The organism is Sphingopyxis panaciterrulae, from assembly GCF_014199295.1.
Lineage (GTDB): Bacteria > Pseudomonadota > Alphaproteobacteria > Sphingomonadales > Sphingomonadaceae > Sphingopyxis > Sphingopyxis panaciterrulae.
In genome coordinates, this window is the sequence record NZ_JACIJH010000010.1 from 55,266 (window position 1) to 111,509 (window position 56,244).

Sequence of the window (56,244 nt, forward strand, 5' to 3'; positions counted from 1 at the left end):
GGGTTATGCTCGGGATGCGCGCGCAGCCACGCCATCGCCTGAATCGCAGCGATGCTGAGCAGCACGGCAAGGCCGAACCAGATCAGATAGGGACGAAAGCCTTTCATCCCGTCAGAGTGGGGACGCGGGGTGTCCGCCGCAAGCTCAGAGCGGTTCGAAGGTCACCGTCAGCCCATCCTTCGGGCGCGGGATCGGCCACATCTGCCAGTCGGGCGCATAGCCGTCGGCGACCCGGATGCGGTGGGTAGTCAGCACATGGTGGAAGAAGATCTTCGCCTGCATATATGCGAAATGCAGCCCCAGGCACATGTGTGCGCCACCGCCGAAGGGCACCCAGGCATATTTGTGCCGGCCCTTCGCCGCCTCGGGCGAAAAGCGCATCGGGTCGAATGTCTCGGGCTCGGGCCAATATTCGGCCATGCGGTGGGTGTGGCTGGGGTTGACGCCGACATTGGTGCCGGCAGGAATGCGATAGCCGCCGAATTCGAAATCGCGCAGAGCGCGGCGCGGGATCACCGGAACCGGCGGAATCATCCGCAAGGCTTCCTTGAACGCCCATTCGGTGAGTTCGAGCTGCCCCAGGCTGTTGTGCCCGACGCCTTCCCCCGCGGGCGCGACGGCAAGCATTTCTGCGCGCAGCCGGTCCTGCCATTCGGGATGGCGGGCGAGCAGCCAGACGAGCGAGCTGATCGAGCTGGTGATCGTGTCGTGCGCCGCCATCATCAGGAAATTCATATGGTCGACGATCGCCTCGACCGACAGATAGTTGCCTGCCTCATCCCTTGCCTGGCAGATCTGGGTGAAGATATCCTCGCCCGTCCCGGCGCGGCGTTCGGGCACCATCGGGGTAAAATAATCGACCAGGAACTTGCGGCCCGCAACGCCGCGCCCCATCGCGGTGAAGGGCAGCGGCACGCGGACCACGCCGATCGACGCCTGCACCATGTCGACGAACGCCTTGTTGATCCTTTCCGCCTCCGGGCCCCAGGGGATACCGAGGAAGCTGGTCGCGGCAAGATCGAGCGTCAGTTGCTTGATCGCCGGATAGAATGGAAAGGTCGTTCCGCTCCACTGCGCGACACGCGCGCGAATGCCGTCGTTGAGCGCGGCGGCATAGTGGCGCATCGGTTCGGGCTTGAAAGCGACCGACAGCGTCTTGCGGTCGGCGCGATGTTTTTCGAAATCCATCAGCATCAGCCCGCGCGGGAAAAGCAGGTTGAGTACCGGCCCCCAGCCCTGTTCGGACGAGAAGAGCTTGTCGCGGTCGAACAGCACCAGCTCGTTCGCCTCGGCGCCGACGAGCGACACGCCGCGACCGCCAAAGCTTTTCGCGCGATAAACCTTGCCGTGGCGGGCGACCATGCGGTCGGTGAAGCCCACGGGATCGCGAAGCTGCGCGAGCGTGGTGCCGAGCAGCGGGACGCCGTCGTCGCCCGGAATATCGTCGAGCGCGCTTTCGGGTCCGCGCGGCAGCCAGTGCTGCGTGTCGGGGCCGAAGCGGGCCTTGGACCATTGGATCTGGGCGGGGGCGTTCATGGCGGCTGTCCTCGTCTGGCGGGGTGTCGGGACGAGCCTATCCAACTATTGACATTGATGCAAGTAACGCCTTGCCGCGCGACCGAGTCCATTCACCGCAAATTCAACTCATCCGCTGCATCTTGATGGGCAAGTTCGGCGGTTCCTCCGCCGTGAAAGGACAAGATCATGGCACGATGGTTGCGCCGCCCCTTCTCCCTCGCGCTCGGTGCGCTCGCGACGACGACGCTCGGCGGCTGCTATTATGGCGACATGACCAGTGCGGGCTATGGCGGCAATTACGCCTGCGCCGCCGATTATTATGATTACGACCCCTATGCCTATGACGACGGCTATGGCTACGACTGCTATGATTCGAGCGATTATGGCAGCGGCTTCGTCAGCATCGGCTTCGGCGGCGGCTGGTACGACGATTATTATTACCCCGGTTACGGGATGTGGATGTACGACCATTATCGCAACCGCTATCCGCTGAGCGGCCGCTATCTGGGCTATTGGGGCGGGCGCCGCGCCTGGTGGAAGCATCGCGGCGACCGCGACGGCCACTGGAACAGCGGCAAGGGCGACGGCCCGCGCCACGAGGGCCGCCCTTCGCGGCCGAATCGGCCCGACCGACCCCACCGGCCGGGGAAGTGGAACGGGCATGATCGCGATCACGACGGACCGCGCGGCCACGCGCCGCGGCCCGGAGACGGCGCAAATCAGGCGCCGCCGGCCGCAAGCCATCCCGGCACGCCCGGCCGCGGCCCCGGTGCCACGCGGCCGCGCCCGACACCGCCCGCGGCAGGATCGGGCGGACGGCGTCCGGGCACGCAGCCTTTACGCCCCCGGCGCCCCGATCCTTCGTCGCGGCCGGCGGCCGGCAACCACCGCCCGCCGGTGACGCGCCCGGCCGCTCGTCCGGCCCCCACCGCCCGGCCTGCCCCGGCGCGCCCGGCCCCCAGGGCCGCGCCCGCGCGCCCGGCGCCGCGATCCGATCGCGCCGCGCGCATTCGCGCTACCCGCGACGAATAGGGACGCTCAGCCGGAGGCGGCAGAGCTCGCCGGCTGATCGTCGACGCCCGCCGACACCACCGTCGCTGCGACGAGGTCGCCGATGACGTTGAGCACGGTGCGGCACATGTCGAGGAAGCGGTCGACGCCGAGCACCAGCCCGATCCCCTCGGGCGGCACCCCGACCGAGGCGAGGATCAGCGCGATCACCGGCAGCGACCCCGCCGGAACTCCCGCGGTGCCGATGCCGCCAAGGATGCAGACGAGCATCACCGAAATCTGCTGCGTCAGCGTCAGGTCGATGCCGAAGAATTGCGCGAGGAAGATCACCGTCACGCCTTCGAACATCGCGGTGCCGTTCTGGTTCGCGGTCGCGCCGATGGTCAGCACGAAGCGCGCGACCCGGTCGGGCAGGCGGAGTTGGTCGTGCGCAACGCGTAGCGAGGTCGGCAGCGTCGCGTTCGAAGACGCGGTCGCGAAGGCCATGACAAAGGCCTCCTGCGTTTCGCGGAAGAAGGCGACGGGCGACTTCTTCGCCAGCGTCCGCAAGATGATCGGAAAGATCACGAACATCTGGAGGCCCAGCGCGAGCAGCACGACCCCGACATAGGCCGACAGGCGGACGATCAGGTCCCAGCCGAACTGCGCTGCGAGGTTGAACATGAAGCAGAAGATGGCAATCGGCGCGAGCTGGATGACGAGGCCGATCAGCTTCATCGCCACCTCGAACACGCCCTCGATCGCGGTCTTGAGCACCTGCGTCTGCGGCGTCTGGACCAGCATCAGCCCGATGCCGAAGAAGAGCGCGAAGAACATCACCGCCAGCACGTCGTTCTGGCTCATCGCGTTGAAGAAATTATTGGGGACGATGGCGACGACCGCCTCCACTCCCGATTTCGATTCATGCGCGCTCTGGATGATCGAACCGGCGCGCGCGGCGCCCTCTGCCAGCAGGGTCTTCGCCAGTGCGGGATCGACCCCCGCCCCCGGCTGGAGCGCATTGACCACCGCCAGACTGACCGCGACCGCAATCGACGACACGACGACGGTATAAACGAGCGTGCGCAGCCCGACGGTCTTGAGCGCACGCATCTCGCCCATTTCGGCGACCCCGACGATCAGCGCCGAGACGAGCAGCGGGATCACCAGCATGAACAGCAGGCGCAGGAAAATCTGGCCGATCGGCCCGGTGACATAGGTGGTGACCGTATCGACCCATGGCGCGTCGGCGGCGCCGTAATAGACTGCCAGCCCCGCGAACAGGCCGGCGACGAAGCCGATCAGCATCCGCCATTGCAGGCGCCTGGCGCGCGCTTCTTCGCCCCCGGCCGGCGCGACCATGCTTGCTTCGGCCATCTATGTCTCCCCTTTGCGACCGTGAAGCGCGCGACCTTAGAGCCTGTTTCGCGTAGATGAAAGCGTTGTGACGGAGCCGATTTCGGCCCAGTGCGAGGCGCGAGGAGGGAGCGATGCGAAAGCATCGTGACCGATGAGCAACGCGGCAATGGGCCGAAATCGGCCCGCCCCGCAGGGGTCGCTCCGGGACGCCCGCTGGAGTGCGTCGCGGGGCCTTGCACGGGCCGCCGGTCCGCACTGCGCCCCGCTCCTGCCCAGCGAACGTCCCGGAGCGATCACAACGCTTTCATCTGCGCGAAACAGGCTCTGACGACGTGGCCGGAACGGCGCAACCGCCGCCGGTCAGGTCAGGAAAAACACGATGGCGAGGCAGGTCGACACGCCGGTGATGATGTTGAGCGGCACGCCGATCTTCACGAAATCGACGAAGCGATAGTCGCCCGCGGCATAGACGATGGTGTTGGTCTGATAGCCGATCGGGGTCGCGAAACAGGCCGAGGCGCCGATCATCAGCGCGATGACCAGCGGGCGCGGATCGACGCCCAGTTCGGCGGCGAGCGCCAGCGTCACCGGCGTCATCAGCGCCGCGACCGCATTGTTGCTGAGCAGTTCGGACAGGATCAGCGCAAAGAAATAGATGCCGAAGACGAGCACCCAGCGCGGCGCATCGACGAGCGCGGGTTCGACCCAGCCGACCATCATCGCGACCGCGCCGCTGTTTTCGAGCGCGAGGCCGACCGCGAGCATCGCGAAGATCAGCACCAGCACGTCGCCGTCGATCGTCCCCCATGCCTCGTCGCTGTCGATGCAGCGGGTGGCGAGGATGACGCCGATGGCGATGATCGCCGCGACCCCGATCGGCATCACGTCCAGCGCGGCGAGGCTCACGACCCCGGCCATGCACAGGATCGCGATCCACGCCTTGCGGCGCCGGAAGGCGCGCGTGCGCGACAGGTCGGCGCCGATCAGCCCGGGATTGTCGCGCAGCGCCTCCACTTCGCGCGGGCCGCCGGTGACCAGCAGCCGGTCGGCGGCGCGGATCCGCACGCTGGCCAGGTCGGGACCCGCCTCGTGCGCGGGGCGGTCGATGCCGATGATCCGCGCGCGAATCCGCTGCAGAAAGGGAATGTCGGCCAGCCGTTGGCCGATCGACGGATGGGTCGGGGCGACCATGGTTTCGACGACCATGTCGTCATCGGCGGGCTCGCCGCCGCCGATGCCGAGGCGGAAGCGCCCCTGCTCGCGCCACGTCAGCAGCGTTGCGCCGTCGACGCGCAGGATCAGCCGGTCGCCCTCGGCCAGCGTCCAGCGTTCGAGGTCGGCGCCATGGACCGTCACCGATCCGCGCCGGACCCCGACGATCCGGCCCGAGCGTGGTAGGCCCTTGAACGCATCGACCCGCTCACCGATCAGCTCGTCGCCCTCCTGCAGGATCAGCTCGGTCAGATAGTGATGCGCGTCGGCAGGGTCCGCGTCGCCCTTCACCGGCCTGTCCGACGGCAGCAGCCACCACATCGCCGCGAGGCCGATCATCCCCGAGGCCGCGGTAACGAGGCCGATCGGCGTGATCTCGAAAATGCCGAAGCGCGGCATTCCGGCGTCGCGGACGATGCCGTCGACGACGAGGTTGGTCGAGGTCCCGATCAGGGTCAACGTGCCGCCGAGGACGGCGGCGATCGACAGCGGCATCAGCAGCTTCTTGGCGCTGATCCCCGTCACGTCGGCGAGCTTGATCATGATCGGCAGCAGCACGACGACGACCGGCGTGTTGTTCAGGAAGGCCGAGGCGACGAGCGCGCCGAGCAGCACTTCGACGATGGCGAGGCGCGGACGCTTTTCGGCGCGCGCCATGATCGTGTCGGCGACGCGCTGGATCACCCCGGTGCGGATCAGCGCGCCCGACAGCACGAACATCGCCCCGATGACGATCGGCGCCGAGTTGGAGAAGACCGAATAGACCGCCTCGGCGTCGAGGATGCCGAGCGCCAGATAGGTGCAGGCGCCCAGCACCGCGATGACCGTCGCGGGCAGGCGCTCCATCAGGAAGCCGACGAACATCGCGGCGAGGATCAGCAGCGACAGCGCCGCCTGGTGCGCCTCGATCATCGCGCGCACCGCCTCGATCATGCGGGCGTCACCCGCATTGCGCCCTGTGCAGCAGCTTGTGGTCGGCGAGAACCAGCGCCATCATCGCCTCGACGACCGGGGCGCCGCGGATACCGACGCAGGGGTCGTGACGACCCTTGGTCACGATATCGGTCGCCTCGCCCGCCTTGTTGATCGTCGGCACGGGGGTCAGGATCGAGCTCGTCGGCTTGAAGGCGACGCGCACCACCACCGGCTGGCCGGTCGAGATACCGCCCGCGATGCCGCCGGCGTTGTTCGACAGGAAATCGGGGCGATTGCTGCCGTCGGTCGCGGGGCGCATCGCGTCGGCATTCTCCTCGCCGCGCAGCCGCGCCGCATGAAAGCCGGCGCCGATCTCGACCCCCTTCACGGCGTTGATACCCATCATCGCGGCGGCAAGGTCGGCGTCGAGCTTGGCATAGACGGGCGCACCCCAGCCCGCGGGGACGCCGCTCGCCGCGCATTCGATGACCGCGCCCAGCGAACTGCCCGCCTTGCGTGCCGCGTCCATCATCGCTTCCCAGCGCTGCGCCGCGGCGGGATCGGGACAGAAAAAGGGATTGCGGTCGATCTCCTCGAGATCGAAATTGGCGGGATCGATCGCGTCGCCGCCGATCTCCGCGACCCAGGCGTGAATCTGCACCTCGGGGATGACCAGCCGCGCCACCGCGCCCGCCGCGACCCGCGCCGCGGTCTCGCGCGCGCTCGACCGGCCGCCGCCGCGATAATCACGGATGCCATATTTGGCGTCATAGGCGTAATCGGCATGGCCGGGGCGATAGGCCTGCGCGATCTCCCCATAATCCTTCGAGCGCTGGTCGACATTCTCGATCATCAGGCTGATCGGCGTGCCGGTCGTCTTGCCCTCGAAGACGCCCGACAGGATGCGCACCTGATCGGGCTCCTGCCGCTGCGTCGTGTGGCGCGACTGGCCGGGACGGCGCTTGTCGAGAAAGGGCTGGATGTCGGCCTCCGACAGCGACAGCCGCGGTGGGCAACCGTCGACGACCGCGCCGAGCGCCGGCCCGTGGCTTTCACCCCAGGTCGCGAATCGAAAGACGCGTCCGAAGCTGTTGAAACTCATGCGCGCGGGGTCCTGTCCATGAATTCGATCCGGTTGCCGAAAGGGTCTTCGGTGAAGAAGCGATGGCGACCGTCGATGATGCTGTCATCGTGAGTCGCGAAGCCCGCCGCATCGAGGCGCGCACGCAGCGCGTCGAGCGCGTCGGTCGCGAGCGCGACATGCGCCTTTTTCGCCGCCCGGAAATCCGCCTCCACGCCCAGATGAAGCTGACGGTCGCCGAGCGCGAACCAGCAGCCGCCTCGCGCCGCCATGTCGGGGGGCTTGGGCAATTCGGCGAGCCCGAGCAGCACGCCGAAGAAGGCGCGGACCTGCGCCTCGCCGCCGACGGGCATGGCGATCTGCACATGATCGATGGCCAATGCGAAATCCATTTTCGCGCGATGGCGGGATTCGCGCCGTAATTCAAGCGCCGCGGCGCGTTCCGGGTTCAGCCGAGGCGGGAGAAGGCGGGCGCGTAATCGGCCCGGCCGCGCCCGGGCCATGCCGTGTCCCCAAACATCATCGCCATGAAATGCGGCCCCGCGAAGGGCGAGGCGAAACGCGCGGCAAGGTCGGGCGAATAGCCGAAGCGCGGGTAATAGGCCGCGTGCCCGAGGACGAAGCTGATCGCCACGCCCTGCGCGCGCAGGTCATCCAGACCGGCGCGGATCAGCGTGCCGCCGATCCCCTGCCCCTGCCGTTCGGGCACGACCGATACGGGCGCGAGCCCCGCGGCGGGCAGCGGCGCGCCGTCGGCTTCGACGTCCATCCGGCTGAACAGCACATGCCCGGCAATCGCGCCACCCGCTTCCGCGACGAGCGAGACCAGCGCGTCGCCGTCGGCCTCCAGCATCCGCACCAGCTCGGCCTCGCCCTGATAGCCGTGCTCGGTCCCGGCGAAGGCCGAGCGGATGATCGCGTCGATGGCGTCGGCATCCGCCGCCGTGGCGGAACGGATGGCGAGACCGTCAGGCAAGCGCGATATCCGGCGCGTCTTCCTGCTTCATGCCGACGGTGTGATAGCCCGCGTCGACATGGTGGGTTTCGCCGGTCACGCCGCTCGCGAGATCGCTCAGCAGATAGAGGGCCGAGCCGCCGACATCGTCGATGGTGACGTTGCGGCGCAGCGGGGCGTTATGCTCGTTCCATTTGAGGATCAGGCGAAAGTCGCCGATTCCGCTCGCCGCCAGCGTCTTGATCGGCCCGGCCGAGATGGCGTTCACGCGCACCCCCTGCGGGCCGTAATCGTTGGCGAGATATTTGACGCTGGTTTCGAGCGCCGACTTGGCGACGCCCATGACGTTATAATGCGGGATGACCTTCTCCGCGCCATAATAGCTGAGCGTCAGCAGCGAGCCGCCGCCCTGGCCCGTTTCGGGGTCGACGGGCGTCATCATCGCCGACGCCCGCTTCGCCACCGCAGTGAAGCTGTAGACGCTGATGTTCATCGTCATCAGGAAATCGTCGAGTCCGATGTCGGCATAGTGGCCGCGCAAGGCTTCCTTGTTGGTGTAGCCGATCGCGTGGACCACGAAGTCGATCGTCGGCCAGCGCGCCGCGAGCGTCGCGAAGGCCTGGTCGAGATTCGCCATGTCGGACACGTCGCAATCGATCAGGACATCGCAACCCAGCTCGTCGGCGAGCGGCTTCACCCGCTTCAGCATCACCTCGCCTTGATAGCTGATGGCGAGTTCGGCGCCCGCGCCGTGCAGCGCCTTCGCAATGCCCCAGGCGAGCGATTTGTCGTTCGCGAGGCCCATGATCAGCCCGCGCTTGCCCTTCATCAGACCCGTCATTCGTCTTCTCCGGTCTTGGTGTCGTCGACCATGATGTCGTCCACGCGCCCAATAGCGTTATGTCCCAAATCCTCAACCTCGACGAGCGCGGCGTTGAGTTCGGCACCGATCACCATACCCAATCCGACGAGGTAGAAAAAGAAAAGCGCGACCATGACCCCGGCCAGACTGCCGTAAGTCGCGTCATAGCTGAGCAGGCTGGCCAGCAAAGGCGGAAGCGCCAGAGTGACCCCGATCCACCACAGGGTGGTGAACAGCGCGCCCGGCCATTTCGGGCATTTCTTCTGCCGGCGATATTTGGCGGGGGTGAGCGAATAGAAGAGCAGGTAGATGGCGAGGAACAGTCCGGCGCCCGACACGATTCGCGACAGCGCAACCGCGCCCGCCGACTGGAATTGCGCGGGCAACACGCGCGTCACGAACTGTTCGACGCCGACGATCAGCACCTGCATGCTGAACGACAGCAGCATCAGCACCACCGCGCCGCTGATGATGCCGATCGACAGCAGCCGGTAATGAAAGAAGCCGCGGCTGAAGTGGGTGCCATAGGCGCGGCGCAATATGTCGCGGATCGTCTCGACGAGGCTGCCAACGGTCCACAGGGCGACGAGCGCGCCGAGCCACAGGAAAATCCCCGTTCGCGCCGACATCACCTCGCGGATCGGCCCCGCCAGCGCCCGCGCGACCGTCGGCGGCATGATCGAGAAAACCGCGTCGATCGCCGCCTCTCCCCCCGCGCTGCCGCCGAACAGGCTGAGCGCGGCGGCAAGCAGGATGAAGAAGGGGAAGAGCGCGATCAGCGCCAAATAGGCGAGATTGCCGGCGTGGATGAAACCGTCGGTATAGGTGCCGACGATCACGCGGCGGATGATGTGGAAGGCGCGGGTTCCCGGCCCCAGCGTCTCGCGCCCGCGATCGAGGACGCCCTGCGCCGCGGCTTTCAGGTGCAGCCGCTTGGCGCGCTCGGCGCGCGCCTCGGGCGAGTGCGGCGAATGGCCTTCGGCGAGAAATTCCTTGCCGACTTCCTCGGCAACTTCGCGTTCGAGCGCGGCGGCAGCTTTCTTCTCGGCGCGATCAGCCACGCATCACACGCCGAGATCGGCCCGCACGGGGCGCGTGTCGGTCCAATCGTCGACCAGCCGGGCGAGCGACGCATCGTCGTTCGGCAGATCGACCATCAGCCGCACGAGCTGGTCGCCGCGCCCGCCGCCCTTTTGGCTGAAACCCTTGCCCTTGAGCCGCATCACCTTGCCCGAGGTCGAGCCGGCGGGCACCGACAGCATCACCGGCCCGTCGACCGTCGGCACCTTGACCTTCGCGCCCTTCACCGCCTCGTTCAGCGTGACCGGCAGGTCGAGACGGATGTTGGCGCCCTCGCGCTCGAAGAAGGGGTGGTCCTTGACGGTGATGGTGACGATGCCGTCGCCATGGCCGCCCGGCCCCGGCTGCCCCTTGCCCGCGAGGCGCATCTGGGTGCCGGTCTCGACCCCGGCGGGGAGCTTGAGATCGATGGTCTTGCCGTCGGCCAGCGTGATGCGCTGCATCGCCTGAGTCGCCGCGTCGACGAAGGACACAGCGAGGCGATAGGCGACGTTGGCACCCTTTTGCGGCGCCGCGCCGCGCCCGCCGAAACCGCCGAACGGACTGCCGCCGCCGGCGCCGCGGCCGCCGAACAACCCTTCGAAGATGTCGCCGAAATCCGCGCCCTCGCCGCCGAAACCACCCTGCGCTCCGCCGCGCGGGTCGCCGCGGAAACCACCGCTGCCATAACCGAAGGGCATGGCCGGATTGCCGTCGGCGTCGATCTCGCCGCGGTCGAACTGCGCGCGTTTTTCCTTGTCGGAGAGAAGGTCATAGGCCTTGGTGACGTCGGAGAATTTCTCCGCCGCCTTCGGATTCTCCTTGTTCCGGTCGGGATGCAACTGCTTGGCGAGCTTGCGGTACGCCGACTTGATCTCCGCTTCGCTCGCATTCTTCGCGACGCCGAGGGTGGAATAGGGATCTGCCATGGGTCTCCTGTAGCCCGATAAGATGTTGACCGGAAAGGCCCGATTGCGCGCGCGATGTGGGAATGTCCGGCGGGGCGGTCAAGTTCCGCCCAATCTCCCCTCCCCTTCAGGGGAGGACAGCGAAACTTGGCAGCTTGCTGCCTAGTTGCAGCGGGTGGGGGCCGACGGCCTTGCGCGAAGCCGACAGGCCCCACCCCAACCCCTCCCCTGAAGGGGAGGGGCTTATCGCTTGCTCGTTCGGGGCGCGCCGCATTAGAAGCGCGCGCATGACGACCACCGACCCCTTCGCCCTGTTCGATGCCTGGTTCGCCGAAGCGCGCGCCAGCGAGCCCAATGATTCGAACGCGATGGCGCTCGCCACCGCGACGCCGGACGGCCGCCCCTCGCTGCGCATGGTGCTGCTGAAGGGGCATGGGCCGGACGGGTTCGTCTTCTACACCAATCTCGACAGCCGCAAGGGCGGCGAGCTGGCCGCGAACCCGCAGGTCGCGCTGCTGTTCCACTGGAAGTCGCTGCGGCGCCAGATCCGTATCGAGGGGCCGGTCGCGCCGGTCGCCGACAGCGTCGCCGACGCCTATTTCGCGACGCGCAGCCGCGACAGCCAGCTCGGCGCCTGGGCGAGCGACCAGTCGCGGCCGCTCGAGTCCCGCGCGACCTTCGAGGCGCGCTTCGCCGGGATGCAGGCGCGTTTCGAGGGGCGGGACGTGCCGCGCCCGCCGCGCTGGTCGGGCTGGCGCGTGACCCCCGAGCGCATCGAATATTGGCAGGACCGCGCCCACCGTCTCCACGAACGCACCCTGTTCGTCCGCGACGGCGAGGACTGGACGAAAGGATATCTCTATCCATGAGTTGGCGCCGCCTTCCCATCACGCAGGTCGACGCCTTTGCCGACCGCCCCTTCACCGGAAATCCCGCCGCGGTGATGCCGCTCGACGAATGGCTGAGCGATGCGATGCTGCTGAACATCGCGGCCGAGAACAATTTGTCCGAAACCGCCTTTCTGCTTCCCGACGAGGACAGCGAGGCCGATTACGAGCTGCGCTGGTTTACCCCGGCGACCGAGATCGCGCTGTGCGGCCATGCGACGCTCGCTTCGGGCCATGTCCTGCTGACCGCGGCGCCGTGGCGCGACGCGATGGTCTTTCGCACCCGCGAGGCAGGGATGCTGCGCGTCGCGCGCGACGGCGAGGACGGCTATCGCATGGCGCTTCCCGCCTATCCTCCGGAGCCGAAACCCCTGCTCGAGATCGCCAGCGCAGTCGGCGGGTCGCCGGTGGAGACGCTGTGGCACCCCGGCCGCTATGCGCTGCTCGTCTATGACAGCGCCGCCGCGGTGCGGGCGCTGGCGCCCGACATGGCGGCGCTGCGCGCGCTCGGCAATATCCAGGCGATCGCGACCGCGCCGGGCGACGGCGACCCGTCGGGCGCCGATGTCGTCAGCCGCGTCTTCGTGCCCGGCGCCGGGGTCGATGAGGACCCGGTCACCGGATCGGCGCATTGCGTGCTCACCCCTTATTGGACCGCCCGCCTCGGCCGCGATCGCTTCGCCGCCTTTCAGGCCAGCGCGCGCGGCGGCCATGTCGGCTGCCGGCTGGATGGGGATAGGGTGGAATTATCGGGGACGTGCGTCACGACGCTGACGGGCGAGTTTCTGCTGTAGCCATGCCATCCCTCCCCCTTGATGGGGGAGGCAGCGAGACTTGGCGGCTCGCCGCCTAGTCGCAGCAGAGGGGGTGCGGCCGCGGCCTGAAGCGAGCGATGCAAGGACGCACCATCACCCCCATCCAACTGCGCCTAATCGCTTCGCGATAAGGCTTCGTATCCTTCCCCCATCAAGGGGGAAGGTAAAGCTATCAAAGCGCGCCCTGCAGATCCGCGAGATGGCGGCGCAGTTCGGGGAACTGGTCATCCTTCGTGATCCCCAGCCGCACGATCGTCACGCGCTGCGACGGCGAGACGATGATATATTGGCCCTGGTGGCCGATGCAGGCGAACAGGTCGTTGGGGCCGCGGTCGGGCCACAGCGCTGGGGTCACCCCGGCCGGGCGCGACCGGTTGAGCCAGATGTGGCCGCCATATCCGGCATCGTTCGCCGACGGGGTCAGCATGAAGCGCATCCAGCTTTCGGGAAGCAGACGCTGGCCGTTCACCACGCCGTGATGGCGCAGGAACTCGCCGAACTTAGCATAGTCGCGCGCGGTCGCGTGCATGATCGAGCCGCCGATCATCGTGCCCTTCGCGTCGAACTCGGGGGTCAGGCTGGTCATGCCGAGCGGCTCGATCAGCCGGCCGGCGATGAAATCGCGCATCGCCTCGCGCCGCGCTTCGGAGTTCGGCGACGGGGTGAGCGTGTCGGCGAGGATATCGGACAGGATGACGCTCGTCGCCGAACTATAGTTGAAGACCTCGCCCGGCCGCGCCACCGCCGGTTTCGCTTCGGCAAAGCCCGCCATGTCCTGCGCGCCGCCTCCGAACAACATGGTCACCGTGTCGCTCGCCCAGACGGGATCGCCCTCCTCGACATGATCGAGGCCCGACGCCATGTGCAGCAGGTCGCGCAGCCGGATCGCGCCGCGCGGATCGCCGCTGCGTTGCCACGCGGCGACCGGGGCCGGTCCGTCGAGCGACAGCCGTCCGTCGGCGACCATGAAGCCAGCGAGCACCGCGGTGATGCTCTTGGCCATCGACCAGCTTATCAGTTTGGAATCGGGGCCAAAGCCCGCGCCATAGCGTTCGTAGATCAGTTTGCCATCGCGCAGCACGAGCAGCGCGCGCGTCTCGCCGACGGCGTCCGCATCGGTGAACAGCGCATCGGCCCGTGCCTTGACCGCGGGATCGAGCGCGGGGAGCGGGCGCGGCGCGTCGCCGGCGCGCGCGTCGGCGATCGACAGGCCGAGCCGCGGCGCGGGGGTCGCGGGCGCCATGGCCCCCTGCCCCGCCGCCTGCGACAGCGACCAGAGGCCGAGCGCCGCGACGATGCCACTTGCCAGCAAGGCCTTTTTGGTGATCATGACGCCCCATGCCTAACACCAACCCGCCCGGCCCGGCAACGGCAGAACCGGCGGCCCCGTCGCCGGCAGGCGATGCCGCGCCGGAGCGTCCCGCGCCGCGGCGGCCGAGCCGCTGGAGCGGCTGCCTGCCGTGGGCGATCCTGCTGCTGGTGCTGCTGCTCGGCCTGCTGATCTGGAAATTTCCCGATTTCAAGGCGCAGGCCGAGGTCGGATCGGCCTATGCCGCGCGCGTCGGCTGCTCGTGCCGCTATGTGCAGGGGCGCAGCCTCGAAAGCTGCCAGACCGACTTCGAGCCGGGCATGGACATGGTGTCGATCAGCGAGGATCCCGCGACGAAGACGATCACCGGCAGCGTCCCGCTGCTCGCTTCGCGCAGCGCCCATTATGCGGGCGCCAGCGGCTGCCTGCTCGATCCCGCTAATTAACGCTCGATCGTTCGCGTCGCCAGCGCCAGCCCCGCCGGAACGCCGAAGACGAGCAGCCATACCACCGCCTCCTCGCCCAGCCCGTATCCGGCATGGACGACGCCGACGACCAGATTGCCGAGCGAGATCAGCAGCCACAGCCACAGAAAGCGCCGCGTGGCAGCCCCTGGATCGCGCATCGCGAAGCGCAGTCCGATCAGCAACGCGATGCCGACAATCAGCATGATCGCGGTATGCGACATGTCCCTGTCCTCCCCCTATGTATCGGAACCGGCGGCCGGATCGACGCCGAACAGGCGGCCCAGCCCCGGTGTCCAGCGCCGCCAGCCGCCGTGGAACGACCCCCATTCCCAGACGGCAGTGAAGACCAGCACCGCGAACAGCGCAAGGCCCAGCGTCAGCGGCTGCCAGTGGCCCAGCCACGCCCAGGCCCCGACGCCGAGCAGCCCGACGCTGCCCAACATGTGCGAAAAAGGCGGCAGCGGCCGGTCGGTCGTGGCCTTTTTGAACGCCATGTTGCCGATCAGGAACAGCAACGGCCCGCCGACCGAAACGGCGAGCATCGCGGGCGCGATGTGACCCTGTGGATGCGCGAGCAGCATCTCGTCGGCGACCGCCGAGACGACGAGCCCCGCGATGATCGGGATATGCCAATAGGTATAGGCGTTGCGCGCGAGCAGCCCGGCCTGATCGCTTGCCTCGATCACCTGGCTGCCGCGGCGCGCGCCGGTGTCGAAATAGAGCCACCATAGCGCCGCCGAGCCGAGGAAGCAGGTCGCGAAGGCGAGCCAGCGAAGGCCATCCTGCGGCAGCGTCGCAAAGGTCGCGCCGGTCACCAGCACCCCTTCGCCGAGCGAGATGATGACGAACAGCGCGCAGCGTTCGGCCATATGCCCGCCGGCGATCTCCCAGTCGGCGCCGGTCGAGCGCCCGAGGCCGGGAGTGCGGAAGAAGGCGAGCGGCCCCGCATAGTCGATCAGCAACGCGGCCGCCCACAGCAGCATCCGCATCTGCGCATCGACGAAACACCCTGCGACCCACAGCGGCAGCGACAGGCACAGCCAGAAAACAATGCGCAGGAAGCTGCGCGCTCGCGCCGGATGCACGCCCCAGCTTGCCCAGACCATATAGAGCGACCGGCCGATCTGTATCGTGCAATAGGCGGCGGCGAACATCCAGCCGCGCACCCCGAAGGCGTAGGGAATCGCGCTCGACAGCACGAGCCCGGCAAGCATCAGCAGGATCAGCATCAGCCGGACATTGGCGCGTTCGGGATCGAGCCAGTTGGCGACCCAGGTGGTATAGATCCAAACCCACCATACCGCGAAGAGCAGGATCAGCGTCTGGAGCGCCCCCGTCCAGCCCAGATGCTCGAGCAGCCCGTGCGACAATTGGGTGATCGCGAAGACGAAGACGAGGTCGAAGAAGAGTTCGATATAGGTGACCGGCGCGTGGCCATGCTCGCCGCGGGTGCGAAACAGTCCGGTCGTCGATCGCGCCATACGCCCCCCCTTGTCGGTCGTCAGGCGGGAGCGGCGGTCCTTTCCAGGAACGCATCCATCGCCGCATTGACCTTGTCGGGCGCTTCCCACGGCACGAAATGGCCGCAGCCCGGCACCTCGACGATCGTCGCATTGGGGACCAGTTCGCTCAATCCGTCAAGATTGCTTGGCGGCAGCGCAACATCGTCGAGCGCCCAGACGACCAGCGTCGGGATCGTGAGCTGCGGAAAAGGCACCGCCGGCGGCTCGGCATAGGGGGCGTCCATGGGCGGCACCTCCATCGGCGAGCCGCGATACCAGTTGACCATCGCGCGGCAGGCGTCGCGATCCTCCCAGTCCTTGAGCAGCCGGGCGATCTCGTCGGGCGGCTGGACGCCGCCGCTCGGCACGCGCCCGGCAAAGGCGTGGGCGAGCAATCCGGCGATTCCCTGCTCCTCGATCAGCGCGTCGCTCGCGGGGTCGCGGAAGACGCGGATATACTGGCTCGCCTCGCGCTGCTGCGGGGTCGAGGCGAGCAGGCGTTGAAAGATCGCGGGATGCGGCGCATTGGCGATCACCGCGCGCGTCACGCGGCCCGCCCATGCGGGGTGCAGCCCGCCAGGCTGACCGCCAAGCGCGACGCCCCAGGCAATCGCCCCGCCCCAGTCGTGGCCGACGATGGTGAAGTCCCCGATATCCAGCGCGTCGGCGAGCGCGAAGATGTCGGCGATTAGCTTGTCGGGCGTATAGGATTCGGCATCCTGCGGCTTCGACGAGCCCCGATAGCCGCGCTGGTCGGGCGCGATGCAGCGAAAGCGGTCCGAAAAATGCGGAAGCTGGTGCCGCCAGGTGCGGTGCGATTCGGGAAAGCCGTGAAGAAAGATCAGCGCGGGAGCGTCCTTCGGCCCCATGTCGACGACATCGAGTTCGACCCCTGTCGAAAGAGCCACCCGCCGCTGCTCGAAATCGCCCGTCATCGTCCGCTCCTTCGGTTTCGTTTCGAAACCAGAATGGCCGCAAAGATCCGAACCGACAAGCCTGTCAGTTCGATCAGGGGTAGGCCGGCGTCTTCGGCATTCCGGGCAGCGGGATATATTCCTCGCTATCGCCGGGAACGAGCGGGAATTTACGATCCTTCCAGTCCTGCTTGGCCTGATTGATCCGGTCGCGCGACGAGCTGACGAAATTCCACCACAGATGACGCGGGGTCGTGAACGCCTCGCCGCCGAGCAGCATCACCCGGGCATCGCTGGCCGCGCGCAGCGTCATCGCCTCGCCGGGTTTGAGGATATAGAGGCTGTAGCGTTCGAGCGCCTCGCCATCGAGAGTCGCATCGCCGAGCGCGACGACGACCGCGCGCTCGTCGGCCTCGGCCTCGATCGGGATCGACGCGCCGGCGTTCATCAATATGTCGGCATAGATGGTCGCGGCGTGCTGGGTGATCGGCGAGGTCGCGCCCCACAGGCTGCCCATGATGACACGCGCCGACACGCCCGTGTCCTCGACCAGCGGCAGATCTTCCTTGGCGACATGCTCGAACGCCGGGTCGATCTCTTCCTTGCCGTCGGGCAGCGCGAGCCAGGTCTGCATGCCCGAGATCGCCGATCCGGTCGCGCGCTCGGCCGCCGGGGTGCGCTCCGAATGGACGATGCCGCGGCCCGCGGTCATCAAATTGCACGCGCCGGGGCGGATCGTCGCATAGGTGCCCAGATTGTCGCGATGGTCGATCGCGCCTTCGAACAAATAGGTCACGGTGGCGAGGTTGATGTGCGGATGCGGCCGCACGTCCATCCCCTGCCCGATGTCGAAATGCGCTGGCCCGAACTGGTCGACGAAGATGAAGGGGCCGACCATCGTCCGCTCCTTGTCGGGCAAGGTCCGCCGCACGTCGAAGGCACCGATATCGTGGGTCGAGGGGGTGATCACCTGCATCGTCATTCTCCTGGTGCCAGCGCCTTGATCGCAAGCGCGTGGACGCGCTGACCCGGCAGGTCGCCGAGCGCCCTGTTCACCATCCGCTGGCGCGCGACGCGATTCTGCCCCGCGAAGCCCGCCCACTCGATCGTCAGGCTGAAATGCGATTCGCCGCTGCCGTCGTCGCCGGCATGGCCGTGATGCTGCGCACTGTCGTTGCTGAGGGTAAAATCCGCATCGGGAAAAGCGGCGGAAAGCAGCCCTTCCATCTCGCGTTGCACTGGACCTTTTTCGCTCATGCCCCCATGTTGGGGAGGAAAGAACAGCATGACAAGCCCCCGATCCCATCGTTTCCACGGCCGCGTTCCGCGCGAAGCCGCTTGCGCCGTTCCGGGCTGCCGCGAGCCCGGCGAATTTCGCGCGCCCGCCACCGCCCACCGCTCGCCCGACGGTCCGCCGCCCTGGCGCTGGCTGTGTCTCGACCATGTCCGCGAATTCAACAGCGGCTATAATTTCTTCGAAGGCATGAACGCCGACCAGATCCTCGCCGCCCAGTCGCCCACCGCAGGCTGGGAGACCGAAAGCCGCGCCTTTCGCGCCACGGGCAGCGCCGACCTGCCGCCGCGCTGGGCCGATTTCCGCGACCCGATGGATGCGCTCGGCGCCCGCTTCCGGCAGCGCATGGATCAGGCACGGCGCGAGGCGGCCGACCCGCGCTTCACTCGCGACGAACATCGCGCGATGGAGGTGCTGGGGCTGGAGGGGAAGTCCGACCGTTCGGCGCTGCGCCGCCGCTACAGCGAGCTGGTGCGCAAATATCACCCCGATCGCAACGGCGGCGACCGCAGCCACGAGACGCGGCTCGGCGAGGTCGTCGCAGCCTATCAGCTTTTGCGGAAGAGCCGGGTCTTCGCATAGGGAGAGGGACAGATGAGCGATCTCGACGACAGGCGCATCGAAACCGTCCGCCGCCACATGGCGCTGGAGATCACGCACGACTGGGACGGCGTTCTCGCGACCTTCGACCACCCGCGCTACGAGCTTCTGGGACCCGGCACCATCTTCGACGGCGAAGCGGCGGTGCGATCCTATTTCGCCTCGTCGCGCGAGCCCTTTCCCGATCAGGCGAACGAGATCATCGCGATCGCGGCCGATGCGGACACCGATACGGTGCTCGTCGAATTCTGGCTGACGGGCACGCATCTGGGGCCGCTCCGGCTCGGACTGCGCACGATCGAGCCGACCGGCAAGGCGTTCCGCATCCGCATGGCGGCGAGCTTCGAATTCGCCCCAGGCAGCGACAGGATCGCCTGCGAGCGGCCCTATTACGACCAGTCGGCGGTGATGAAGGCGCTGGATATCTTCTGAATAAGGCGTTGCAAGCCGCAACCCATGGCGATACCGCGCTAGCCGAACTCTCCCACTCCCTCTCCCCTTGGGGGAGAGGGTTGCGAAGACTTGGCAGCGTGCTGCCTAGTCGAAGCTGGGTGAGGGGTATGCGAGCCCCTGGCTCGCGCGAAGCTGTGCTTCGCCCACCCTCATCCAACTTCGCCTAGCCGGCCAGCCGGCAAGGCTGCGTATCCTTCCCCCCTCAAGGGAGAAGGTTTGAAAGGCGACGAACGATGACCGATATTCCGAACAGCCTCCCCGACCATCACGGCTCGACGCTTCTCGCCGCGCCCGACACCGAGGTCGATGCGCGCGAGGTCTTCGGGGTCGATATCGACATGAAAGTGCCGGCGTTCAGCGAGGCCGACGAGCGCGTACCCGACCTCGACCCGGCCTATGTCTTCGACGGCGACACGACGCTCGCCATCCTCGCGGGCTTCAAGTTCAACCGCCGCGTCATGGTGCAGGGCTATCACGGCACCGGCAAGTCGACGCATATCGAGCAGGTCGCCGCGCGGCTGAAATGGCCGTGCATCCGCGTCAACCTCGACGCGCATATCAGCCGCATCGACCTCGTCGGCCGCGACGCGATCGTCCTCAGGGACGGGCAGCAGGTCACCGAATTTCGAGAAGGTCTGCTTCCCTGGGCGCTGCAAACCCCCACGGCCTTGGTCTTCGACGAATATGACGCGGGGCGCCCCGACGTGATGTTCGTGATCCAGCGCGTCCTGGAAGCGGAGGGCAAGCTGACCCTGCTCGACCAGAACCGCGTCATCCGACCGAATCCGCATTTCCGCCTGTTCTCGACCGCGAACACCGTCGGCCTCGGCGACACGAGCGGCCTCTATCACGGCACGCAGCAGATCAACCAGGGGCAGATGGACCGCTGGAACATCGTCGTGACGCTGAATTACCTGCCCGCGGCGACCGAGAGCGCAATCATCCTCGCTAAGGTGCCGGCCGCCGACGATGCGACGGTCGCCAATATGGTCAAGGTCGCCGACCTGACCCGCCAGGGCTTCATCAACGGCGACATCTCGACCGTCATGTCGCCGCGCACGGTCATCAGCTGGGCGCAGAACGCCGCGATCTTCAACAACCTCGGCTTCGCCTTCCGCCTGTCCTTCCTCAACAAGTGCGACGAGGCCGAACGGATGATCGTCGCCGAATATTATCAGCGCGTATTCGGCGAGGACCTGCCCGAGGGGATCGTCGGCAAGTGAGGCCTGCGCGCCCTTTCCCCCTCCCCCTCGATGGGGGAGGCAGCGAGACTTACGCGCTTGCGCGTTAGTCGCAGCGGAGGGGGTGCGGTCGCGACATGAAGCGGATACCTCCCGATGGCGCCACGGCGCGGAGCCGGTCGCTACGTGCAAACATGACCGATGCGGAACGAAAAGTCTGGGCGCTACTGCGCTCGGCCTTCCCCGAATGGCGCTTCCGCAGGCAAGTCCCCTTCCACCAATATATCGCCGACTTCGCTAGTCATCGGGCGCGGCTGGTGCTTGAAATCGACGGCGGTCAGCATGGCGAAGCAAGCGATGCGCCGAGAACGGCTATCATCGAAGCCAATGGCTATCGTGTACTTCGCTTCTGGAACAACGAGGTACTGACGAACATCGAAGGCGTTACGGGCCGACTGGCGGCAGTTTTGAACGAGCGCTCACCCCCACCCAACCCTCCCCCATCAAGGGGGAGGGCTAGTCAGACATCCACGCCGTGAACAAATTCGCCACCGCGCTCCTTGCGCCGTTCGCCGCGCTCGCCCTCGCCGGCTGCTTCCCGACCGTCGATTACGGCGACGTCCGCCATTCGGCCTATGTCGCCGAGCCGCGCTGTACGCCGCAGCCCGACGCGCCGGTCGATGCGGCGGCGCTGCCGCTCTTCTTCGTCACCAGCCGACTGCCCGATTGCCGCGAGCCCGAGATCCACCTGCTCGGTCATCGCGGCGACCGGGTGCGCTACGGTCGTTTCGCCGAGCCGCGCGACGAAACGATCGGCGGCAAGACGCGCTTCCGCACCCCGCTCGCGCTGCAGGCCGAGAGCGACTGGTGGGGCGCGCTGCAAGCCGAAGCCGGCCGGAAACAGGGCCGCGTGCTCCTCTATGTCCACGGCTATCGCGAGAGTTTCGAGACGACGACCAAGGACGCCGCGCAGATCGCGCGCATGACCGGCTTCGACGGCCCGGTGATCGCCTATAGCTGGCCATCGCAGCACAAGGTGCTGAGCTACGCCGTCGACGAAACCAACATGTATCACGACGTCCGCAATTTCCGTGCCTTCCTGAAGGCGCTCGCCGAACAGCCGTGGGTGACCGAGGTGGTGATCGTCGCCCATTCGCTCGGCGCGCGTCTCGTCGTCCCGGCCATCGCCTATGTCGATCGCGCCGCGGCCGGATCGGACAGCCGCAACATATCCAACATCATCCTCGCCTCGCCCGACATCGACCGCGAGACGTTCGAGCGCGACATTTCCGCCGACGTGCTGGCCGAGGCCAAGGTCGCCCGCGCGCGGCGCATCACCGCCTATGTCTCGCTGAAGGACAAGGCGCTCGCCGCCTCGCGCGCGATCCACGGCTATCCGCGGCTCGGCTCGCCCTATTGCTTCGACAGCTTCGTGGCGGACGATCTGAAGGCGCGGGGCTTGCCCGTGCGCTGCTATGCCCATGCGATTCCGGGATTGACCATCGTCGACACCACCGACGTGTCGCGCGGATCGACCGGGCATAGCAATTTCCTGCGCAGCGCGGTCGTCTGCCGCGATTTCGTCGACGTCGTCGCGGGCAGGCTGGTCCGGCCCGAGCGCGTCCCTGTCGCGCCGCTGCACCACGTCTTCCGCTTGCTTCCCAATCCTGCAGCGCCCAAGGACAGCGACGACATTATCTGCCAGCGAAACAGCGATACCGAAGCGCCATGAGCAACCCCTCTCCCCTCGACGATCTGAAGACCGCGCTGTCGAGCGTCGCGCGCGCGGTGACGCGCGATCCCGAGGTCGAGGTCGGCTTCACGGCCGATGCGCCGGCCCAGATCGGCAAGGCGATCAAGGTACCGACCCCGTCGCGCACCCTGCCCGCCGATCAGGTCGCCGAGGCGCGCGGCTTTGCCGACGCCTATGCGCTGCGCATGAAGCATCACAGCGAAAAGCTCCACGCCGCGGCGCGCCCCGGCGAGCCGATCGCTGCCGCCGCCTTCGACGCGATGGAGCGGGCGCGGATCGAGGCGCTGGGCGCGCGCAACATGGCAGGGATGCGCGCTAATCTGTCGGCCAGCCTTCAGATGCGGATGCGCAGCGACCCGATCAGCCGCGCGCAGGACCGGGACGACGTGCCCGTGTCGACCGCGCTCGAACTGCTACTGCGCGAGGCGCTGACCGGCGAGCCGGCGCCACAGGGGACCGAGAGCGGCCTGTCGCTGGTGCGCGAATGGATCACGGGCGACGCCGGCGCCGATCTGACCGCGCTGTCGATGCTGCTCGACGACCAGGCCGCCTTTGCCGAGACCGCGAAGCTGGCGCTGCGCCACCTCGACCTGATCCAGGGCGACGAGCCGATCGAGGAAGGCGCCGAGGACGGCGGCGACGAGGAGGAAGCGGAGGCCGAGGAGGCGCCCGACCAGCAGGAAAGCGAAGAAGGCGGCGCCGGCGAATCGCAGGTCGACGCGCGGGCCGAGATGGACGGCGAACAGGCCGACGACGGCGACACCGATCCCGACGCGCAGGAGATGGAGGCCGACGGCGAGCCCGAAATGGGCGGCGAAGGCGACGAGGGGATGCTCCCGGTGCGCCCCAACCGCCTGCCGACCGACGTGCCCGATTTCAACTATATCCGTTTCACCGAAAAGCATGACGAGATCGTCGCGGCGACCGAACTCTGCGACGCCGACGAACTCACCCGGCTGCGCGCCTATCTCGATCAGCAGATGGCGCATCTGCAGGGCGCGGTGACCAAGCTTGCCAACCGCCTCCAGCGCCGGCTGATGGCGCAGCAGAACCGTGCGTGGGATTTCGATCAGGAGGAAGGCCAGCTCGACGCCGCCCGCCTCGCGCGGGTCGTCGTCTCGCCCGGTCATTCACTGAGCTACAAGATCGAGCGCGACACCGACTTCCGCGACACCGTCGTCACCCTGCTGATCGACAACAGCGGCTCGATGCGCGGGCGGCCGATCAGCATCGCCGCGATCAGCGCCGACATCCTCGCGCGCACGCTCGAACGCTGCGGGGTCAAGACCGAAATCCTCGGCTTCACCACCCGCACATGGAAGGGCGGGCAGAGCCGCGAGGACTGGCTCGCCGCCGGCCGTCCGCCGCACCCCGGCCGCCTCAACGACCTGCGCCACATCATCTACAAGCCCGCCGACGAACCCTATCGCCGCGCGCGCCGCTCGCTGGGGCTGATGATGCGCGAGGGGCTGCTCAAGGAGAATATCGACGGCGAGGCGTTGATGTGGGCGCACAGCCGCATCGTCAACCGCCCCGAGGAACGCCGCATCCTGATGGTCATCTCCGACGGCGCGCCGGTCGACGACAGCACGCTGTCGGTCAACCACGGCGCCTATCTCGACCAGCATCTGCGCCAGGTCATCGAGTGGATCGAAAACCGCTCGCCGGTCGAGCTGTGCGCGATCGGCATCGGCCACGACGTGACGCGCTACTACAGCCGCGCGGTGACGATCATGGACGCCGAGCAGCTCGGCGGCACGATGGTCGAGCAGTTGGCGGGGTTGTTCGACGTGGATTGAGCGCTGGCTTCGTTGGAGTATCGAGATTGTAGCGTTCTTTACCTAGCCATTTGGGGTTTGAGTAAACTGCCATCGTCATTGCGAGCGAAACGAAGCAATCCAGAGCCCGCGTAAACCGCTCTGGATTGCTTCGTTTCGCTCGCAATGACGATGGTTTACACTTCTACCACGCCCCGCGTGACAACCCCCTGCCCCCTCGTTACAAACCTGTCCCGATGCAGCAGGGACTCGCGGCCTGACGACGAGAGCCGTTGCAGCGACATCGTGCTGAGGGGTCGCCGGCATGACTTGGGGCCGCACCGGGGTGGTGCGTGGCTGAGGGGGCGACTGGCATATGACAAAAGCATCGGACCTGTTCATCGAATGCCTGGAGCAAGAGGGCGTCGAATATATCTTCGGCGTGCCGGGCGAGGAGAATCTGGATTTTCTCGACAGCCTGTCGCGGTCGAAGACGATCAGGCTGATCCTGACCCGGCACGAGCAGGGCGCGGGCTTCATGGCCGCGACCTATGGTCGGCATACCGGCAAGACCGGCGTGTGCCTCGCGACGTTGGGGCCGGGCGCGACGAATTTCGTCACCGCGGCCGCCTATGCGCAATTGGGCGGCATGCCGATGATGATGATCACCGGGCAGAAACCGATCAAGAAATCGAAGCAGGGCCGCTTCCAGATCCTCGACGTCGTGCGGATGATGGGGCCGATCACCAAATATACCCACCAGATGGCGAGCAGCGACAATATCCCCAGCCGGGTGCGTGAGGCCTTCCGCCTCGCCGAGGAGGAAAAGCCCGGCGCGGTGCATATCGAGCTGCCCGAGGATATCGCCGACGAGCAGACCGATTCCGTCCCGTTGAAACGCAGCCATTCGCGGCGGCCGACCGCCGACGTCAAGTCGATCCGCGAGGCCGTGAAGACGCTGGAAAAGGCCAGATCGCCCGTGCTCGTCATCGGCGCCGGCGCGAACCGCACCATGACCAGCCGGATGCTGCTGCAATTCATCGAAAAAACCGGCATCCCCTTCCTGACGACGCAGCTTGGCAAGGGGGTGATCGACGAGCGCCACCCCAAATTCCTCGGCTGCGCGGCGCTCAGCGCGGGCGATTTCGTCCACCGCGCGGTCGAGGCGTCGGACTGCATCGTCAACATCGGCCACGACGTCATCGAAAAGCCGCCCTTCTTCATGAAGGCGGGCGGGCCGACGGTCATCCATGTCTCGACCAAGACCGCCGAGGTCGATCCCGTCTATTTCCCCGACATCGAGGTGATCGGCGACATCGCCAACGCGATCTGGCAGATCAAGGAGGACATCGTCCCCAACGGCGGCTGGAAGTTCGACCATATGCTCGCCTATCGCAGGGCCGAGGTCGACCACACCGCGCCGCTCGCCGCCGACGCGCGCTTCCCGATCTTTCCGCCGCATCTGGTGCACCAGGTGCGGGACGCGATGCCCGACGATGCGATCATCTGTCTCGACAATGGCGTCTACAAGATCTGGTTCGCGCGCGGCTATACCGCCTATCGCCCCAACACGGTACTGCTCGACAACGCGCTCGCGTCGATGGGCGCCGGGCTGCCCAGCGCGATGATGTCGGCGATGCTCTACCCGGAGCGCAAGGTCATGGCGATCTGCGGCGACGGCGGCTTCATGATGAACAGCCAGGAGATGGAGACCGCGGTGCGGCTGGGGCTGAACCTGACCGTGCTAATTCTCAACGACAACAGCTATGGCATGATCCGCTGGAAACAGGCGAACATGGGGTTCAAGGACTGGGGGCTGACCTATGGCAACCCCGATTTCGTCAAATATGCCGAAAGCTATGGCGCCAGCGGCTACCGCGTCGAAAGCGCCGCGCATCTGACGGAACTTCTGGCCCAAACGCGCGATACGCCGGGGGTGCACCTGATCGACTGCCCGGTCGATTATTCGGAGAACGACCAGATTTTGAACATCGACATCAAGCGGTTGTCGAAGGAGTTGTAGGATCGCGTCGGGCCGCTCTGGGTCCCCGCTTTCGCGGGGATAACAGCCTTGGAGAATAATTGTGAAGTTGAAGGACGTCTACCCGCTCTACCTCAACAACAAGGCGGCGCAGCCCAACACCGACCTCGCGGTGACCGACAAGTTCACCGGCGAGGTCGCCTTCCGCACCGCGCTCGCGACCCCCGACGTCATCGACGAAGCGATCGCCGGCACCGTCCGCGCTGCCGAGCCGATGGCGCGGCTCGCGAGCTTCGAGAAGCAGGATGTGCTGAACCATTGCGTCGGGCGCTTCCGCGAACGCTTCGACGAACTCGCCTATGCGCTGTGCGTCGAGGCGGGGAAGCCGATCGCCGACAGCGAAGGCGAGGTCACGCGGCTGATCGATACCTTCCGCATCGCCGCCGAGGAGGCCGTGCGCAACTATGGCGAGGTGCAGCCGCTCGACATCTCGGCGCGGGCCAAGGGCTATATGGGGATGTGGAAGCGGGTGCCGATCGGGCCGTGCAGCTTCATCTCGCCGTTCAATTTCCCGCTCAACCTCGCCGCGCACAAGATCGCGCCGGCGATCGCGATGGGCTGTCCCTTCGTGATGAAACCCGCGTCGATGACGCCGCTGGGCGCGATCATCATGGGCGAAGTGCTCGCCGAATGCGACATATTGCCGGAAGGCGCTTTTTCGATCCTGCCCGCGACGCGCGAGGGCGCCGACCTGTTCACCACCGACGAGCGGCTAAAATTGCTGAGCTTCACCGGCTCCCCCGCGGTCGGCTGGGATCTCAAGGCCAAGGCCGGGAAGAAGAAGGTCATCCTCGAACTCGGCGGCAATGCCGCCGTGATCGTCGACAAGGATGCCGATCTCGACCATGCGCTCGCGCGGATCATCTTCGGCGCCTTCTATCAGTCGGGGCAGTCGTGCATCGGGGTGCAGCGGATCATCATCCACGCCGACATCTACGACCGGTTCCGCGACATGCTGGTCGAAAAGACGAAGACGCTGGTCGCGGGCGATCCCAAGGACCGCAAGACCTTCATCGGCCCGATGATCTCCGAAAAGGAAGCCGCGCGGCTCGACGGCTGGATTCAGGAGGCGGTCGCGGACAGCGCGAAGCTGCTCGTCGGCGGCAAGCGCGAGGGGGCCATGCTCGAAGCGACGCTGCTCGAAGATGTCGACCGCGGCGCCAAGGCCTATCGCGAGGAAGCCTTCGGCCCGCTCGCCATCCTGTCGAAATTCACCGACTGGGACGATGCGCTCGCCGAGATCAACGACAGCAAGTTCGGGCTCCAAGCCGGCCTTTTCACCCGCGACCTGCATCAGGTGCTGGCGGCATGGGACGAGCTGGAGGTCGGCGGCATCGTCGTCAACGACATCTCCTCCTACCGCGTCGACAACATGCCCTATGGCGGGGTCAAGGATTCGGGGCTCGGCCGCGAGGGCATCCGCTTCGCGATGGAGGACATGAGCGAAATCCGGAATCTGGTGATAAGGCGGGTCTGACCGAAAGAAGCCCGTCATTGCGGGGAGCGCAGCGACGAAATAATCTCCAAGCCATCGTCATCGACGGACGAAAGCTGGAGATTGCTTCGCTCCGCTCGCAATGACGAATTCGGTCCATCGTCACCGAACCGCCATCGAACCGTCGCCGAACCGTCTTCACTTTGATTCGCAGGATGTAACAAAAGCCGTGTCTAGGCCGGAACAGCCGCAAGCTGCCTTCAGGAGTGCGACATGGCCTCGATCTCGACGCTGCCCATACCGGCCCGCTTTCCCGATCCCTTCACGACCGAGCCGCATGTGCCCGAACGCGTCGTCGGCAAGCGCCGCAGCTATCGCGCCGTGTGGGTCAGCGACATCCACCTCGGCACCCGCGGCTGCAATGCCAATCTGCTGATCGACTTCTTCGATCACGTCGATTGCGAGACGCTCTATCTGGTCGGCGACATCATCGACGGCTGGCGGCTCAAGAAACGGCATTTCTGGCCGCCCGAACACAACGACGTCGTCTGGCGCGTGCTGAAGCGCGCCAAGCGCGGCACCCGTGTCGTCTATGTCCCCGGCAATCACGACGAGATGGTCAAGCCCTTCGACGGCTTCGATTTCGGCGGGGTCGAGATCCGCCGCGAGGCGATCCACGAAACCGCCGATGGCCGGGCGCTGCTGGTCGTCCACGGCGACGAGTTCGACGCGGTGATGCTCGCCCACCGCTGGCTCGCCTTCGTCGGCGACGCCGCCTACACCGCGCTGATGAAGGCAAATGTGGTGGTGAACGCCATCCGCAGCCGCCTCGGCCTGCCCTATTGGTCACTGTCGCTCGTCGCCAAGCACAAGGTCAAGAACGCCGTCCAGTTCATCGGCCACTATGAGGAAGTCGTCGCCCACGCGGCGCGATCGCGCGGGGTCGATGGGGTCGTGTGCGGCCATATCCACAGCGCCGAAATGCGCGCGATCGACGGGGTGGACTATTACAACGACGGCGACTGGGTCGAAGGCTGCACGGCGCTGGTCGAACATCACGACGGCACGATGGAAGTCCTGCACTGGGCCGAAGAGGTCGCAGCGCGCGCGGCGCCGGCGGCGCTGGACCTTCCCGCGCCGGCGCGCGCGGCATGAGAATCCTGATTGTCAGCGACGCCTGGGAGCCGCAGGTCAACGGTGTCGTCCGCACGCTGCAAGCGACAATCGCCGAATTGCGCGCTGCGGGTCACGAGGTCGCAGTGATCTCGCCCGACCTGTTCCGTTCGATCCCCTGCCCCACCTATGGCGAAATCCGCCTGGCCTTCGCGGGGTGGCGTGCCGTCGGCCGGCATATCCGCGCCTTCGCGCCGCAAGCGATCCATATTTCGACCGAGGGCCCGCTCGGCCTCGCCGCGCGGCGCTGGTGTCTGAAGACCGGCTTTCCCTTTACCACCGCCTATCACACGCGCTTTCCGGACTATGTCGCGGCACGAATGCCCGTGTCGCCGTCGCTGGTCTGGCGCTTCATCCGCTGGTTCCATCGGCCGGCACGACACATCATGGTCGCAACCCCCTCACTGCGGCAGGAGCTCGCCGATCAGGGGCTGGAACAGACGATGCTGTGGGAGCGCGGGGTCGACCATGCGCTCTTCCGTCCCGACCGCGCACCCCATCCTGCGTTCGCCGACTTGCCCCGCCCCATTCAACTCTATGTGGGGCGCGTCGCGGTCGAGAAGAATATCGAGGCTTTCCTCGACGCCAGCCATCCCGGCACCAAGGTGATCGTCGGCGACGGCCCGGCGCTCACCGACCTTGGGGCGCGCTATCCCGCTGCGGTCTTCCTCGGCAAGCTCGGCGGCGAGAGGCTCGCCGCCGCCTATGCCGGCGCCGACGTCTTCGTCTTCCCGAGCCGCACCGATACCTTCGGACTCGTCGTCATCGAGGCGCTGTCCTGCGGCACGCCGGTCGCCGCCTATCCCGTGCCGGGACCGGGCGACATCGTGACCGGCGAAGCGGGCGCGCTCGACGATGATTTGGGCGCGGCAATCGCACGCGCCCTTCTGCGCGACCGCGCCGACGCCGCCGCACTGGGCGCACGCTATAGCTGGTCGGCCTGCACCGCGCAGTTTCTGGAAGCCCTGACGTTCGTGCGGGGCGGCACGCCCTCCCCCGAAGGGGAAGGGGAAGGGGTGCCGCCATCAGAACGCCTTGCGCCACTCCAACTCGATATAGCGGCCTAGCGAATCGGTATAGCCGGGCTGGTAGTTCAGCGGCACGACCCCGCTCGCGTCGGTCACCTTGCGCTGTGCGTCGAACAGATTGTTGACCGACAAGCGCAGGCGCGAGTTCTTGAGGAACGACAGGTCGTCCGTCAGTTTCGGCATCTGGTTGAAGTCCGCGAAGATGCGCAGGTTGAACGTTGCCAGATCGTGGAATTTCAAGTCGCCGTTGGCGCCCCCGACGATGGTGCTGCCGCTGTCGTACTTGGCGCTGACGCGGGTCCCGAACCCCTTGTAGAAGACGCCGCCGTTGAGCTCGACGAGGTGGCGGTTGCTGCCGCCGCCGCTCCCCGTCGCCGAGCCGTTCAGCAGGTCGAGTTCGGGAACGCCGGGACCGATCAGCACTTTGTCGGTCAGCTTGATCGTGTGGTAGAGCGAGACCTGCCAGCGGCCGCCCTGCTGGCCGCCGCCGAAGCGCCCGCCGCCCCGGCCGAAGCCGCGCCCGCCGCCGCGCCGCGGCCGCTCGGCAGCAGGAGGCGGGGCCGCCTGCTCGCCGCTCTTCGCGCCGCCTTCGGGCGGCGGGGGAGCATCATCACCCGGAGGCGGGGCATCGCCACGCGGCGGAGCGCCGGCGCCCGACCGGCGCGCGCCGCGCCCGCGGCCTTCGCCGCCGGCTCCCGGCTCTGGCTGGCCGAAACTCTTGCTGAAATTGACGCCCCAGCGAATCTGCGAATTGACCGCGCGGTCGAAATTGACCGGCCGCTGGTCGATCGCGATCAGATTGCCGGCACCATCGCGGGTCACGCGGTCGGGAAAGGCCGCTTCGATCTCCGGCGTCAGCAACGGCAGGCTGTTCGCCGTATCGTCGCTGCGATTGTGATTATAATCGATCGAGAAGCGCAGCCCATCGACCATCGGCACCTCCCAATTGAGGCCGAACTTGAGGTCGCGCCGCTGCTCGGCACGCAGGAAGGGATTGCCGCCGGTCGTGGTGGCGATCTGCACCGTCTGGCCGGTCGCGAAGTCGTAATAGGTTACCCCCGACGTCACCAGCGGCGCTGCGCCTAGCTGGGTCACGCTGGGCGCAGCCTCGTCACTCTTGAAGCTCGCGATCAGCGACAGATTGCCGGTCAGCCCCCAATTCGCGGTCGCGCCCCAGCTCGTGAGCGCCGAAAAATCGCTCGGCCGCTCGGCCTGGGCGTTGAGGGTCAGCGACAGCCGGCCGATGTTGCCGACATCATAGTCGGGATCGAGCAGCGGCACGGTCAGCGAGCCAAAGACGCTCGGCGTGTCGCGGCCGAGGTCGGTCGTCGTGATGTCGCCGGCGCGCAGCGAGCGGCTGTCGTAGCGCAGGCCGGTGTAGCCGCCGGTGATCGAGGCGCGGATCGGCCCCGCCCAGCCTTCGGTGACGCTACCCGAGATATTGGCGTTGGTACCGAAACTCTGCTGGCTGCTGTCGAAGCGGTCGCGCGTCCCATCATCCTGTTCGGTGAAGGTGCGCTGGTCGGCGTCGGCATAATTGCCCGTCAGCGACCAGCGCCAGTCGCCGAGCATGCCGTTGAGGCTGGCCGAGCCCTCCCAATTCTGGGTGCGGCTCTCGCGGCGCAGCGCCGCGCCGACACCATCTTCGCCGAGCCCCAGCAAGGCCAGGCTGTCTGTCTGATCGAAGCGCAGGCTGGCCTGCACGTCGGTCACCTTGTCGAGGTTCCGGACGATCGTGCCCTCGATCATATATTGATCGCTTGCCGGCGAAAGGCTGCGCGCTGACGCTTCGGCGGCGCGGGCCGGGTCGTCGTAGGCGAGGTCGCGCTCGCTTTCGAGGAGCATCGTCTGATGCTCCCAACTCGCGTTGAGGTTGAGCCGGCCAGTATCGCCGATCGCGATGAAGGAGGGTTCGAGCTCGCTCTTGAACTGGCCGCCCTGCGTCGGCACCCCGGCCTCCGCCTCGGCAGATATCTGCCGAAAATCGGGCTTGAGCACGAAATTGACGACGCGCTCGGTCGCGGCATAGCCATATTGCAGCGCGACCTCTTCAGGGAAAATCTCGACCTTGGCGATCGCTTCGGGCGGGATATTGCGCACCGCGCCAAAGCCCGAGATGCGCCGGCCGTTGACCAGAATCACCGGGCGCCCACCCCCGCGACCACGCCCCGAGCGCGTCTGCGGTTCGAGCGCTTCGAGCAGTTCCTCGATCGACGACACGCCGTAGCTGGCGACCGCGGCCTCGTCGAGTTCGGCCTCGGGCGCGAAATCGGTGTCGAGCTGTCCCGCGAGCCGGGTGCCGGTGACGACGATCTCGTCGTCGTCATATTCGTCTTCGTCCTCAGCCGGCGCCGCCGCTTCGCCGCCGGCGGCGGGCTGTTCGGTCGTCGCGGCGGCGGTCACTGCGACCGGCGGCGGCAGAGCTTCGGCCATTGCCGGCAGCGCCGACGACGCAGCCGTCGCCAGCAGGGCGGCGCGCACCGAAAGAGAGAGGCGAGTCTTGTTCATGGGAGGGAGAAGCCTTCTATTCTTATATCGTCGTCGGTTTCTTAACGGGATCGACTGAATGCGGCCTGACGCCGCTCTTTTCTTGGGGTTCATCTGGTCGCAATTTGTCGCAACAATATGGCAGCGCCAGCAATGCTCGACCAACGACCCACCGCGACCGCTGGACAGCAGACGCCGGCCTCTTTATCGGCCACCCATGCCGACTCCAGTCCCCGCGCCCGCCCCCGAATCCATCCTGATCGTCGACTTCGGCAGTCAGGTCACCCAGCTCATCGCCCGCCGCGTCCGCGAGGCTGGCGTCTATAGCGAGATCGTGCCGTTCAGCGGCGCCGAGGCGGCGCTCGAGCGGATGCAGCCCAAGGGGGTGATCCTGTCGGGTTCGCCCGCCTCGGTGCCCGCAGCCGGCAGCCCGCGCGCACCGCAGTCGGTGTTCGAAAGCGGCCTTCCGATCCTCGGCATCTGTTATGGCCAGCAGGTGATGAGCCAGCAACTCGGCGGACAGGTCGAACCCGGCGGTACCGATGGCGAGCGCGACGGCGAATTCGGCCGCGCCTTCCTGACGGTCACCGAACCCTGCGTGCTGTTCGACGGCCTGTGGAAGGTCGGCGAGCGGCATCAGGTGTGGATGAGCCACGGCGACCGCGTCACCCAATTCGCACCCGGTTTCCGTATCGTCGCGATCAGCGACGGCGCTCCCTTTGCGCTGATCGCCGACGACGAACGCCGCTATTACGGCACCCAGTTCCACCCCGAGGTCGTCCACACCCCCGACGGCGCCAGACTGATCGCGAACTTCGTCCGCCACGTCTGCGGCTGTTCAGACGACTGGACGATGGCCGAGTTCCGCGCGACCAAGATCGCCGAAATCCGCGCGCAGGTCGGCGACCGGCGCGTGCTCTGCGGCCTGTCGGGCGGGGTCGACAGCGCGGTCGCCGCGGTGCTGATCCACGAGGCGATCGGCGAGCAACTCACCTGCGTCTTCGTCGACCACGGCCTCTTACGCCTCAACGAGCGCGAGCAGGTCGAGCGGCTGTTCCGCGACCATTACAACATCCCGCTGGTGGTCGTGGACGCCGAGGAACGCTTCATGGCAGGCCTCGCCGGCGTCACCGACCCCGAGAAGAAGCGCAAGTTCATCGGCGGCGAATTCATCAATGTGTTCGAGGAAGAAGCGAAAAAGCTCGGCGGCGCCGACTTCCTGGCACAGGGCACCCTCTACCCCGACGTGATCGAAAGCGTGTCCTTCACCGGCGGCCCGAGCGTGACGATCAAGAGCCACCACAATGTCGGCGGCCTCCCCGAACGCATGAACATGAAGCTCGTCGAGCCGCTGCGCGAGCTGTTCAAGGACGAAGTCCGCCTGCTCGGCAAGGAGCTAGGCCTCCCCGACATCTTCGTCGGCCGCCACCCTTTCCCCGGCCCCGGCCTCGCGATCCGCATTCCTGGCGAGGTGTCGAAGGAGCGCTGCGACATCCTGCGCAAGGCCGATGCGGTCTATCTTGAGGAAATCCGCAGCGCCGGCCTCTACGACGCGATCTGGCAGGCGTTTGCGGTACTGCTTCCCGTCAAGACCGTTGGCGTAATGGGCGACGGACGCACCTACGACCATGTCTGCGCGCTGCGCGCCGTCACCTCGACCGACGGCATGACCGCCGACATCTATCCCTTCGACGCGAACTTCCTGTCGCGCTGCGCGACCCGGATCATCAACGAGGTGCAGGGCATCAACCGCGTCGTCTACGACTATACGTCGAAACCGCCGGGGACGATCGAGTGGGAGTGAGCGATGACAATCGCGTATATCACCATCGGCACCAACGATATGGCGCGGTCGCGGCTCTATTATGATGCCATCGTGCCGCATCTCGGCGGACGGCTGGAGGTCGACTATGGCGACCAGGCTCGCTGCTATGCGATGCGCGGCGGACAACGCATCTGGATCGGCAAGCCGAACGACGGGTTGGCGGCGGTTCCCGGCAACGGAATCATGCCGGGTTTTCTGTGCGAAAGCCAGGCGGCGGTGGATGCGGCTCATGCCGCAGCCTTGGCGCATGGCGGCACCAACGAAGGCAATCCCGGTCCACGCCCCCTCTACGGACCGGATTTCTATGGCGCCTATGCCCGCGACCCCGAAGGCAACAAGATGAGCTTCGTCTGTTTCGGAGTATCGCAAAGCTGAGTCGGCGCCGTTATTCTCCCGCAATTCCATTGTGAGGAGAGGCTGATGAAACGCATCAAAACCCAAGTCTCGGGCGGCTGCCAGTGCGGCGCGGTGCGCTATCATGCGAGCGCGATGCTCGACAATGCCCATCTCTGCCATTGCCGCATGTGCCAGAAGGCGGTCGGCAATCTGTTCGCCGCGCTCGTCGCCGCGCCACGCGACGCGCTCGTCTGGACGCGCGGAGAGCCGGCGGTCTTTCATAGTTCGACGCATGTCGCACGGGGGTTCTGCCGCGATTGCGGGACGCCGCTTTTCTTCGATTATGTCGAAGGCGAACGCGTCAACCTGACCATCGGGTCGCTCGACGAACCGGCGCGCTTCCCGCCGGTCGGCCAGGTCGGGATCGAGGCGCGCATGCCTTGGCTCGGCGGTCTCGCCGCGCTTCCCGGCGACCGAACGACCGAAGAGACGGCGCCGGACGATGCCGCCGCGATCCGTGCGAACAACCGCCAGCATCCCGATCACGACACCGAGAACTGGCCGGTCGGCGGCCGAAGGAAGAAACCGGGAACATCGCGCTAGGCCCCCCGCACGCCCCCTGCTACACCGCCCGCCATGTCCGATAAGAATCATCTCTATCTGGTCGATGGCTCCAGCTATATCTTCCGCGCCTATCACCGCCTGCCGCCGCTGACGAACCCGAGCGGGGTGCCGGTCGGCGCGGTCTATGGCTACACCACGATGCTGTGGAAACTGGCGAAGGAACTGCACGAAGCCGACGGGCCGACCCACCTCGCGGTCATCCTCGACCATTCGAGCGAATCCTTCCGCAACCAGATCTACGACCAGTACAAGGCGAATCGGCCCGAGCCGCCCGAGGATCTGATCCCGCAATTCCCGCTGATCCGCGATGCGACGCGCGCCTTTTCACTGCCTTGCATCGAAATGGAGGGCTTCGAGGCCGACGACCTGATCGCCAGCTATACCGAGGCTGCGGTGCGCGAGGGCTGGGACGTCACCATCGTTTCGTCGGACAAGGATCTGATGCAGCTCATCCGCGAAGGCGACGGCGTGCCGCAGGTCGACATGCTCGACACGATGAAGAATGTCCGGCTCGGCATCGAAGCGGTGCAGGAGAAGTTCGGCGTCGGCCCCGCACTGGTCGGCGACATCCTCGCGCTGATGGGCGACAGCGTCGACAATGTGCCGGGCGTGCGCGGCGTCGGGCCGAAGACCGCGACCAAGCTGATCCTTGAATATGGCGACCTGCAAAAGACGCTGGTGGGCGCGGCGACGATGAAGCCGTCGAAGCTGCGCGACAATCTGATCGAGCATGCCGAGATGGCGCGGCTGTCGCGCATTCTGGTCGAGCTGAAGCGCGACTGCCCCCTGCCGGACCCGCTCGATGCGTTGCGGCTGGACGCGATTCCCCCCGAACCGCTCAAGGCGTTCCTCGACGCGCATGGCTTCCGCTCGCTGTCGGCGAAGCTCGACGTCGGGGCAGCGCCGGGTGGCCCGCCGACCCCGCCGCGCGCGGGCGAGGCGCCGGCCGCCGCACCCGCCGTCCCGTCGACCCCGGCGCTGCCCCCGATGCCGGGGATCGACCGATCGTTATACGAGACGGTGACGACGATCGAGGCGCTCGACCGCTGGATCGAAGCGGCGCGCACCGCGCATGTCGTCGCGGTCGACACCGAGACCGCGAGCCTCGACAGCGTCACCGGCGACCTCGTCGGTGTCAGCCTGTCGACCGGGCCGGGCAAGGCTTGCTATATCCCGCTCGGCCACGGCGGCACCGACATGTTCGCCGAAAAGCCCGACCAGATTCCGATGGGCGATGCGCTCGGCCGCCTTCACGCGCTGTTCGCCGACGAAGCAGTGCTGAAGGTCGGGCACAACCTCAAATATGACATCGGCGTGCTCGCGCAGCACGGGCTGAGCATCGCGCCTTATGACGACACGCTGGTGATGAGCTTCGCACTCGACGCGGGCAAGCATCAGCACGGGCTCGACGAGCTGGCGAAGCTCCACCTCGACCATGTCTGCCTGACCTTCAAGGAGATGTGCGGCACCGGCAAGTCGCAGATCAGCTTCGCCGAAGTGCCGCTCGACCGCGCGACCGAATATGCCGCCGAGGATGCCGAGGTTGCGTGGCGGCTCTGGAAACTGCTGAAGCTGCGCCTGCCGATCGAAGGCGGGACCCGCATCTACGAGATGGTCGACCGCCCGCTCGTCGCCACGGTCGAGACGATGGAGCGCGCCGGAATCATGGTCAACCGCGACTATCTGGCACGGCTGTCGGGCGAGTTCGCGAACGACATGCTGCGCATGGAGGGCGAGATACACGGGCTCGCGGGCCAGCCCTTCGCCATCGGCAGCCCCAAGCAGCTCGGCGAGATATTGTTCGACAAGCTGGGGCTCAAGGGCGGGCGCAAGGGCAAGTCGGGGGTGTGGTCGACCGACCAGACCGAGCTCGAGCGGCTCGAGCGCGACGGCGTGCCGATCGCGAGGCTGATATTGGAATGGCGGCAGCTCGCGAAGCTGAAATCGACCTATACCGACGCGCTGCAGGAACAGATCAACGCGGTGACGGGGCGCGTCCATACCAGCTACAGCCTTGTCGGCGCGCAGACGGGGCGCCTGTCCTCGACCGACCCCAATCTTCAGAATATCCCGATCCGTACCGAGGTGGGGCGGCAGATTCGCGACGCTTTCATCGCCGCGCCGGGCCATGTGCTGATGGCGGCGGACTATAGCCAGATCGAGCTGCGGCTCGCCGCGCATATGGCCGACGTGCCCGAGCTCAAGGAAGCCTTCGCGCAGGGGCAGGACATTCACGCCGCGACCGCGATCGAGTTGTTCGGAGAGGTCAACCGCGACACCCGCGGGCGCGCCAAGACGGTCAATTTCTCGATCCTCTACGGCATCTCGCGCTGGGGTCTCGCGGGCCGACTGGAGATCACGCCCGACGAGGCGCAGGCGCTGATCGCGCGCTATTTCGAGCGCTTTCCGGGCATTTCGGACTACATCACCGACACGCTCGAAGGCGCGCGCGCGAAGGGCTATACCGAGACCTTGTTCGGGCGGAAGACCTGGTTCCCGCGCATCAAGGCGGCGAGCCAGCACGAACGGCAGGGCAGCGAGCGCGCCGCGATCAACGCGCCGATCCAGGGCACCAGCGCCGATCTGATCAAGCGCGCGATGGCACGGATGCCCGCGGCGCTCGCCGACGCCGGACTGTCCGATGTGGCGATGCTGCTCCAGGTCCACGACGAACTCGTCTTCGAGGCGCCCGAGGGGCAGGCCGAAGCCGCGGGCGAGGTCATCCGCCGCGTGATGATGGGCGCCGCCGAGCCGGTGCTGAAGCTGTCGGTGCCGCTGGAGGTCGAGATCGGCATCGGCAAAAGCTGGGGCGAGGCGCATTGATCGCTGTGCTACTGCTGCTCGCCGCGGACCCGGTGACCCCACCCGCTTTGCCGCCCGCGGCCGAGACCCCTGCGCCCCAAACGCCCATGCCCGTCGCCGACGCCGATCTGCGCGAATATGCCGCCATCGTCGGGCGCAAGGCGGTCGGCAAGCCGGTCAACGGCCCGTTCGGCACCGCCGACAAGGTGCTGGTGCTGATCCGCGACGACAAGGGCTATCCCGCCGTCGGCGCGAGTTTCGGCTTTCCGGTGCGCGATTCGCTGCCACCGCCGCCCGCCGGCGCGCTCGCGGTCGTGCGGCTGCACCAGCAGCCCGGCCCGGTCGTCCCCGGCCCCACCGACGATGATCGCGCCTTTGTCGCCACTACCAGACTGCCGCTGTTCGTGATCGGCGAATGGGCACGCCCGGCGCCGATGTGGGAACTCGCATGGCTGGACGGCGCGGTGCGGATGCGACGGATCGGCGAGGTTGGCGAAATCGGCCCCTGGCAGGATTAGCCTTCAGGGCCGAGGCCCGTAGCGATTGTCTCCCGCCGTGCCTGCACGCACGAGTTCGATCGCGAGCCACAGCATCGCGAGGCCCGCCACGATGGCCGGCCAGTCAGGACCGGGCATCGCCGCCTGCAGCCTTGCGGGAAAGGCGAAGACATCGCCGATCCCCTCGGGCGGCGTCTGGCGCGCTTCGGCCATCCAGCGTGCCATCGCCTTCGCCATCGCCTCTGTCCTCCGTGCCTGGTCGAGCCCGACGGCGACGACGGCGAACGGCAGGATCAGCGACCACCAGCCGCTCCGATCCCGGTCGTGCAGGCGGCGCGCCACTGCGGTCACGAGCAGCAGGGCACCGATCAGATGGAGCACCAGGTTGACGGTGCCGATGATCGCGACGCTTTCGAAGAAATGGGCATCGAGGGACGCCGTCCGGATCGCCCCCTGCCCACCCGAAAGGTCGACCGAGGGAAAGCTCAGGATCATCTGGACGATGAATTGAAGGGTGACGAGCGGGCCGAAGACGAGCGCGCTGAATAGCCAGAATTGCATCCGGTTGTCGCGGCCGCGGGCTGCGAACAGCCCCGCGAAGCCGCGCCGGAAAATCCGTCCGATCGAAACGTCAGCCACACCCCTCTCCCCCTGCCGGACAACTTAGCGACCAGTCCGTGAAGTGCAAACTGCGAGGACTCGGCACCCGGGGGCCAGCCGAGTTTGGTGGATGTGCAGCCTTTCCTTGCCCGGCTTTCGCGCCTATGACCACAGCGTGACGTCTGGCTGACACAGATGTGACGGCAGCGACGAAAGCCACGCATGACCCAACACCCGATCCAGGCCACCCAGGCGCCGACGCGCATCCAGCAGAATATCCTCGCACGTAGCGAGCGGCGCGTCCTCAATTGGCTGTGCGAGCGCCTGCCGGCCTGGGTGACCCCCGACCAGCTCACCACGCTCGGCTTCTTCGGCGCGGTGCTCGTCGCGGCAGGCTATATGTTGAGCTGGATCGACGATGAATGGCTCGGCCTATCGCTCGCGGGCTATATCGTCAACTGGTTCGGCGACTCGCTCGATGGCAGCCTCGCGCGCTGGCGGCGGATCGAGCGGCCGGCTTATGGCTATTTTGTCGATCACAGTGTCGACGGACTGGCAATCGTGCTGATCGTCGGCGGGATCGGCGCAAGCCCCTATTTCCGGCTCGACGTCGCGCTGTTCGGCGCGGTCGGCTATCTGCTGCTGGCGATCCATACCTTCCTGTCGGCGAAGGTGCTCGGCGAGTTCCGCCTGTCCTATATGGCGGGCGGGCCGACCGAACTCAGGCTGATGCTGATGGCGATGACGATGATCATGCCGCTGGTCGGCGGCGGCACCGTTCTGGGCACCGATTTTTCGGCTTTCGATATCTTCGGCCTTGTCGTCGCGAGCATCCTGACGACGTTGTACGTCGTCCAGAGCCTCGCGACCGCCCGCCTTCTCGCTCGGCGCGGCGGCTGATCTACCCCCGCACTCGCGCCATCGGATAGGTGCCGAGCAGGCGCAGCGACTTGGTCTGGAAGTCCAGTTCCTCGAGCGCCCGGTCGACCGTTTCCTCGCCCGGCGCGCCGACGATGTCGGCATAGAAAGTCGTCGCGGCGAAGCTGCCGCCGACCTGATAGCTTTCCAGCTTGGTCATGTTGACGCCGTTGGTCGCGAAACCCCCGAGCGCCTTGTAGAGCGCGGCGGGGATATTCTTCACCTCGAAGATGAAGGTCGTCATCAGCGGCACGCCCGCCGGCGGCACAGCCAGCGGTTCGCGCGCGAGAACGACGAAGCGCGTCATATTGTGGTCGGCGTCCTCCATGCCGGTGCCGTGCAGCGTCAGCCCATAAAGATCGGCGGCGTGCGGCGGCGCGAGCGCGGCGAGCCCGACCTCGTCGCTGTCGGCGACCCACGCCGCGGCGCCCGCGGTATCGCTGTGCGCGACGGGAGAGATATGGTTCGCGCGCAGCCAGCCCCGGCACTGGCCGAGCGCCTGCTCGTGGCTCATCGCGCGCGTCACCGGCCCGAGGTCCCGGCTCATCAGCCCATAGCGGATCGGCAGGAAATGCTCGCCGACGATCGACAGGCCGGATTCGGGCAGCAGGAAATGGATGTCGGCGACGCGGCCGTGCAGGCTGTTCTCTATCGGGATGATCGCGCGGTCGACGCGCCCGTCGCGCACCGCCTCGATCGCGTCCTCGAACGCATAGCAAGGCAGCGGTAACGCGTGCGGATCATATTCGCGCGCGGCCAGATCGCTGTTGGCGCCGGGTGCGCCCTGAAAGGCGAGGCCGCGCGCCGGATCGGCGAGCGCCGCCGTTTTCATCGTGTCGACCAGTCGCTGTGCCGAAGCCGAATAGCTGCCCATGTCCGCCTTTCCAAGATGCGCCGCGGCGCATAGCGGGGCCATGCTTCGGGCGCAACCGCGCCGATCGGACGTTCATCCCTTGCGCCGCCGCGCGTGCCCCAGTAAGGGAGCGCCAAACCTATCAAGCGCTCCGACGAGCGGGCGCCAGCGAACGGGGCTGCAAGCATGGACAATCGCAACAACACTATTGCCGGATGGGTGCTCTTCGCCGGCATTTGCGCGCTGGGCCTGACGATCGGCTCGGGCATGCTGTTCGCGAGTCACAATCCCGAAAAGCCCGGCTATCCGATCGAGGATGCCGAGGCTGGCGCCGGCGGCGGCGAATCGGCCGTGCCGCTCGCCAATCTGCTCGCCGCCGCCGACCCGGCGAAGGGCGAGACGGTGTTCGCGAAGTGCGCCGCGTGCCACACGATCAATTCGGGCGGCGCCAACGGCATCGGCCCTAACCTCTTTGGCACGCTGGGCGAGGAAATCGGCCACGGCAAGCACGGCTTCGCCTTCTCCTCGGTCCTCGCGGGCATGGGCGGAAGCTGGGACTTCGAAAAGATGGACAAGTGGCTGACCAGCCCGCGCAAGTTCGCGCCCGGCACCAAAATGTCCTTCGCCGGCCTGTCGAATCCCGAGGATCGCGCCAATCTGATCGTCTATCTGAACGCGCAGGGTTCGAACCTGCCGCTGCCCGCCCCCGAAGCCGCCCCGGCGGCCGAAGGCGACGCAGCCGCGGCTCCGGCCGAGGGCGATGCGGCGGCGGCTCCGGCCGAAGGCGCCGCTCCGGCCGCCGATGCTGCGGCCCCTGCGGAAGGCGCCGATCCGGCCCCGGCCGTAGCCAAGAAATAATGCGTCTCGCGCCCGTCCTGCTGGCGGGCGCGCTGGCCCTCGCCGGCTGCGGCCAGCCGCAGCCTCCCGCCGAGACGGCGCCTTCGGGCGCTTCGGCCGCGGATGACGTCGCCCCGGCAATCGAGCCGACCGCAGCGATGGGCGAACAGGTCTTCCGGCGCTGTGTCGCCTGCCACACGATCGACAAGGGCGGCCGCAATGGCATCGGCCCGAATCTTCACGGCATCGTCGGCCGCGCGGTCGCCGCGCACGACGGCTTCTCCTATTCGGGCGCGATGAAGGCCAAGGGCGGGGTCTGGGACGAGGCGGCGCTCGACGCCTATCTCGCCGATCCGATGAAGACGGTGCCGGGCACCCGCATGGCGTTCGCGGGCGTCATCGACCCCGCGGACCGCAAGGCGCTGATCCTGTATCTGAAGCAGCAGTCGGAGTGAGGTGCCCCCTCCTCTTCGCAGGAGGGGCCTGAACGACCGTCAATCCTCGGCATTCTCGTAGAAATGCTGGATGATGCTCCACGCTTCCTCCGCCGTCTCGACGAAGGTGAAGAGGTCGAGGTCGCGGGCGCTGACCACGCCTTCCTCGACCAGCGCATCGAAATTGACAACGCGGTTCCAGAATTCCTTGCCGAACATCAGCACCGGGATCGGCTTGATCTTGCCGGTCTGGATCAGGGTCAGCAGCTCGAACGTCTCGTCGAAGGTGCCGAAGCCGCCGGGGAAGACGCACACCGCGCGGGCGCGGAGCAGGAAGTGCATCTTGCGCAGAGCGAAATAGTGGAACTGAAAGCTCAGCGACGGGGTAACGTAGCGATTCGGCGCCTGTTCGTGCGGCAGCACGATGTTGAGCCCGATCGACTCGCGTCCCTCGTCGGCGGCGCCGCGGTTCGCCGCCTCCATGATCGACGGCCCGCCGCCCGAACAGACGACGAAGTGGCGGCATCCCTTGTCGTCGCACGGCACCTGACTCGCGAGCCGCGCGAGCTGGCGCGCCTCGTCATAATATTTGGCCTTAGCCTTCAGCCGCCGCGCGATGTTGCGCGCCGCATCATCGGTCGCCGCCGCCTCGAGCCCGTCAGCGGTGTCGGCTTCGGGAATGCGCGCCGAACCATAGATGACCAGGGTCGATTCGATCTTCGCTTCCTCGAGCAGTAACTCGGGCTTGAGCAGTTCGAGCTGGAAGCGAACCGGACGCAGATCGTCGCGCAGCAGGAAGTCGGTGTCCTGAAAGGCAAGCCGATAGGCGGCGCTGGCGGTCTGCGGAGTGGTGGTCGCCTGCTTGGCGAACTGCGCGTCGTCCTTGGCCTTGTGGAAACGCGAGCGATGCGGTTGCTTTTCTGCTGTCATTAGCGAGCGGCTAGCCGCTTCGCGCGACTTTGCCAAGTCAGCGGCAGTATCCGTTGCCGCTCATGTCGAGATGGAAATGATTATAGTGGGCGGCGTTGTAATCGGGGCTCAGCACCGTGCCGAACCGGCGGCAGGCCGATTTGTGCAGGGCGCGCAGGAATTGCTGCGAGCTCTGGTCGCCGTGCCAGCCGCCGTCGAGCATGATCCGCCGCCCGTCGGCGAGCACGAAGCCCGCGACGTCGACCGCGTTCGACGTCGCATGCTGCGACAGCCGGCCCGAGCGCCCGCCATAGATGTTGCGGCAGCTATAGGTGCCATAGGTTTCGACCTTGACCACTTCGGTGCGGAAATAGAGCCGGGCCGCAGGGCGCACCGCATATTCGACCCACGCCGCGAAATTGCGCGCGAGCGGACAGGTCATCGGGCCGAGGTTGGTCACCGGGGTGCCGATGTCGAGCAGCTTCACCGAATCGATCGACGAACAGCCGCCGCCATGATCCTCGTTCGGCAGCGGGGTGAATTTCACTCCGGCCTGCCGCAGATCGACCGCGCATTGCCGGGCTGCGGCGCTGGTGAAGGAGGGCGCGCCCGTCGTCTGCGGCCGCTGCGCCGTCGCCCCGCCCGAGCGCTTGGTCCCGCCGCCTTTCATCGCATCCGGCGTACCGAAACACGCCGACAGCGCCAGCGCCGCGGCGGCCGTGAGGAGCATCCGGGGCTGGAGGAAGATCGGCATCGGCATGGCGTCAATTTACCGACACATTGGTTAACGAGCTGTAAACCATCGGTGCGACCAGCCGAAAACTTCGCGCGGCGGACGATATTCGTTTGACACTTACCCGGCCATCCTTAAACGCAGCGCCGGGCCACGCGGTCCCAACGCCGCGCGAGCTCTCTGCAAGGAGAGACTATGATGAGTGAAGTGCCGACGCCACAGGTGCGCCCGACGCGCCCCTATTTTTCTTCCGGTCCCTGCGCCAAGCCGCCGGTCTGGTCCCCCGAAAAACTGAACACCGAATCGCTGGGCCGCTCGCACCGCGCGAAGATCGGCAAGACGCGCCTCGCCTATTGCATCGACCTGATGCGCGAGATGCTGCGGCTGCCCGACACGCATCGCATCGGCATCGTTCCGGGTTCGGACACTGGCGCCTTCGAGATGGCGATGTGGACGATGCTGGGCGCCCGCCCGGTCACGACGCTGGCGTGGGAGAGCTTCGGTGAAGGTTGGGTCACCGATGCCGCCAAGCAGCTCAAGCTCGATCCGACGGTCATCCGCGCCGATTACGGCCAGCTTCCCGACCTGAGCCGGATCGACTGGTCGAACGACGTCCTCTTCACCTGGAACGGCACCACCAGCGGCGTGCGCGTGCCGGATGGCGACTGGATCGCCGCCGACCGCGCCGGCCTGTGCTTCGCCGACGCAACCTCGGCCGTGTTCGCCTATGACCTGCCGTGGGACAAGATCGACGTCGCGACCTTCAGCTGGCAGAAGGTGCTCGGCGGCGAAGGCGCGCACGGCGTGCTGATCCTCGGCCCGCGCGCGGTCGAGCGGCTCGAAAGCCACACCCCCGCCTGGCCGCTCCCCAAGGTCTTCCGCCTCACCAAGGGCGGCAAGCTGGTCGAGGGCGTGTTCAAGGGCGAGACGATCAACACCCCGTCGATGCTCGCGGTCGAGGATGCGATCTTCGCGCTCGAATGGGCTAAGTCGCTGGGCGGGCTCGACGGCCTGAAGGCGCGCAGCGATGCGAACGCCGCGGCGCTCGACAGGATCGTCGCGGAGCGCGAGTGGCTGAGCCACCTCGCCGCCGATCCCGCGAGCCGGTCGAAGACTTCGGTCTGCCTGTCGGTCGCCGGCGCGGATGCGGATTTCATCAAGACATTCGCCGGGCTGCTCGAAGCCGAGGGCGCGGCCTATGACATCGCGGGTTATCGCGACGCCCCGCCGGGCCTGCGCATCTGGTGCGGCGCGACGGTCGACACCGCCGACATCGAAGCGCTCGGGCCGTGGCTCGACTGGGCTTACGCCAGCCTTTCGGCCTGACGCTCCCTCATTTCCGTTCGCCCTGAGCCTGTCGAAGGGCCGCCCTTTTTTCCGACGTCCAAAAGAAGAACTGTCCTTCGACAGGCTCAGGACGAACGGAGCTTTTGAAAGCTATCGAAATGACCCAACCCAAAGTCCTCATCAGCGACAAGATGGACCCCAAAGCCGCCGCGATCTTCAAGGAACGCGGAGTGCAGGTCGACGAGATCACCGGCAAGACCAAGGACGAGTTGATCGCGATCATCGGCGATTATGACGGCCTCGCGATCCGCTCGGCGACGAAAGTCACCCCCGACGTCCTCGCCGCTGCAACCAACCTCAAGGTCGTCGGGCGCGCCGGCATCGGGGTCGACAATGTCGACATTCCCGAAGCGTCGAAGAAGGGCGTCATCGTGATGAACACGCCCTTCGGCAACTCGATCACCACCGCCGAACATGCGATCGCGATGATGTTCGCGCTCGCCCGCCAGATCCCCGAAGCCAATGCGCTGACGCAGGCGGGCAAATGGCCGAAGAACGACTTCATGGGCGTCGAGCTGACCTCGAAGACGCTCGGTCTGATCGGCTGCGGCAATATCGGCAGCATCGTCGCCGAGCGCGCGCTCGGCCTGCGCATGAAGGTCGTCGCCTTCGACCCCTTCCTGACGCCCGAACGCGCGATCGAACTGGGCGTCGAAAAGGCCGACCTCGACACGCTGCTCGCCAAGGCCGATTTCATCACGCTGCACACGCCGCTGACCGACCAGACGCGGAATATTCTGTCGAAGGAAAATCTCGCCAAGACCAAGAAGGGCGTGCGGATCATCAACTGCGCGCGCGGCGGCCTGGTCGACGAGGCAGCGCTGAAGGAGGCGCTCGATTCGGGGCATGTCGCAGGCGCGGCGCTCGACGTGTTCGCGCAGGAGCCGCCGGCGGCCGACCATCCGCTGTTCGGCACCCCGAACTTCATCTGCACCCCGCACCTCGGCGCCTCGACCGACGAAGCGCAGGTCAATGTCGCCATCCAGGTCGCCGAACAGATCAGCGACTATCTGCTGACCGGCGGCATCACCAACGCGCTCAACGTCCCCAGCCTGTCGGCCGAGGAAGCGCCGAAGCTGCGCCCCTATATGAGCCTCGCCGAAAAGCTCGGCAGCCTCGTCGGCCAGCTCGCGCACGACAATCTGACCACCATCTCGGTCGAGGTCGAGGGGTCGGCGGCCGAGCTCAACATCAAGCCGATCACCGCCGCGGTGCTGACCGGCCTGATGCGCCGCTATTCGGACAGCGTGAACATGGTCAACGCGCCGCATCTGGCGCGCGAGCGCGGGCTCGATATCCGCGAGGTGCGCCACGACCGCGAGGGCGATTATCACACGCTGGTCCGCGTCACCGTGGCGACCGAGGCGGGCGACCGCTCGGTCGCGGGGACACTGTTCGGCAACAACGAGCCGCGGCTGGTCGAGATGTTCGGGATCAAGGTCGAAGCCGATCTCGCCGGCGACATGCTCTATATCGTCAACGAGGACGCGCCGGGCTTCATCGGCCGCATCGGTGGCGCGCTGGGTGATGCGGGGCTCAACATCGGCACTTTCCACCTCGGCCGCCGTGCCGCGGGGGGCGAAGCGGTGCTGCTGCTCAGCCTCGATTCGCCGATGCCCGAGCCGCTGCTGTGGCAGGTCTGCCAGCTTCCCGGCGTTAAGACGGTGAAGGGGCTGAAGTTTTAAACCACGACACGCCCTCCCCTTCAGGGGAGGGCAGCGAGACTTGCGAACTTGTTCGCTAGTCGCAGCGGGTGGGGGCCATCGGCCTTGCGCAAGGCCGATGGCCCCCACCCCAACCCCTCCCCTGAAGGGGAGGGGCTTTCACAAGCCCATATCACGGGCTAGGAGAGCCACCGCCATGACCAAGGCCCCCGCCCTGCTGCCCGAAGGGCTCCGCGACCGCCTGCCCGCGCAGGCGGAGGCGGCGTCGCGCGTCACGCGCGCGCTCGTCGATGCGATGCGGTCGCACGGCTACGGCCGCGTCGCGCCGCCGCTCGCCGAATTTCGCGAGACGCTGGGCGGCGACGACGAGCGCTCGGCGCGCGACCTCTTGCGCTTCACCGATCCGGTGTCACAGCGCACCCTCGCGCTGCGCCCCGACATCACGCGGCAGGTCGGCCGCATCGCCACCTCGCTCCTCGCGCAGGCATCGCGCCCGCTGCGTCTCTGCTACGCCGGGCAGGTTGTCAAACTGCGTGCGAGCCAGCTCCGCCCGGCGCGCGAGATGCTCCAGGTCGGCGCCGAGCTGATCGGCAGCGACAGCGTCGCCGCGGCGCGCGAGATCGTGACCGTCGCGATCGACGCGCTGGAGGCGGCGGGGATCGGCCGCGTCACCTTCGACTTCACCCTCCCCGACGTCGTCGACCTGCTCGCGAGCGGGCCGCTGCCGGTCGCGGGCGACGTCGCAGCCCTGCGCGACGCGCTCGACGCCAAGGACGCCGGTGCGCTGACCCGGCTCGGCGCCGAAACCTATCTGCCGCTGCTGCGCGCGACCGGGCCGTTCGACCGGGCGATCGCCGATCTGCGCGCCTTCGACGTCGCGGGCGTGCTCGCCGGGCGCCTCGACGCGATCGAGGCGATCGCCGCCCCGGTGCGCGAGCGCGTCGACCTGACCCTCGACCCGACCGAACGCCACGGCTTCGCCTATCAGAGCTGGTTCGGCTTCTCGATCTTCGTCCCCGGCCAGGGCGCGCATATCGGGCTGGGCGGCAGCTATGCAATCCCGGTCGGCGGCGGGCGGGAGGAACCCGCGGTCGGCTTTTCGCTCTATCCCGACCCGCTCATCGACGAAGGGCTGGCGGAGGAGGACGAGCGCGAGCGCCGCATCTTCCTGCCCCCCGGCCACGACCCCGCGCTCACCGCCAGCCTGCGCGCCGACGGTTGGCGGACGGTCGCGGCGCTGACCGACGCCGACGAAGCGGCGCGGCTGGGCTGCGGTTGGGTGCTGGGACCGGACGGGCCGGTCGAGGCCTAGAAATCCGAAACGCCGAAGCGCGGCACGCCCTTGTTCGCGCCCGGCGGATCGAGCACGCTCACATCGAGTTCGAGCGGCTCGCCGATCCAGTGCGCGAGACTCGTATGATCGGCAAGGTCATCGTCGGTAAGCGGGTGGACAAGCGCGCGAAGCCCCGCCTTTTCGATCATCGCGATCACCGCCGGAACCGCGGCGCCCAGGAAATGCACCTCATATTGCGCGATCGGATGCGGACCGACGGGCGCGTCGATCATCGGGCCGACGAGCAGGATCGCCGGGTCGCGGCTGAATTCTTCGCGCAGCGCAGCAGCGGCGGTGCGCTCTTGCGCGTCGTAATAGATATGAGCGTGGTAGGGGGCGTCGGCTTCGTTCATGCATTTTCTCCTCCCTCCCCTTCAGGGGAGGGCAGCGAGACTTGCCAGCTTGCTGGCTTAGTCGCAGCGGGTGGGGGCCATCGGCCTTGCACAAGGCCGATGGCCCCCACCCCAACCCCTCCCCTAAAGGGGAGGGGCCTGAATCGCCAGCCATCTCCCGCCTTCATCGCGCCGACCCTTGCCTCCGCGGCCAAATCCGCTAAGGCCGCGCGGGCCTCGGAGCCCGCACACAGCAGGACAGCATCATGGCAAATGTTACCGTCATCGGGTCGCAATGGGGCGACGAGGGCAAGGGCAAGATCGTCGACTGGCTGGCCAGCCGCGCCGACGCGGTCGTCCGTTTCCAGGGCGGTCATAATGCCGGCCATACGCTCGTCGTCGGCAACCAGACCTACAAGCTGTCGCTGCTCCCCTCCGGCATCGTCACCGGCACCTTGTCGATCATCGGCAACGGCGTCGTCCTCGATCCATGGGCGCTGCGCGACGAGATCACCAAGCTGCGCGGCCAGGGCGTCGAGATCAATCCCGACAATTTCGCCATCGCCGACAATTGCGCGCTGATCCTGCCCTTTCACCGCGACCTCGACGCGTTGCGCGAGACCGCCGCGGGCGCCGGCAAGATCGGCACCACCGGGCGCGGCATCGGCCCCGCCTATGAGGACAAGGTCGGCCGCCGCGCGATCCGCGTCTGCGACCTCGCCCACCTCGACCATCTCGAGCCGCAGATCGACCGCCTGACCGCGCATCACGACGCGCTGCGCGCCGGTTTCGGCGAGCCGCCGATCGACCGCGAGCGCCTGCTCACCGACCTCGCCGAGATCGCCGACTATGTGCTCGACTATGCGCAGCCGGTGTGGAAGCGGCTGAAGAAGGTGCGCAAAGCCGGCGCGCGCATCCTGTTCGAGGGCGCGCAGGGCGTGCTGCTCGACATCGATCACGGCACCTATCCCTTTGTCACCAGCTCGAACACCGTCAGCGGCACCGCGGCGGCGGGATCCGGCCTCGGCCCGTCGGCGGTCGGCTTCGTGCTCGGCATCGCCAAGGCTTATACGACGCGCGTCGGCAGCGGCCCCTTCCCGACCGAACTCGACGACGAAACCGGCCAGCAGCTCGGCGAGCGCGGGCACGAATTCGGCACCGTCACCGGCCGCAAGCGCCGCTGCGGCTGGTTCGACGCGGTGCTGGTGCGGCAGAGCTGCGCCGTGTCGGGCGTCACCGGCATTGCGCTGACCAAGCTCGACGTTCTCGACGGGTTCGAGAAGGTGCGCATCTGCACCGGCTATCGCCTGCGCGGCAAAATCCTCGACTATTTCCCCAGCCACGCCGCCGATCAGGCCGCGGTCGAACCGATTTACGAGGAAATGGACGGCTGGAGCGAATCGACCGCGGGCGCGCGCAGCTATGCCGACCTGCCCGCGCAGGCGATCAAATATATCCAGCGCGTGCAGGAGCTGATCGAAACCCCGATCGCGCTGGTTTCGACCAGCCCCGAGCGCGAGGATACGATCCTGATCCGCGATCCGTTCAGCGACTGAGACCCCTGACCCGCGCTTACGTGGTCGACAACCGGATCGAATCGATCGCGGTCGCCGCGTCGCGATCGGCAGCCTGCGGCCGGCCGACGATGGCGAATTCGGGATAGTCGCACATCACCGGCGCCGCGGCATCGAAGCGGACGACATGGTCCTTGCCCGGCGCCCGCGACCGCTCGAACGCCACCGCCCCCTTGCCGCGGCAGGCGAGACTGAACCCGAAGCTGTCGAGGCCGTTCAGTGCATCGACCCCTTCGACGCGGACCTCGAGCCGCGGCTGCGCCCCTTCGCGCAGCATGGTCATCGTATGCGCGATGACCGGCGCGCCCATGCCGTTCCACCGGATCTGCAACTGACCGGCATCGGACCGCGGGACGATCATGACCGAAATGCCCGGGCGGCTGGCGAGCGACCATTCGAAGGGCAGGACATTGTCGCGATCGCGCGACGTCAGGGCGGCGAACCTCGAGAAATCGGGATCATAGATCAACGTGCCCGCGCTTCCCGAGGGGTTGGCGGCCATGGCGATACGCACCGCCTCTCCCTGCCTTCCCGCCCGCACCATGGCGTCGAGCGACGTTTTCAGATCCGACCGGCTCAGCGTCATGCCCTTGGCCAGCATCTTGTCGAGCAACTGGATGCGCGCATCCAGCAATGCCGGATTGCCGAGCGCGCCCGCATAGGCGAAATAATGCCTGCGCCATGCCGGTTGCTTGTCGAGACGTTCGATCAACAGGTCCGCGGCCTGCGGATAGACTTCGATCTGCGCCAGCACCGCGACGATGTTCGACGTCAGCTTGCCACGGCGCAGAAGCGCGTCGGCACGCATCACCGCCTCGCGCGGATCGCCGTCGCGCAGCGTCTCCACGATCAGATTCTGCTGGCTGGGCGTGTCGCGCCAGCCGAGCGCCTTGATCGTGTCGATGAAGGTTTCGCGGCGCGCGGGATCGAGGTCGCCCCGCGATTCGACGGCGAAGAGCAGGTTGAGAACCGGCTGGTTCAGCGGCCGCCGCGCAAGGATGCTGCGCGCCTGGGCAGCAGTGGCGGGCGGGATGTCGACGTTTTCGATCGCGGTCAACGCCCAGCCGGGCTGCGCGGCGATCCGCTCGGCGCGCTGCTGCGCGAAGGCGAACAAGGTGAACGCCAGCAGCGCGACGAAAAACAGCCCCGACGCGATGATACGTGCCATGATCCTATCCCTCCGCGCCGACATCGTTCGCGCGGACCCGCACCCGCTTTTTCCCCGAGGGATCCGAATAGAAAAGCACGATAAGAATCGCGAAAAGGACGATCCCGGCGGGGGTTCGCAGCGGATAATCGACGATCGAGTGCAAAGCGATCAGGCCGATAGAAAGCCCGGCCGGAATGGCATAGGTGCCGCCGCTCGCCGGATTACGCACCAGCCCGATTCCCCGCACAACCAGCGCAGCGGCAAATAACGCGAGAACCAGTATCCCCGGAATCCCCGTTTCGATCAGCAGCCCCAGATATTCGTCGTGCGGGCTGTTGACATAATAGATGCTCACCTGATCGAGCGGCTCGCGCGCGGCATAGGCGGACACGAAGCTGCCGAGGCCGCTGCCCCACGGAAAATATTGTCCGACGAGCGGCCAGCTATTGTGCCAGATTTCGCTACGGCCATTTTCGGCCACATCGTTGAAGCGCGCGAGGGCATTGGCGACGACCGTGCTGAAACTGAAGAAATAGATCATGGCCGCCAGAACGACCGCCGCCCCGGCGAAAACCCACAGGCGCGGCTTGCGCGGGCCGCGAAGGAAATAGAGGCCGATTGACGCGAAAAGACCGAGCAGCGTCAGCCCGAGCGCGGCGCGCGAAATAGTGCCGATGACCGCGGCGAGCAGGGTGATCGTCAGGACGGCCGACCAGGCGATCGCCGATTGCCGCGACGGGGCGCGGGCGTTGACGAAGGCGATACTGAAGACCGCGGTGATCGCGAGCACCACCCCTTCGTGGTTGCGATTGGCGAAGAAGCCGATCAAATTGCCCCGGTGCGCGCTGTTATAGAAGTTGAGGGCACCGCCGGCGCTGCCGACCTGGATCACGCCGACGAGAACAGAGAGGACGACGAGCGCCAGGAACAGGCCGACGCATCGTTCCCGGCCACGATCGTCAAGAAGCGACGCCGCGAAAAAGGCGGCATAGGGCGGCAAGAGCATCAGCAAGGCGAGCCACGTCGTCGCCGGGGTCAAGCTGAGCGGATGCGATTGCCCTTCGGTGCCCACCAGGGCGAAGACGGCCTTCGGAACCTCGCGGCCGGGCAGCGCGTCCCACAATCCCGGCGGAAGCGGAATGAGTTGCAGCAGCGGCACCAGAGGGATCAGGAACAGCGCGATGCGCAGCAGCATCGGCAACTTCCAAACCGCGCCCCAGGCCCCCGCGGCGAGCGCAACCGACAAGCTGGCCGAAGCCGCCACGCAGATCAGGAAGATGCGCGGACTCGCGTCGCCCGAACTGCCGCCGAGCACGAAGGCGCTGGCGAAGAGAAGACAGAGCAGGATTTCATTGGCGCGGACCAGCGACGCCGAAGCCGCCGCGCCCGCTCGAGCTTGCGTGGAAATGGCTGATCTCTCCCGATTGTCGGCCCTATCGGCGATAAAGTTCGATGCGGGAATTGCCCATGGCAGTCAAGGCGCTCTTACCCCCTCTGCCTCCGTTTTCGACCTGGGGGTGCTGGAACAGGCGCGGCGTACGCATCCCGTCCGAGCGCGTTTCGAACGGTCGCGCAGGCGCGGCTTTTCATCGCCAAAGCTCTGGTCTACAGCGCAAAATGGCGCAACGCTCTCCGCTCTGCCCGAAGGAGAGCCAGCACAGGCTGGCCCACCAATGGGCTTTCTGCAATGCAGCCATCAGTGACTCCGAAGGCATTTTCAATGAAACGCAAGATATTGGTGGTGGCCTCGGCCGGCGGTCATTGGCATCAGGCCTGCCAGATCACCGAAGCGTTGCCCGCAGAGGATCTGTTCTTCGTGACCACGATGGACGAACTACCACAAATGGACGGCAAGGCGCCGTTCGCGATCGTCGCTGATTGCAACAAGAATACGCCGTTCCGCTTTCTGCTGTGCATCGGCCAGGCGGTATCGTGCCTGCTGCGGCAACGGCCGGACGTGGTGATTTCGACGGGCGCGCTTCCCGGCTTCGCTTTTATTATGATAGCGCATTTCCTCAGGATCAGGACGATCTGGATCGACAGCGTGGCCAATGCGGAGGAGCCATCGCTTGCGGGGCAGAAAGCCCGCAGATTTTCCACGCTGTGGCTGTCGCAGTGGAAACATGTCGCCGATCAGGTCGGCGGCCGGTTCGAAGGATCGGTGCTGTGATCTTCGTAACCGTCGGAACGCAACTGCCCTTTCCGCGCCTGATGGGATGGGTCGATGCCATCGCCGCCCGCAACGCTCTCGATGTTTTTGCGCAAACGGCGGAACCCAATGGGGCATACCGCCAGATCCGTCACCAGCCCTTCGTGACGCCCCAGGAATATGACAGCATCATCGCTGACACCCGCCTGATCGTGGGTCATGCCGGCATCGGGACGATTCTAACTGCAAAGCAGAAGAATCTCCCCCTCATCATCGTTCCCCGGCGCGCAGACCGGGGCGAGCACCGCAACGATCATCAACTCGCTACGGCGCGCAATTTAACGGGGCATAGGGGCGTGCATGTCGCACAAAGCGAGAGCGAACTGGAAGCCTATCTGATAGCCCCGACGCTCGAATCGGCCTTTATCGAAGCGACGCCGGCCAAAATCGCGTTGCAGACCTTCGTTCGCGACTGGATTTACCGGTAGCGGCAATAATTCTCATCGATCATCGGATGTTCAGGCTCGGACTCACAAACTGACGATCCAACCGAGACCCCACAATTAGGCAGGAGGACGACGGAGTTGAAGATCGTACCCGCCATCGTCGGCTTGAGCCTGATCACGCTCGGCCTGTTTGGCTCATCGCGCTTCTTCACGCCAGAAAGTGTCTGGGGCGGAGAAAGCGCCTATGCCACAACCGGCTCGACGACGCCGATTTCCTGCCGGGAAAGGGCGCGAACCGCAAGCCGGACCGAAGAGACCCCGTTTCTTGATCTGGATTTTGCGCATCGCCGTTACGCTTATGATGGACAAAGCGTGGCACTTTCGGCGCTCTTCGAGGTACCGCCGAAACTACGGTCCGAAAGCGACGTGCATAACGGCATAAAATTCGGCAAGGGAGGACTGCAGCGCCCCTTGCGCCTCAAACGAGCGATCAGCGAGGAGTTGATCCGCCGGGGAGAGGCGACCATCGAACTGGATATCGTCCAGACAGCCGTCGACACGCCACAGACGATATTCGACTTCAACGCAGCCGTCGGCCCGGATTCAAACAGAATCTCGCTCAACCGGCGATCGGCGCGAGACCCCCGCGACTGGCTTGGCGGCGTCTTGCAGATGAACGTCTACAACGGTGGTGGCACGCCGAAACTCGACCTCAAGAACGGTCCCTCGACCCCCGACGAACTTCGCAACCGGATCGTCACTGTTCGTGCCACTGTCAAGAATGGCGACTATCGCCTTCAGGATCGCAATTCCGGCGAAGTCAGCCGTGCTGTTGACCTCCGCATTCCCCACCTGAACAACCTCTATCTGGGTGGCGACCATCGCGGCAAACAGATGCTGCAAGGCTATATCCGGGCTATCCGCATCTATCGGCAGGCAATTCCGGCGACCTTTTCCACCGTCAGAACGGACACCCATCAGACCTTGGGCAACAATGACTTCGCGGTCGAGGGGGAGGAAGGGACTTTGTGCTTCGTGCAGGGAACTCGTCAGGAACGCCAGATTTCGTTCAACATCGGTCCCGGCGACCAATGGCGAGGAGATCTTGCGAATGGCCATGACTATTCCGAACGATCGGAATTCCGGCAGACCGATACGATGAAGAGGGGCGTGACCTATTGGAATGCCTTCGATTTCGTAGTGGACCATTTTGCGCGGGGTTCGGCGAAGACCGACTTCGCGATCCTCGCCCAATATCACGCAGGCAAATCATCGATCCCCTCGCCCTGGCTACGGCTGGACTTGAGCGACCTGTCGACGGGAGGCAAAACAGTTCGCTTCTCCGTCGCTAGGGGAGACAGGAAAGGCAAGCGTGGACAGAGCGTTTCCGCACACATCCCCGATTTCAAGCCCGGCCGATTTTACCATGTCGTCATCGAAACCAAAGCCAATCCTGTCGATGGTTTCGCCCGCATCTGGGTCGACGGCAAGCTGCTGCTGGAGGAAAAGGGAGCCATTGGCTATGCTGATGCGCCCGGAGCCGGCTATTTTCGTTTCGGTATCTACCGGACCCAAGGGACGTTGGGAACAACCATGGTGCGTTTCCGGAACGTGACGGGAACCACGACCCGCGATCTGTCAGATCGGATTTAGGAGACCTGCGCCCAGCAAAGCCAAACCGCTCCTGGCCAATCGGAGGTTGCGCTACCTGACGCTCCCCCTCTTGGAAAGCCCATAGAATCGGCAATACACGCTCATGTCTCTGCCCTCCCGCACACAGGTCTCCCAGGTCTGCCCCCCGAACCGGCGACAGCCGCCTATGACAGATCGGCATTCAACTCCGGCTGTTCCGCCGCATCGGCCTTGTTCGCAGACGGTGGGCAGTCATGACGATAGGTGCGGGAGAATGCCGACCACCAAAGCAGCATGGCTGCGGCGGTTGTGCCAACCTGCGCCCATATCACTGCCCCGATGTCGCCCCAATAGGCGGCGGCGACAACGGCAAGCAGCGTCATCGGGACCGAGACGAACCTAACCGCCAGAGCAGCCCCTGTGCGCCCCATAGCGCGCATCGCATTGGCAGCTGTGAAATTCACCGCTTGCAGCGGAATGATCATGGCCATGACATGCAGGACCGGTTGACCATAGGTCCATGATTCAGCCAGAATGGCGCGCCCAAGCCAATCCGGCATATTGGCGACCAATTGCGTCAGGCCGAGGAGGCCAAAGCCACTGATGGCTGCGATGCGGATCGCCTCTTTCTTCAAGGTCGCTGGGCGCCGTCCCCAGACGCGGACGAGATAGGGAACGACAGCCGTCACCAGACCAACGCTCAAGACATTGATAGGCGCCATGACGATCTGCGCTCCGCGATAGGCAGCATTCCCTTCGAGTCCGATAAACAGCGCAACGACGTATATAATGCTCTGCTGGGACACCGAAACCAGCCCGCGGTCGAAAAGCAGGTTCCGCATCGCATTTTTCTGTTCACACAGCCAGGCTGCGATAGCGGACCATCGCGGCCGGGCTGTCCGCAGCAATGGCAGAGTGCAGAAAGCTGCCGCGACGCCGGATCCCACCCATATTGTCGTCACCTCTCCAAGCGAGGATCGGGAGTCCGACACAAAGAAGAAGCCCAGAACGATGAAAGCTAGCCAAAGCGCGTCAGTCACCAGAGCCAATTCGATGCGACGGGTCGCAAAGCCGATATAGCGGATCGTGTCCTGAACCGTCAGGCCGACCATCCCGACCGCAAGCGGAACAAGACCCACGCCGACCGGCCCCCTGAGCAACGCGGCGACGCCCAGCAAAATCATGCCCGCGCCTAGGCCGACGACGGCGGCAACGACTAGGTTGATCGCACCATTCGCATTCGCCCGCCCCGCATCGGCAAGAAGAAGCACCTCTCCGGTGACAGCACGCGCGG

Annotated in this window: 55 protein-coding genes (2 of these 55 running past the window's edge); 30 read left to right on the forward strand and 25 right to left on the reverse strand. The window is 66.5% G+C overall.

What is annotated here, in order from left to right; translation table 11 throughout:
• Both FHR21_RS14360 and FHR21_RS14365 read right to left on the reverse strand, forming a co-directional pair.
• Positions 1-107, reverse strand: the beginning of a protein-coding gene (locus FHR21_RS14360; RefSeq protein WP_184099532.1) for an extensin-like domain-containing protein. It extends 610 nt beyond the left edge of the window; 107 of the gene's 717 nt are visible here — the first part of the coding sequence; it begins with the start codon at positions 105-107; its stop codon lies off the left edge, out of view.
• 37 nt (positions 108-144) lie between these two features.
• Complete coding sequence (locus tag FHR21_RS14365; RefSeq protein ID WP_184099534.1) at positions 145-1,536, reverse strand: cytochrome P450; 1,392 nt, start codon at positions 1,534-1,536, stop codon at positions 145-147.
• Positions 1,537-1,704: 168 nt separating this feature from the next.
• Here FHR21_RS14365 and FHR21_RS14370 point away from each other — a divergent pair, with 168 nt between their 5' ends.
• The gene (locus tag FHR21_RS14370) at positions 1,705-2,550 is read left to right on the forward strand and encodes a hypothetical protein (RefSeq protein ID WP_184099536.1); all 846 of its coding nucleotides are present in this window, start codon (positions 1,705-1,707) and stop codon (positions 2,548-2,550) included.
• Between the two features lie 6 nt (positions 2,551-2,556).
• On the opposite strand, the gene FHR21_RS14375 is transcribed toward FHR21_RS14370, so the two are convergent.
• The 8 genes from FHR21_RS14375 to FHR21_RS14410 form a co-directional block, all read right to left on the reverse strand.
• Positions 2,557-3,885, reverse strand: a complete 1,329-nt coding sequence (locus tag FHR21_RS14375) for a dicarboxylate/amino acid:cation symporter (protein ID WP_184099538.1) — start codon at positions 3,883-3,885, stop codon at positions 2,557-2,559.
• Between the two features lie 342 nt (positions 3,886-4,227).
• Positions 4,228-6,012, reverse strand: coding sequence for an SLC13 family permease (locus tag FHR21_RS14380; protein ID WP_221235188.1), 1,785 nt, complete (start codon positions 6,010-6,012; stop codon positions 4,228-4,230).
• Positions 6,013-6,019: 7 nt separating this feature from the next.
• Complete coding sequence (gene aroC, locus FHR21_RS14385; RefSeq protein ID WP_184099540.1) at positions 6,020-7,096, reverse strand: chorismate synthase; 1,077 nt, start codon at positions 7,094-7,096, stop codon at positions 6,020-6,022.
• The gene (locus FHR21_RS14390; RefSeq protein WP_184099542.1) at positions 7,093-7,467 is read right to left on the reverse strand and encodes a VOC family protein; all 375 of its coding nucleotides are present in this window, start codon (positions 7,465-7,467) and stop codon (positions 7,093-7,095) included. The genes aroC and FHR21_RS14390 overlap by 4 nt, the downstream gene beginning before the upstream one ends.
• A gap of 56 nt (positions 7,468-7,523) precedes the next feature.
• Positions 7,524-8,051 carry a GNAT family N-acetyltransferase gene (locus tag FHR21_RS14395; RefSeq protein WP_221235189.1) on the reverse strand — a complete coding sequence of 176 codons (528 nt, stop codon included), beginning with the start codon at positions 8,049-8,051 and terminating at the stop codon, positions 7,524-7,526.
• A complete protein-coding gene (locus FHR21_RS14400; protein WP_184099544.1) occupies positions 8,044-8,871 on the reverse strand; it encodes an SDR family oxidoreductase in 828 nt (275 codons plus the stop codon). The genes FHR21_RS14395 and FHR21_RS14400 overlap by 8 nt, the downstream gene beginning before the upstream one ends.
• On the reverse strand, positions 8,868-9,953 hold the full coding sequence (locus FHR21_RS14405) for a YhjD/YihY/BrkB family envelope integrity protein (protein ID WP_184099546.1): 1,086 nt from the start codon (positions 9,951-9,953) through the stop codon (positions 8,868-8,870). The genes FHR21_RS14400 and FHR21_RS14405 overlap by 4 nt, the downstream gene beginning before the upstream one ends.
• Positions 9,954-9,956: 3 nt before the next feature.
• Positions 9,957-10,880, reverse strand: a complete 924-nt coding sequence (locus FHR21_RS14410) for a DnaJ C-terminal domain-containing protein (protein WP_184099548.1) — start codon at positions 10,878-10,880, stop codon at positions 9,957-9,959.
• Positions 10,881-11,146: 266 nt separating this feature from the next.
• Here FHR21_RS14410 and pdxH point away from each other — a divergent pair, with 266 nt between their 5' ends.
• Both pdxH and FHR21_RS14420 read left to right on the forward strand, forming a co-directional pair.
• Positions 11,147-11,728, forward strand: coding sequence for a pyridoxamine 5'-phosphate oxidase (pdxH, locus tag FHR21_RS14415; RefSeq protein ID WP_184099550.1), 582 nt, complete (start codon positions 11,147-11,149; stop codon positions 11,726-11,728).
• The gene (locus FHR21_RS14420; RefSeq protein ID WP_184099552.1) at positions 11,725-12,540 is read left to right on the forward strand and encodes a PhzF family phenazine biosynthesis protein; all 816 of its coding nucleotides are present in this window, start codon (positions 11,725-11,727) and stop codon (positions 12,538-12,540) included. The genes pdxH and FHR21_RS14420 overlap by 4 nt, the downstream gene beginning before the upstream one ends.
• Positions 12,541-12,733: 193 nt before the next feature.
• Here FHR21_RS14420 and FHR21_RS14425 read toward each other — a convergent pair whose 3' ends face one another.
• Positions 12,734-13,891, reverse strand: coding sequence for a serine hydrolase domain-containing protein (locus tag FHR21_RS14425; protein WP_184099554.1), 1,158 nt, complete (start codon positions 13,889-13,891; stop codon positions 12,734-12,736).
• A gap of 8 nt (positions 13,892-13,899) precedes the next feature.
• Here FHR21_RS14425 and FHR21_RS14430 point away from each other — a divergent pair, with 8 nt between their 5' ends.
• A complete protein-coding gene (locus FHR21_RS14430; RefSeq protein ID WP_184099556.1) occupies positions 13,900-14,316 on the forward strand; it encodes a hypothetical protein in 417 nt (138 codons plus the stop codon).
• On the opposite strand, the gene FHR21_RS14435 is transcribed toward FHR21_RS14430, so the two are convergent.
• From FHR21_RS14435 to FHR21_RS14455, 5 genes are all read right to left on the reverse strand, one after another.
• Positions 14,313-14,558 (reverse strand): hypothetical protein, encoded by a 246-nt coding sequence (locus FHR21_RS14435; RefSeq protein WP_184099558.1) that lies wholly within the window; start codon positions 14,556-14,558, stop codon positions 14,313-14,315. The genes FHR21_RS14430 and FHR21_RS14435 overlap by 4 nt on opposite strands.
• A gap of 15 nt (positions 14,559-14,573) precedes the next feature.
• Entirely contained in the window at positions 14,574-15,818 is a 1,245-nt protein-coding gene (locus tag FHR21_RS14440) for a low temperature requirement protein A (RefSeq protein ID WP_184099560.1), read from the reverse strand.
• A 20-nt stretch (positions 15,819-15,838) separates the two neighbouring features.
• On the reverse strand, positions 15,839-16,774 hold the full coding sequence (locus FHR21_RS14445; protein WP_184099562.1) for an alpha/beta fold hydrolase: 936 nt from the start codon (positions 16,772-16,774) through the stop codon (positions 15,839-15,841).
• A gap of 73 nt (positions 16,775-16,847) precedes the next feature.
• Positions 16,848-17,735 (reverse strand): pirin family protein, encoded by an 888-nt coding sequence (locus tag FHR21_RS14450; protein WP_184099564.1) that lies wholly within the window; start codon positions 17,733-17,735, stop codon positions 16,848-16,850.
• On the reverse strand, positions 17,732-18,010 hold the full coding sequence (locus FHR21_RS14455) for a BolA family protein (protein ID WP_420825293.1): 279 nt from the start codon (positions 18,008-18,010) through the stop codon (positions 17,732-17,734). Before FHR21_RS14455 ends, FHR21_RS14450 begins: the two co-directional genes overlap by 4 nt.
• Positions 18,011-18,038: 28 nt before the next feature.
• Between FHR21_RS14455 and FHR21_RS14460 the strand changes: the two genes are divergently transcribed.
• The 10 genes from FHR21_RS14460 (at position 18,039) to FHR21_RS14505 (ending at position 29,507) form a co-directional block, all read left to right on the forward strand.
• Positions 18,039-18,629, forward strand: coding sequence for a J domain-containing protein (locus tag FHR21_RS14460; protein ID WP_184099566.1), 591 nt, complete (start codon positions 18,039-18,041; stop codon positions 18,627-18,629).
• Between the two features lie 12 nt (positions 18,630-18,641).
• Entirely contained in the window at positions 18,642-19,079 is a 438-nt protein-coding gene (locus FHR21_RS14465; protein ID WP_184099568.1) for an ester cyclase, read from the forward strand.
• A 254-nt stretch (positions 19,080-19,333) separates the two neighbouring features.
• A complete protein-coding gene (gene cobS, locus FHR21_RS14470; protein WP_184099570.1) occupies positions 19,334-20,323 on the forward strand; it encodes a cobaltochelatase subunit CobS in 990 nt (329 codons plus the stop codon).
• Positions 20,324-20,418: 95 nt separating this feature from the next.
• Entirely contained in the window at positions 20,419-20,820 is a 402-nt protein-coding gene (locus FHR21_RS14475; RefSeq protein WP_184099572.1) for an endonuclease domain-containing protein, read from the forward strand.
• A complete protein-coding gene (locus tag FHR21_RS14480; RefSeq protein ID WP_184099574.1) occupies positions 20,817-22,013 on the forward strand; it encodes an alpha/beta hydrolase in 1,197 nt (398 codons plus the stop codon). Before FHR21_RS14475 ends, FHR21_RS14480 begins: the two co-directional genes overlap by 4 nt.
• Positions 22,010-23,833, forward strand: coding sequence for a cobaltochelatase subunit CobT (gene cobT, locus FHR21_RS14485; protein WP_184099576.1), 1,824 nt, complete (start codon positions 22,010-22,012; stop codon positions 23,831-23,833). Before FHR21_RS14480 ends, cobT begins: the two co-directional genes overlap by 4 nt.
• Positions 23,834-24,167: 334 nt before the next feature.
• Positions 24,168-25,814, forward strand: coding sequence for an acetolactate synthase large subunit (locus tag FHR21_RS14490; protein ID WP_184099578.1), 1,647 nt, complete (start codon positions 24,168-24,170; stop codon positions 25,812-25,814).
• 61 nt (positions 25,815-25,875) lie between these two features.
• The gene (locus FHR21_RS14495) at positions 25,876-27,309 is read left to right on the forward strand and encodes an aldehyde dehydrogenase family protein (RefSeq protein WP_184099580.1); all 1,434 of its coding nucleotides are present in this window, start codon (positions 25,876-25,878) and stop codon (positions 27,307-27,309) included.
• Positions 27,310-27,540: 231 nt separating this feature from the next.
• The gene (locus tag FHR21_RS14500) at positions 27,541-28,422 is read left to right on the forward strand and encodes a UDP-2,3-diacylglucosamine diphosphatase (RefSeq protein WP_184099582.1); all 882 of its coding nucleotides are present in this window, start codon (positions 27,541-27,543) and stop codon (positions 28,420-28,422) included.
• Positions 28,419-29,507 (forward strand): glycosyltransferase family 4 protein, encoded by a 1,089-nt coding sequence (locus FHR21_RS14505; RefSeq protein WP_184099584.1) that lies wholly within the window; start codon positions 28,419-28,421, stop codon positions 29,505-29,507. The genes FHR21_RS14500 and FHR21_RS14505 overlap by 4 nt, the downstream gene beginning before the upstream one ends.
• On the opposite strand, the gene FHR21_RS14510 is transcribed toward FHR21_RS14505, so the two are convergent.
• Positions 29,466-31,976 carry a TonB-dependent receptor plug domain-containing protein gene (locus tag FHR21_RS14510; RefSeq protein ID WP_184099586.1) on the reverse strand — a complete coding sequence of 837 codons (2,511 nt, stop codon included), beginning with the start codon at positions 31,974-31,976 and terminating at the stop codon, positions 29,466-29,468. The genes FHR21_RS14505 and FHR21_RS14510 overlap by 42 nt on opposite strands.
• A gap of 196 nt (positions 31,977-32,172) precedes the next feature.
• Here FHR21_RS14510 and guaA point away from each other — a divergent pair, with 196 nt between their 5' ends.
• Genes guaA through FHR21_RS14535 form a run of 5 tightly spaced genes read left to right on the forward strand, consistent with a single transcriptional unit; the run spans position 32,173 to position 38,060 of the window.
• Positions 32,173-33,759: a glutamine-hydrolyzing GMP synthase gene (gene guaA / locus FHR21_RS14515; RefSeq protein ID WP_184099588.1), complete on the forward strand. Its 1,587-nt coding sequence runs from the start codon at positions 32,173-32,175 to the stop codon at positions 33,757-33,759.
• A 3-nt stretch (positions 33,760-33,762) separates the two neighbouring features.
• Positions 33,763-34,155: a VOC family protein gene (locus FHR21_RS14520; protein ID WP_184099590.1), complete on the forward strand. Its 393-nt coding sequence runs from the start codon at positions 33,763-33,765 to the stop codon at positions 34,153-34,155.
• Positions 34,156-34,200: 45 nt separating this feature from the next.
• Positions 34,201-34,719: a GFA family protein gene (locus FHR21_RS14525; protein WP_184099592.1), complete on the forward strand. Its 519-nt coding sequence runs from the start codon at positions 34,201-34,203 to the stop codon at positions 34,717-34,719.
• Positions 34,720-34,752: 33 nt separating this feature from the next.
• Positions 34,753-37,563, forward strand: a complete 2,811-nt coding sequence (gene polA, locus FHR21_RS14530) for a DNA polymerase I (RefSeq protein WP_184099594.1) — start codon at positions 34,753-34,755, stop codon at positions 37,561-37,563.
• A gap of 5 nt (positions 37,564-37,568) precedes the next feature.
• Positions 37,569-38,060, forward strand: a complete 492-nt coding sequence (locus FHR21_RS14535) for a hypothetical protein (protein ID WP_338113173.1) — start codon at positions 37,569-37,571, stop codon at positions 38,058-38,060.
• Positions 38,061-38,063: 3 nt separating this feature from the next.
• Here FHR21_RS14535 and FHR21_RS14540 read toward each other — a convergent pair whose 3' ends face one another.
• Positions 38,064-38,678 (reverse strand): DUF805 domain-containing protein, encoded by a 615-nt coding sequence (locus tag FHR21_RS14540; RefSeq protein ID WP_184099598.1) that lies wholly within the window; start codon positions 38,676-38,678, stop codon positions 38,064-38,066.
• Between the two features lie 183 nt (positions 38,679-38,861).
• On the opposite strand from FHR21_RS14540, the gene FHR21_RS14545 reads away from it, so the two are divergent.
• Positions 38,862-39,539, forward strand: a complete 678-nt coding sequence (locus FHR21_RS14545; protein WP_184099600.1) for a CDP-alcohol phosphatidyltransferase family protein — start codon at positions 38,862-38,864, stop codon at positions 39,537-39,539.
• Position 39,540: 1 nt separating this feature from the next.
• Here FHR21_RS14545 and FHR21_RS14550 read toward each other — a convergent pair whose 3' ends face one another.
• Positions 39,541-40,431, reverse strand: coding sequence for a prephenate dehydratase (locus tag FHR21_RS14550; RefSeq protein ID WP_184099602.1), 891 nt, complete (start codon positions 40,429-40,431; stop codon positions 39,541-39,543).
• Between the two features lie 165 nt (positions 40,432-40,596).
• Here FHR21_RS14550 and FHR21_RS14555 point away from each other — a divergent pair, with 165 nt between their 5' ends.
• Together FHR21_RS14555 and FHR21_RS14560 are read left to right on the forward strand one after the other, a co-directional pair.
• On the forward strand, positions 40,597-41,268 hold the full coding sequence (locus FHR21_RS14555) for a c-type cytochrome (protein WP_184099604.1): 672 nt from the start codon (positions 40,597-40,599) through the stop codon (positions 41,266-41,268).
• Positions 41,268-41,702, forward strand: a complete 435-nt coding sequence (locus FHR21_RS14560; protein ID WP_184099606.1) for a c-type cytochrome — start codon at positions 41,268-41,270, stop codon at positions 41,700-41,702. Before FHR21_RS14555 ends, FHR21_RS14560 begins: the two co-directional genes overlap by 1 nt.
• 39 nt (positions 41,703-41,741) lie before the next feature.
• On the opposite strand, the gene FHR21_RS14565 is transcribed toward FHR21_RS14560, so the two are convergent.
• Both FHR21_RS14565 and FHR21_RS14570 read right to left on the reverse strand, forming a co-directional pair.
• Positions 41,742-42,611 (reverse strand): LOG family protein, encoded by an 870-nt coding sequence (locus FHR21_RS14565; protein WP_184099608.1) that lies wholly within the window; start codon positions 42,609-42,611, stop codon positions 41,742-41,744.
• Positions 42,612-42,648: 37 nt separating this feature from the next.
• Positions 42,649-43,350, reverse strand: coding sequence for an extensin family protein (locus tag FHR21_RS14570; RefSeq protein ID WP_184099610.1), 702 nt, complete (start codon positions 43,348-43,350; stop codon positions 42,649-42,651).
• A 171-nt stretch (positions 43,351-43,521) separates the two neighbouring features.
• Between FHR21_RS14570 and FHR21_RS14575 the strand changes: the two genes are divergently transcribed.
• The 3 genes from FHR21_RS14575 (at position 43,522) to FHR21_RS14585 (ending at position 47,646) form a co-directional block, all read left to right on the forward strand.
• Positions 43,522-44,649: a phosphoserine transaminase gene (locus FHR21_RS14575; protein ID WP_184099612.1), complete on the forward strand. Its 1,128-nt coding sequence runs from the start codon at positions 43,522-43,524 to the stop codon at positions 44,647-44,649.
• Positions 44,650-44,768: 119 nt separating this feature from the next.
• Complete coding sequence (gene serA, locus FHR21_RS14580) at positions 44,769-46,355, forward strand: phosphoglycerate dehydrogenase (RefSeq protein WP_184099614.1); 1,587 nt, start codon at positions 44,769-44,771, stop codon at positions 46,353-46,355.
• A 175-nt stretch (positions 46,356-46,530) separates the two neighbouring features.
• Positions 46,531-47,646 (forward strand): ATP phosphoribosyltransferase regulatory subunit, encoded by a 1,116-nt coding sequence (locus tag FHR21_RS14585; protein ID WP_184099616.1) that lies wholly within the window; start codon positions 46,531-46,533, stop codon positions 47,644-47,646.
• Here FHR21_RS14585 and FHR21_RS14590 read toward each other — a convergent pair.
• Complete coding sequence (locus FHR21_RS14590; protein ID WP_184099618.1) at positions 47,643-48,020, reverse strand: DOPA 4,5-dioxygenase family protein; 378 nt, start codon at positions 48,018-48,020, stop codon at positions 47,643-47,645. The two genes, FHR21_RS14585 and FHR21_RS14590, sit on opposite strands and share 4 nt — an antisense overlap.
• 245 nt (positions 48,021-48,265) lie before the next feature.
• Here FHR21_RS14590 and FHR21_RS14595 point away from each other — a divergent pair, with 245 nt between their 5' ends.
• Positions 48,266-49,555, forward strand: coding sequence for an adenylosuccinate synthase (locus FHR21_RS14595; protein ID WP_184099621.1), 1,290 nt, complete (start codon positions 48,266-48,268; stop codon positions 49,553-49,555).
• A gap of 16 nt (positions 49,556-49,571) precedes the next feature.
• On the opposite strand, the gene FHR21_RS14600 is transcribed toward FHR21_RS14595, so the two are convergent.
• Both FHR21_RS14600 and FHR21_RS14605 read right to left on the reverse strand, forming a co-directional pair.
• Entirely contained in the window at positions 49,572-50,741 is a 1,170-nt protein-coding gene (locus FHR21_RS14600) for a hypothetical protein (RefSeq protein WP_184099623.1), read from the reverse strand.
• 4 nt (positions 50,742-50,745) lie between these two features.
• Positions 50,746-51,918, reverse strand: coding sequence for an O-antigen ligase family protein (locus FHR21_RS14605; protein ID WP_184099625.1), 1,173 nt, complete (start codon positions 51,916-51,918; stop codon positions 50,746-50,748).
• Here FHR21_RS14605 and FHR21_RS14610 point away from each other — a divergent pair.
• The 4 genes from FHR21_RS14610 to FHR21_RS14625 all read left to right on the forward strand — a co-directional run bounded on the left by FHR21_RS14610 (position 51,905) and on the right by FHR21_RS14625 (position 54,971).
• The gene (locus tag FHR21_RS14610; RefSeq protein WP_184099627.1) at positions 51,905-52,426 is read left to right on the forward strand and encodes a hypothetical protein; all 522 of its coding nucleotides are present in this window, start codon (positions 51,905-51,907) and stop codon (positions 52,424-52,426) included. The genes FHR21_RS14605 and FHR21_RS14610 overlap by 14 nt on opposite strands.
• Before the next feature lie 17 nt (positions 52,427-52,443).
• Positions 52,444-52,893: a glycosyltransferase family 28 protein gene (locus FHR21_RS14615; RefSeq protein WP_184099629.1), complete on the forward strand. Its 450-nt coding sequence runs from the start codon at positions 52,444-52,446 to the stop codon at positions 52,891-52,893.
• A complete protein-coding gene (locus FHR21_RS14620) occupies positions 52,890-53,360 on the forward strand; it encodes a glycosyltransferase (RefSeq protein WP_184099631.1) in 471 nt (156 codons plus the stop codon). Before FHR21_RS14615 ends, FHR21_RS14620 begins: the two co-directional genes overlap by 4 nt.
• Positions 53,361-53,456: 96 nt before the next feature.
• The gene (locus FHR21_RS14625) at positions 53,457-54,971 is read left to right on the forward strand and encodes a heparin lyase I family protein (RefSeq protein WP_184099633.1); all 1,515 of its coding nucleotides are present in this window, start codon (positions 53,457-53,459) and stop codon (positions 54,969-54,971) included.
• Between the two features lie 164 nt (positions 54,972-55,135).
• Here FHR21_RS14625 and FHR21_RS14630 read toward each other — a convergent pair whose 3' ends face one another.
• A protein-coding gene (locus FHR21_RS14630; RefSeq protein ID WP_184099635.1) for an MATE family efflux transporter crosses the window boundary here: on the reverse strand, positions 55,136-56,244 show its 3' portion. It continues 184 nt past the right edge of the window; the window shows 1,109 of its 1,293 coding nt (coding positions 185-1,293); the start codon falls outside the window, past its right edge; it ends in the stop codon at positions 55,136-55,138.

Excerpts from the sequence above, each read along its gene's own strand:
- aroC (WP_184099540.1), bottom strand. The coding sequence starts at position 7,096 with ATGAGTTTCAACAGCTTCGGACGCGTCTTTCGATTCGCGACCTGGGGT.
- polA (WP_184099594.1), top strand. The coding sequence starts at position 34,753 with ATGTCCGATAAGAATCATCTCTATCTGGTCGATGGCTCCAGCTATATC.
- cobS (WP_184099570.1), top strand. The coding sequence starts at position 19,334 with ATGACCGATATTCCGAACAGCCTCCCCGACCATCACGGCTCGACGCTT.
- FHR21_RS14450 (WP_184099564.1), bottom strand. The coding sequence starts at position 17,735 with ATGACGATGCAGGTGATCACCCCCTCGACCCACGATATCGGTGCCTTC.
- FHR21_RS14570 (WP_184099610.1), bottom strand. The coding sequence starts at position 43,350 with ATGCCGATGCCGATCTTCCTCCAGCCCCGGATGCTCCTCACGGCCGCC.
- FHR21_RS14510 (WP_184099586.1), bottom strand. The coding sequence starts at position 31,976 with ATGAACAAGACTCGCCTCTCTCTTTCGGTGCGCGCCGCCCTGCTGGCG.
- FHR21_RS14605 (WP_184099625.1), bottom strand. The coding sequence starts at position 51,918 with ATGCTGCTGCGCATCGCGCTGTTCCTGATCCCTCTGGTGCCGCTGCTG.
- FHR21_RS14365 (WP_184099534.1), bottom strand. The coding sequence starts at position 1,536 with ATGAACGCCCCCGCCCAGATCCAATGGTCCAAGGCCCGCTTCGGCCCC.
- FHR21_RS14400 (WP_184099544.1), bottom strand. The coding sequence starts at position 8,871 with ATGACGGGTCTGATGAAGGGCAAGCGCGGGCTGATCATGGGCCTCGCG.
- pdxH (WP_184099550.1), top strand. The coding sequence starts at position 11,147 with ATGACGACCACCGACCCCTTCGCCCTGTTCGATGCCTGGTTCGCCGAA.
- FHR21_RS14555 (WP_184099604.1), top strand. The coding sequence starts at position 40,597 with ATGGACAATCGCAACAACACTATTGCCGGATGGGTGCTCTTCGCCGGC.
- serA (WP_184099614.1), top strand. The coding sequence starts at position 44,769 with ATGACCCAACCCAAAGTCCTCATCAGCGACAAGATGGACCCCAAAGCC.
- FHR21_RS14490 (WP_184099578.1), top strand. The coding sequence starts at position 24,168 with ATGACAAAAGCATCGGACCTGTTCATCGAATGCCTGGAGCAAGAGGGC.
- FHR21_RS14420 (WP_184099552.1), top strand. The coding sequence starts at position 11,725 with ATGAGTTGGCGCCGCCTTCCCATCACGCAGGTCGACGCCTTTGCCGAC.
- FHR21_RS14460 (WP_184099566.1), top strand. The coding sequence starts at position 18,039 with ATGACAAGCCCCCGATCCCATCGTTTCCACGGCCGCGTTCCGCGCGAA.
- FHR21_RS14445 (WP_184099562.1), bottom strand. The coding sequence starts at position 16,774 with ATGACGGGCGATTTCGAGCAGCGGCGGGTGGCTCTTTCGACAGGGGTC.
- FHR21_RS14615 (WP_184099629.1), top strand. The coding sequence starts at position 52,444 with ATGAAACGCAAGATATTGGTGGTGGCCTCGGCCGGCGGTCATTGGCAT.
- FHR21_RS14370 (WP_184099536.1), top strand. The coding sequence starts at position 1,705 with ATGGCACGATGGTTGCGCCGCCCCTTCTCCCTCGCGCTCGGTGCGCTC.
- FHR21_RS14610 (WP_184099627.1), top strand. The coding sequence starts at position 51,905 with ATGCGCAGCAGCATCGGCAACTTCCAAACCGCGCCCCAGGCCCCCGCG.
- FHR21_RS14380 (WP_221235188.1), bottom strand. The coding sequence starts at position 6,012 with ATGATCGAGGCGGTGCGCGCGATGATCGAGGCGCACCAGGCGGCGCTG.
- FHR21_RS14595 (WP_184099621.1), top strand. The coding sequence starts at position 48,266 with ATGGCAAATGTTACCGTCATCGGGTCGCAATGGGGCGACGAGGGCAAG.
- FHR21_RS14425 (WP_184099554.1), bottom strand. The coding sequence starts at position 13,891 with ATGATCACCAAAAAGGCCTTGCTGGCAAGTGGCATCGTCGCGGCGCTC.
- FHR21_RS14550 (WP_184099602.1), bottom strand. The coding sequence starts at position 40,431 with ATGGGCAGCTATTCGGCTTCGGCACAGCGACTGGTCGACACGATGAAA.
- FHR21_RS14410 (WP_184099548.1), bottom strand. The coding sequence starts at position 10,880 with ATGGCAGATCCCTATTCCACCCTCGGCGTCGCGAAGAATGCGAGCGAA.
- FHR21_RS14475 (WP_184099572.1), top strand. The coding sequence starts at position 20,419 with ATGAAGCGGATACCTCCCGATGGCGCCACGGCGCGGAGCCGGTCGCTA.
- FHR21_RS14545 (WP_184099600.1), top strand. The coding sequence starts at position 38,862 with ATGACCCAACACCCGATCCAGGCCACCCAGGCGCCGACGCGCATCCAG.
- FHR21_RS14505 (WP_184099584.1), top strand. The coding sequence starts at position 28,419 with ATGAGAATCCTGATTGTCAGCGACGCCTGGGAGCCGCAGGTCAACGGT.
- cobT (WP_184099576.1), top strand. The coding sequence starts at position 22,010 with ATGAGCAACCCCTCTCCCCTCGACGATCTGAAGACCGCGCTGTCGAGC.
- FHR21_RS14575 (WP_184099612.1), top strand. The coding sequence starts at position 43,522 with ATGAGTGAAGTGCCGACGCCACAGGTGCGCCCGACGCGCCCCTATTTT.
- FHR21_RS14560 (WP_184099606.1), top strand. The coding sequence starts at position 41,268 with ATGCGTCTCGCGCCCGTCCTGCTGGCGGGCGCGCTGGCCCTCGCCGGC.
- FHR21_RS14500 (WP_184099582.1), top strand. The coding sequence starts at position 27,541 with ATGGCCTCGATCTCGACGCTGCCCATACCGGCCCGCTTTCCCGATCCC.
- FHR21_RS14590 (WP_184099618.1), bottom strand. The coding sequence starts at position 48,020 with ATGAACGAAGCCGACGCCCCCTACCACGCTCATATCTATTACGACGCG.
- FHR21_RS14600 (WP_184099623.1), bottom strand. The coding sequence starts at position 50,741 with ATGGCACGTATCATCGCGTCGGGGCTGTTTTTCGTCGCGCTGCTGGCG.
- FHR21_RS14375 (WP_184099538.1), bottom strand. The coding sequence starts at position 3,885 with ATGGCCGAAGCAAGCATGGTCGCGCCGGCCGGGGGCGAAGAAGCGCGC.
- FHR21_RS14435 (WP_184099558.1), bottom strand. The coding sequence starts at position 14,558 with ATGTCGCATACCGCGATCATGCTGATTGTCGGCATCGCGTTGCTGATC.
- FHR21_RS14440 (WP_184099560.1), bottom strand. The coding sequence starts at position 15,818 with ATGGCGCGATCGACGACCGGACTGTTTCGCACCCGCGGCGAGCATGGC.
- FHR21_RS14465 (WP_184099568.1), top strand. The coding sequence starts at position 18,642 with ATGAGCGATCTCGACGACAGGCGCATCGAAACCGTCCGCCGCCACATG.
- guaA (WP_184099588.1), top strand. The coding sequence starts at position 32,173 with ATGCCGACTCCAGTCCCCGCGCCCGCCCCCGAATCCATCCTGATCGTC.
- FHR21_RS14565 (WP_184099608.1), bottom strand. The coding sequence starts at position 42,611 with ATGACAGCAGAAAAGCAACCGCATCGCTCGCGTTTCCACAAGGCCAAG.
- FHR21_RS14525 (WP_184099592.1), top strand. The coding sequence starts at position 34,201 with ATGAAACGCATCAAAACCCAAGTCTCGGGCGGCTGCCAGTGCGGCGCG.
- FHR21_RS14390 (WP_184099542.1), bottom strand. The coding sequence starts at position 7,467 with ATGGATTTCGCATTGGCCATCGATCATGTGCAGATCGCCATGCCCGTC.
- FHR21_RS14585 (WP_184099616.1), top strand. The coding sequence starts at position 46,531 with ATGACCAAGGCCCCCGCCCTGCTGCCCGAAGGGCTCCGCGACCGCCTG.
- FHR21_RS14520 (WP_184099590.1), top strand. The coding sequence starts at position 33,763 with ATGACAATCGCGTATATCACCATCGGCACCAACGATATGGCGCGGTCG.
- FHR21_RS14455 (WP_420825293.1), bottom strand. The coding sequence starts at position 18,010 with ATGAGCGAAAAAGGTCCAGTGCAACGCGAGATGGAAGGGCTGCTTTCC.
- FHR21_RS14430 (WP_184099556.1), top strand. The coding sequence starts at position 13,900 with ATGCCTAACACCAACCCGCCCGGCCCGGCAACGGCAGAACCGGCGGCC.